This window comes from Ezakiella sp., from assembly GCF_034180565.1.
Taxonomy (GTDB): Bacteria; Bacillota; Clostridia; order Tissierellales; family Peptoniphilaceae; genus Ezakiella.
Genome location: NZ_JAXFOB010000035.1, coordinates 1 through 41,731 on the forward strand (window position 1 = coordinate 1; position 41,731 = coordinate 41,731).

Here is a 41,731-nt window from a genome sequence, read left to right on the forward strand (position 1 = left end):
ATAGCCCTAACCCGTGCTTTTTGATTTGACAAAATCAAAAACACGATGGTAGGACTTATACAAAGACGTCCGACGACATTTCGACGAACAGGAGAAATGAGTCGTTGACGTCGATTGTGCATGCGCCGTTACGTTCTGGGAGACGGACAGAGCGAAAATACATTTATAAATGATATGGGATTTTGGGTCGATATTTTATAAACGCACCGTTGTTGGTAATAATACATATTCCGCGTACACAAAAATGGGCGGCACCCTTCCCGCGTTCAAATACGAAATCGAAGATTTCTTTTTCACGCGGTTGGGCGCAGGAAGGACACACAGTGCCGTCCCGCTACGGTGGCGTATAATGACATATACAATTGTATAAACGGAATAATTATATATGTTAGTGTAATAATTTATGTATATATACGAACAAACAGGTGGTTGTATGTTGTCATAACAACGAAAGTCATATACGGCGGTACAATGCGATTATGAATGTATATAATTGATGATTTTATCGGTGTGATAATATTTACGTGTGGTATTTTTTGGTTCGATATTTTATAAACGCACCGTTGTTGGTAATAATACATATTCCAAGTACACAAAAATGGGCGTGAGGACATCGTTACGCCTCACGTCGTAACGTATGCCGTCACGCTACGAATGCGTACATATGCATATACAATTAAAAATATATACGGTATTTCAATACAAAAATTAGATTTTATCATTTTATAAAATTCATAAACACTGTGGTTTGCGAGGAATTTTATCACACAAACAACCCCAAACAAAAAGACGCCTATTTTTCAGGCGTCTTTTATACTTTCTCTAATGTTTTTCAACCCAGATGATAATTTTTTCAAGCATTACTGCGAGTTCTTCTCTTGTAAATTCGCTTGCAGGGTTGTAGATTTCTTCAGTTTGTCCTTCAACAAGTCCGATTTTTGCCATTGCAATGATAGCATCTTTGCTCCATGCAGGCAATGTGTCAAGGTCTTTGTATGAAAGTTCTTTAATTTCTTCCATTGCAATTCCGTGGTTTTTAAGGAATCTTTCGATTATGATTGCAAGTTCTTGACGTGTTACTAGGTTGTTTGCTTTAAATGTGCCGTCTTCGTAGCCTTTGATGAGGCCTTGTGATTGTGCCCATTTAACTGCTTCTGCAAACCAGTCTTTGTCTTTTACGTCTTTGAAGTTTTGTACGTCGTTGATTTTTTGATTTGTTGAGAGTCTCTTTAGTACTGTTGCAACCATTGCTCTTGTGATCGGGAGTTCTCCTTCAAATTTTCCGTTGTCCATTCCCTTGAGGATTCCGCGTGCAACCATATTCATGATCGAACCTGCTGCTTCATTTTCAGGTAGGTCTGAGAATGTTGCTGCAATTGTCGACATTGTTTCAACAATTCCGTAGTCTTTCTTTTCTTCGACAGGTTTTGTTGTTTCAACCGGTTTTGTCGGTTCTTTTACAATGTCTACTGTAGGTGTCGTCGGTCTGTATGGTCTTGGTCTATCAGGAATTACCGGATAGTCAGGAATGATTGGTTCGTCCGGTGTTGGGTCCGGTGTTGGATCAGGATCAGGTGTCGGAACTTCGATCTTCTTCCATCTTGCAGTAAGTGTAATGTCTTCAATTATTTCCGTGTCAAAATCAAATTTTTCGTCACCGTTGAACCATCCTTCGAATGTGTAACCTTCTTTAGTTGGATTTTCAGGTTTTGTAACCTTGTCCCCAATTTCTACTTTTTCAACTGATTTATCTTCTTTGTTATCCGGATCGAATGTTACTTCAAATACTTTAAGTTCAAATGCCCTAATATTTTCAATCGCTTCTTTTAAAGCATCGCTTTGATCTTTCAAAATATCCATTGATGCATTATCGTCTCTCAAAATCTTATCAGCATTTTCAATAGCATCTTTAAGGTTATCTTTGAGAGTTTCATCTGCATATTTAAATTGTTTAGAATCCAAAAGTTCATTTGCTTCTTTAACCAGTTCTTGTAGTTCTGTTTTATCAACAGGTGCAATTTCAACTTCAACAGCTTCACTTATTGATTTACCTTCCTCTTTTTGGTAAACATAAATTTTATCGCCTTTATGAATTTGAACAACATCAATTGAGAATTTTCCATCTTCGCCAATCTTTTGAGCTTCAATTAAATCTTTCAGCTCTTCTTTTTGTAGAGTTGTTGCTGCACCAATTACCTTGTAGTATACAGTAGCACCGGGAGTCCCTGTTCCTCTGATATATTTATCATTTACATATGCTTTTTCAACTTCCAGCTTTGCTGATTTTTCAGTCGGCGTTACAACACCACTTAAGTTTTCGTAAGTTCTCTTGATTTCTTCTACCGCTTTGTCAACTTCTTCTTGAGTTGCTTCTCTCTTGTTGAAGATATTTGTTCCGTCAACGATTGCAGTTTCGTATTCATCTCTTTCTTGTTCAGTTGCATAGATGAATTTGTCTGAATGACGAACTTCGTTATATTGATCCAAAAGTTCTTTGAGTTCAGCTTTATCTGCTTCGTGGATTCCGTCGAGATTCTTTAGAGCAGCTTTGATGTCAGCGATTGCTTTTACAACATCTTTTTCAACTGCATTTTCGTCGTCATAAACTTTTTGACCGTTTTCAATTGCTTCATCATATGCTTTTTTGTCTTCTTCATTATCGTAGTTGTATCTGTCGGAATTCTTAATTTCTTGAGATTCGTCAAGAAGTTTTTTGAGTTCTTCTTTAACAACTTCAACTTTGCTTCCGATGACAGCATCTCTAGCTTCAATAACTTTTTCGACAAGTTTGTCGATTGCAACTTGTGTCGTTACTGATTTTTGAAGTTCAGCTTTTGCTTCAATAATTGCGTCGTCATATGCTTTCTTCAAGTTTTCATCAGCATTTTTGTATGCGTCTGAATTTTTGATTTCGTCATATTCAGCGACGAGTTTCTTGAGTTCTTCTTTATTGATTACTTCAACACTTTCGTCACGTTCGAAGTTGAATGTGAGTTCTTGTTTTGCGTATTCAGTTACTGTGAATTCTTTGATTTCTTCGTCTTTTAGTTTATATCCTTGTTCGCATCCGAGGAATTCTACTTGGTAAAGTTGGTTGCCGTTTGAGATATATGGAACTTTCTTGAGGTCAGTTACATATGTCACGCCGTAGTTTGTCTTTGCATAGACTGCGTAGTCGGCTTCGATTTCCGTTTCACCTGCGAGTGAATTTACCTTTAAGATGAGCGGTGCAACAATGTTGATATATTTTGAGAATGTTTGGCTTGGGTATGCATTGATGATGTTTGGATAGTATGAATATTTTGTGCCTTCAAGTCTGAGTTCGTAGTCAACGCCTGAAACTGCAGGGAATTCAAAGCCCTTTTCAGTCATTTTTACGCCTTCAACTTCGTTTCCGTTCATGTCGAAAACTGTGATTGTGTAGTCCTTCAAGCTTTCGTTTGCATCCTTAGGGATTCTAACTTCAACTACTTGGACTTCTTTCTTGTCTTCAATTTCAAATACTGCATTGTATGTCGGGTTTTCTTTGTCAAGTGTAAATTCAATTCTCTTGTTCTTTACATTAACTTTCAAGTAATCCGATAGGTCTTTTAATACATAAGCGTATGTGCCGTATTCAAGTTCGATTGCTCCGTGTTTGTATTCTTGTTCGAAGCTTAATTTTACTTCTTCATCTTTTCCGTCTACAACTTTGTAGAGTTTAACTTGTTCAAAGAAGTTCAGATTTGTTCTTGTGCCTGTGTAGTTGATGTCCCAACTTGCCTTACCCTTTGTAGGGTCTTGCGGTTCAGGACCAGGGCCAGCGTTCTTTAATACGAGAACAAATTTAACAACTGCATTTTTGTTTGCGTCGTTCAAAGTAACTGTTTCTGTTATTTTTGATTTTGCTTCGTCGTATAGTCCGCCCATATTCCATGTCGATGAAAGCTTAACTTCGTACTTTCCATATGGTAGAACTTTTTCTTCGTTGCCCATAATGAATTCGTTGTTTGCATAAGCCATCATAAACTTGTTTAACTTAGTTTCTTTTGTTCCGTCAAATTCATAAACTTCGAATCTGATAGTTCCTTCTCCTTGTGGAGCCGGCTTTCCTTCTTCGAGTTCAATCGTCAAATTCTTTGTGTCTTTGTCAATTGTAACTGTTTCAAATTCTGCTGTCGGCACAAGTCCTTCCGGTTCAACGATTTCAACATCATATGTTCCCGGTGCAACTTCAATTGTTCCGCTTGTAAATTCTTGGTCGTCGAGCATGAATGTTACATCTGTAACTTCAGCACCGTCTTTCATAAATTTAACATCTACAGGAACTTTTTCTTCAGCTGCTCCTTCCGGAATGATTACAAATTCAACTTGGTATTCATTGCTGTTTACAATAAATTCTTTTGTATCAACTGTATATCCTTCAGGAAGTCCTGTAAATTCCGCCTTGTAGTAGTCGTACGGAAGATTTACAAACCATGTGCTGAATCCTGTCTTAATGAAAGTCTTCTTCATAGGTTCGCCCTTTGTTCCGGTTAGAATATATTCATATGAAGATTTTTTCAATTCTGCAGGGAGATTGTCATCGTTAACAAAGATTGCGCCTTCACTTGTCTTGTCTGAATCAGAATATTTTGTCCAATTGAATTCAACTTCAACAGGGTCTGTTGTAGATCTGAATGTTCTGGATGTTTGAGCATAGCTTTGGCTGTCAACTGTGAGTGTTGTTTCGCCGTATCTTTCTTTGTCAGCTACAGCTTCAACATAGTATGTTCCCGGTGTGAGTTCGATGCCGCCTTTTTCATAGTCAAAAGCTTTACCTTCTTTTCCGTTGGTAGCCCATCCATAGAAGTCACAGATATAGTAATCAGAATTTTCGTAATTGTCTTTAATTGTGAATGTGAACTTTTTGTCGCCGATTTCTTCAAATGTGAATGTTACATTTGCTTCCGGCTTTTCTTGTGTCAATGTCACATATTCATAAGGTTTTTCAACAAACATTCCTTCCGGCATATTTTCAGGGAATATCATCCATGTGCCTTCAGCAAGTTCGTCGAGTCCAACGATTGAACCGTTCTTTGTATCCTTTGCAAGATATTTTATTTGAGCTTCAGTTCCTTCAGTTGTTACATGAACTTTGTAGAAACCGCTTCTCTTGATATTTGCTGTAACAGTTGAATAGTTTGTTGAGCTGTTTACTGTAAACGGCATATCGTCGCTGAATGTTATAGTGTAGTCGTCTTTTCCAGGTTTAAATTCTGCATAGAATTCATAGTCGCCGTACGGAAGATCTGCGTCAAAGTATTTGTCATAGATTCCTTCGTCTTGAACGAAGTCAAAAATCTTTCCTGTCTTTACATTCTTTGCAAGAAGTGTGAAGTCTGCCCATTCAAGATTGTCTTTTGATGCGACTTTAATCGTGATTCTTCCTGTAGGAATTTCTGTGAATTCAAGAACGATTTTGTGTTCTTTGTTTTCCTTTGAAATTTCAAACGGAATTTCGCTTTCGCCTTTAAGTTCGAATTTGTTTGAATAGTTTGTGACGATGAGTTTGTATTTTCCAAACTTGAGGTTTTCAGTATTTTTAACTTCCTTACCTTCTTCGTCGACAACTTTGTATTCAAGATTTAAAGCTTCTGTGCCTGATTGTTTTACTTCAACTTCGAGTTTTCCGAACATATCTTTGAAAACAAGCATTTCTGCTGTTGCTTCTTTGATATTGTGTCCGTTGTCAATTGCGTAAATATTTACATCTGAAAGTTCTTTGCCTTCAGGAATTACAAGTGTAACTTTGTTTCCTTCTCTTGTAAAGTCAATTGCCTTTTCATCTGCAGTTACTTTGAATTCTCTTACACCTGAGCCTTCTTCTTTGATGTCAAATGTGAGAGTTCTTGTAGCTTCGTCATAGAAAGCATTTTCAAATTGCGGAGCTACTGTATCGATTGTGAACTTGATATCTCTGTATGTTTCAGGATAGCTTTCCTTCGGTGCCTTTATAGCGGCAGCTGTAAGTCTTAAAGTGTATTCTCCGTCTTCGAAATCCTTTAGAGGAACTGCGCCGGGAGATGTGAAACCGAGATATTGTTCTCTGTTTTTGTCGTTGTCCGGGTCAGTTGAAATATTTGTGTATTTCAAACCGATTTGATAGTCTGTTGACTTTCCTTGTGAATCGATGATAGAAGCCTTTACAGAAGCAGTTCTAACCATAACCATGTTGATGCTTAAAACGTCTTGGTAGTTGTCGGCATTCGGCGAAAGAACAATAGGTTCAAATTCCGGAGCCGGTTCAGCATCCGTATTTTTGTTTTCGTCGATATCTGCAAAGTTTTTAATACCTACGATTACAACATTGTTGTATGTCTTGCCCTTTTCATCTTTGAATGTTCCATAGTTTGTTTCGATATGTGTTGAATATTTGAACCAATCGTGATTTCTTGTCTTCAAATTCCAATACATCGGTTTTTCAGTTGTGAAATCGAAATCATAAACCGGTTTTTCAATTGAAGGAATATTGTCGTAGCTTCCCTTGAATGAAACGAACGGGAAAGAAATCTCCATACCGTTTTGGTCTCTTAAGTGAAGGAATCCTTCAACGAAAGCACCGTTTGTAAATGGTTCGACTTTTTCCAAGTGTTCAATCGGGAATGTGATTGAAAATTCTTGTTCTGTTTGTGCAGGAACTGTGAACTTCTTGTCTTCGTAAGTTTGTGAGAAAAGTTCGTCCGGTCTTAATAGAAGAGTCTTTCCGTCTCTTGCTTCGATTGTAGCTTGAACTGACGGTGTGAGTTCCTTCATTTCTCCGGAATAGTTGTGAACGAGAAGATTTAAAGTAATCGTGTCATCAACATTTCCGACAAATTTCGATGCGATTTTTGTATCTTTGTCAACGGCTGTAAAATCAAGTTCCGTTGCTTTTTTAAGATTCATAACACCTGCGCCTTGACGACGTGGAGATGTTGTTGCTTTTGTCTTAGGGTCGACGTGCGGAATTGCAGAGTTCATAAGAATTGTCTTTGTAAGAGCAGCCTTGTGAACTTCTCCTGCAAACATCATATCGTCCAAACGGTCACGAATAATACCTACACCGCCTGTTACGTGAGGTGTAGCCATTGAAGTACCGCTCATGTCGCCGAATGTGTCGCCCATTGTTTCAGTTGAATAAATATGTCCGCCAGGTGCCGTGATGTCCGGTTTCATATAACCGCCGACTGAAAGACCCCAGTTTGTAAAGGAACTGAGTTCTCCGAATTGCGGGTTTTCCGTTTCTTGCGGATCCATCTTGATATTAACAGTTCTTGTGCTGCTTGCGAGCATTTTTTCAGCTGTTGCAAGTTCAATTGAGATTGCAGGGATACTGTTTCCCGAAACGCTCATATAGAGTTGACCTTCAACATTGTTGTAAATAATTGCGCCTGCTGCATTTGCTGCTTGTGCATTTAAAACTTTTTCGCTGAAAGTGATGCCGCCTCTTTTCATGAGTGCAACTTTTCCTGTTAAATCTTGTCCTTCCAACTCTTCCTTTTTACCGAGACCGCAGTCTACAAATTCGTAATCCTTAGGTTCGAATCTGAGTTCGCCGCCTGTTTGGAAAATATATTTTTGACCTTCAAAAGTAATCAAAGGAACATACATAGTCTTGTTTTCGAGTGATGCAACTGTGATTGCGTTTGTAGCAATACCCGGAGCCGCCATAGTACCGAAATCAGGATTGTCGATGTTTAACTTTCCTTGATATTCCCCTTCGTTACCTGCTGCGATAACAAAGTTTGTGTCTGCAGCATAACCGTTGTTTATAGCCTTTCCTACAAGACCGTCTGCTTGACCCGGAAGACCCTTTGTTGAACCCAAACTCATATTAACAGCATCTGCACCCATAACAATTGCGTCTTGCATTGCTCTGATGTAGATGTTTGAAGAAGTTGAGCCTTGTCTCATAACATTCATCATGAGAAGTTGTGCTTCAGGAGCAACACCTCTCCATGTTTTTCCGCTGATATTGAATTTATTTCCGGCAACAGTACCGCTGACGTGTTGACCGTGTGCAGCCTTTTCTTTTTCCGGATTCAAATCTTTATTGTTTGTATTATAGTTCCATCCGAAAGGAATCTTTTCAGAGCGATAAATATCTTCATATAACTTTTTGTCAGCAGAGTTGTCCTTTACCGAAAGCTTTCCGCCGTTCAAGAAATTGTTGATATCAAGCTTTGCAAGTCTCGGTCTAACGCCCGGTGACAAATAAAAAGCACTGTGAGTAGGGTCCATATTACTATCGATAATAGCGAGAACTCTTCCCCTACCGTCGTACTTTTGTTGGAAAATGTCATCATTTCCAATTAAATCATTTGAATTTACCATACTGATAGATTCGTCCAAACCGCCTCTGTCTTGGAAAACAGCCATATTTGAACGAGTGATATCAGATTCGTTTATAATATAGTTTTCAAATACTTCTAATACATTTGGCAAACTCTTTGCGCTTTCAAGTTCTTCTGCATTCATCTTTGCAACGAGTGCAGGAACCAAAAGCTCTATTCTGTCAAAAACTTCAACATTCGGAAGCTCATTCTTTAAAACTTCTTCGAACTTATCGAGAGCTTCGTCTGAAAGTTTGAGCGCCAAATCATAGTTTTGTGTTGTGTACGCTTTTTCAAATCCGGGAGCGAGCTTTTCAACGTCAACATTGATAATGTACTCATTCCTTTCTTCCGCTCTCACAATAGTTCCAAAGCCTGTAAAGACGCTTAGAACCATCATAACCGAGAGCAGAATTGAAATAAATTTCTTACTCATAAAAAACCTCCTAAAAATTTTGGGGAAAATAAATTTTAATTTCAGTATTGTTTTAATTTAGTGTGATAAAATAAGTTACGTAAAAAAATTTCCCCATTTCAGCGACCAATCTCTTAATCGCTTCGTAACCATATTGTAACATAAATCAGATGTTAAAATCAACACCTTTGTAAAAGATTTTAAAAAAATCATATAAAAATATAGTTACAAATTTTATTTTAAACTTAAAACTAATTGATTCTTGAAAACTTTGTAAAACGAAAATCAAAATGAAATATTGGATGAAATATATAGATATATTACTTGCAATTGCGGGCTGTGGTTTTTATTTTATTTGCGGGCTATTTTGCGATAAACGACTGATCTCGTGTTTTAGTCGTTGCGGCATATTTACCAATAAGCCTCACTCCTAAAACCCACAATCTAGCCGTTTCTCATCAAAATATCCTCGCAAATTTGGGGGTATATATGAACCGGCAAACGCCGGTTTTTTGTTTGTGAATTGTATAGCGTTTCAAACGCACAATCCGTAGCGGCCGGCATACGTTGTGACGTAAGGAACAACGATGTCCTCACGCCATATATCACGCCCGTACAATTTACAACCCCACCAACAACGCATCGCCAATAAAATATCAAGCCAAAAATATCAACGCATATACATTCCACGCCGAAATATTTTATAATTGCATACATTCGCAAACGCGTTGTAGCGGGACGGCATACGTTGTGACGTAAGAAACAACGATGTCCTCACGCCATATATCACGCCCATACAATTTACAACCCCACCAACAACGCATCTCCAATAAAATGTCAAACCAAAATATCGCCAACAAACATTTCCCACGACGATCTATCCTTCAATTTCGCAAATCCGCAAACGCCTTCCCAGTTTGCGAGGAATTTTCGATGAGAAACGCTTAAGATGAAATATTTTAGGAGTGAGACGTACTGGCAAGTACGTCGCAGCGACTAAAATATGAGTCAAGCGTTTATCGCGAAAATAACCGCAAACAACAAAAAAGGAACCGGCAATCGCCAGCTCCTATTTTCTTAATCCAATTCGTCGTACATCTTTAAAGCCTTCGCTCCATATGCCGTTCCCGGTCCGCCGTTCATTAAAATACATGTTTTAATAACGTCAACAAGTTGTTCTCTTGTGCCGCCGACTTTTTTGAAGCTTGTGATGTGTGCGAGCATGCATGGAATGCATTTTATTGTGATGGAGATGCCGAGTGCAACCATTTCTTTTTCAATGATTGTCGTTGCGCTTTCCTTTGCGTATTCAGCGTGAAGATCTCCGAATGCTTTCATGATTTCCGGTGCTGATTTTACAAGTTCTTTGTTCATTTCTCCATTTTCTGCTCTTTCGTCAATATAACTCATAATTTCCTCCTTATATTTTCTCGGATTTTTCATCCAATATTATTATACCCCCAAACTTTTTTTAAACACGTCTAAACTGCCTTTATTCGAATTATGAATAGAGTTCTCACTACTTATTAATTTTTCTTATATACATATAATATGTATCTTTTAAATTTGCGCCATTTTGCGAGGATATTTTTGATTACGCGTTTTTTGGACGGCATGCGAGTATAGATGTATAACTGTGCACACGCCGTAGGTAGCGGCGACCAGTTTTTTTATCCATCGAACAGAAATCTTTGATTTCGTCGTGAGATGAGATAAAAAGGTGTATCGCCGCCAATAGGGAAAATGGGTGGAATGAGTTTTGTAAAACGCAAAATTATAATTTATGTAAAAATTTGTTTAAGGTTATGGTTTTGATATTTTATATACACAACGTTGTTGGTGGGGTTGTAAATTACATAAACGTCAAATATGGCGGGAGGACATCGTTACTCCTTACGTCGTAACGTATGCCATCCCGCTACGGTGGTGTTTTCAATTTTATACAAAAACCATTTGCAAAATAGACCGCAAATTACCCCCGCCAATTTGCGAGGATATTTTGATGAAATGCGCCGCAAACAAAAAAAGAACCGGAGTTTCCGGTTCCGATATAAACAATATAATTTGCGATGATAATTTGATGAGAAACGGTTAGATTGAGTGTTTTTGGAGTGAGGCGTACTGGCAAGTACGTCGCAACGACGAAAACACGAGATCAACCGTTTATCGCAAATTAGCGCGCAAATGCTTCCCTATCTATAGTTGAAATAAAAACTGTAGATCTATCTTAAAGCCTTCTTTCACTCCTTGATAGACAGGATCATTTTCAATTGCTTTTCTCATAAATTTCTCGCCTTCTTCATGTGTGAAGTCGTCGATGTAGTAATAAATTTTAATTTTTATCTTTTCTATTTCAGGTGTTTCCTCTACTCCCACAACTTTCAAAGTGCGAAGCGGGTTTATCACGCGAACGCTTGCTCTTCCCTCGATTTCGTCGAGTTCCGCTCGAGCAATTTTCGCTTCGCGAATAATCGTAAGAATCATCGATTCCATAATTCCTGCAACAAAAATCTCAACGCTTGAGAGCTCGTCTTTTTCGTTGTCGTACGGAAGCTCCTGGTCGGTCGAAATAAAACTGGCGTCACCGTATGTGTTCACTCTTCTCAAATCGTTCGAAGTGGTTCGCATTGTAAAGTCGAAAACTTCGGACTCTTTCGAGCTGTCAAATGTTCCTAGATCACTCATATTTTTCTTCCAAATATTTTACCGCTGTTTCGAGCTCGGTCAGTTTTTTGTCGATTACATCGAGAGTGCTTACAGGTCTGTTTGAGAATGTCGCAAATCCGCAGTCCGGATTTAAGAAAAGTCTTTCTTTCGATGTGAACTTGAGCGCTTCTTCAGCTCTTTCGATCATGTCTTCGTGCTTTTCAATAACATCTGTTCTCGGGTTTATGACACCAAGTCCCAAAATAATTTCTTCTCTTATCTTTTTCGATTCGAAAAGACTCGAAAGCTCTCCCGCTCTTTTCGTTGAAAATTCAAGCATCAAAGCATCGGTGTCGATGTTTTCAAAAAGTTTTATTAAAGGTGTATACGGCCCCGAAAGAAGAATCGATTCGTCCTTCGACCAGTTTCCACGACAGACGTGGAGCGCTCTCATCGATTTTGTTCTGTCGATTTTTGCCATACATGATTTTATAAGATGCGTAGCAAATTCGAGTTCCTGGGTTGGGTCTTTCTTTTCAGACAGCGCTGCACACATAAATGTGCGCGGTTTTCCTTCGGTGAAAACAACTTCCGTCAAAACCGGTTCGTCGAATTGGATTATGTCCACCCCGATTTCTTGAAGTTCTTTGATTTCTTCCGCATAAATTTTTATGACGTCTTCGCCGAGTTCCTCTTTCGACTTGTATCCGTTTTTCGAAAGCTGAGGAAGCCACATTGAACGCGTCACAAGATATGGTCCCGGAAGAGTGATTTTCACTTTGCCGTTCGTTCTTTTTTTGAGTCTTTTTAATTCATCGCAAACAATATTTGTCCTTCTTGAAATCTTTCCTTCGCAAATCGCATTCTTTATGCTTATTGCAGGAACGTCCAAGATCGACAAAATTTCTTCGAATGCCTTTTTGTCTTCGACATAGTCTAGCATTTCAGCCATGGACATCATTCTGACGCCGGCGAGTTTGGTTGCGATAAATGAAACATAGTTGTCGCGCGAGAGTTCGCCCGATGAAATATATGTGATATTGTGTTTTTCTTGAAGTTTTACAACTTCATCTTCTTCGCCGTCGATGATATTTAAAAACTCCGCCTCACTTATAGAGCCCTTGGATCTTTTCCTAAGGGCTCTTAAAATCTCATCTTTTCTTGGCATACTTCCAATAAGTGAGGTTGAAAACGATTTAGTCACGATATTTCCCGAAAAAGTCTAAATACTTTTCCGCATTTGTTATTTGTTCGAAACCTGTTGTGCGACCCGGGACCCATTCTTTGAGTCCTTCCATGTCCATAATTTTCTTATGTTCAGGATCGTTGTAGTCCATTGTGAAAAGAATTTTTGACCAAGCTTCAAAATCTTCGCTTGGGAATCCGATTCTTGCTGAGAAAATACAGTGGTCGAAGTGTGGTGTTTCGCCCAAAACTTCCAATTGATTTTTGTCAATCGTTCCGTCGTTTGTCCATGCGTTGTAGTTTAAGTCGATTGTGAATGCGCAGTCAACGTCTCCGTTTTCGAGTGCTTTAACAGCGTCGAGTTCGCCTCCGACGTGGTCGCCGTTTAGACCGACTCCCTTGTCAAATCTGACTTCTTCATAATCCTTTCCATATTCAAGACCCTTTGTCTTTAAATAGTAGATTGGAATGAGTCTTGCTTGAGGACTGTCAAAAGCGCCGAAACCGATTTTCTTGCCTTTTAAATCTTCAAAAGATTTGATGTCTCCGCCCTTTCTTACAAGACAAATTGTCTTTCTGTCTTGGTCGGTATCTCTCATCGGACCATTTTCGCTTTCGCCTTTTGTTCTTATTTGAGTTTGAAGCCATGCGAGTGGACTGTTCCATGCGATGTCGATGTCGCCGTTTACAACTGCATCAACTTGCAAATCGTAATCTTTGAAATAAACACCTTCTACGTCCATTCCGCGTTCGATAAAGAACTTGTGAATCATATCCCAAATAATTGTAACTTTCGGATCGTATATAACTGCACCAACTCTAATTTTATCTGTCATATTATCACCTATGGAATCGGTTGGTCTGTAATGAGTTTGCCGAGCCAGATGGTCAAAACGTCTACTGACGGTGCCATGATTTGGCTTGCGTATGCGTCTCTCATAAGTCTTTCGAGCGGACCTGATTTGTTGTATGCTTTTCCGCCGCCAACTCTCATTGCGTCGATTGAAGTTTCGATTGCCGCTTCACTTGCTGCGATTCTTGCTGCAATGATGTCAACAACTGCGTCTGCATCGCCTCTTACAGCTTTTTCAGCTGCGTGAGCTGTGAGTGCTGCTGCTGCATTTACACGGTTGTAAATTTTTGCGAGGTGAATTTGAACTGTTTCGATGTTTGCAAGGCTCGATCCGTCAGGATACTTTCTTGCAGTTGCGTGTTCGTTTGCAGCTCTTGAAATTGCGCGTCCAAGTCCTGAGTAAACACTTGCAAGACCGAGAATAAAGAACGGTGCAACGATTGAGAATACTTGGTCGAGTCCGCTTCCCCATTCGCCGATTTTGTATAATTGATCGAGATGAACATCGTTTAATTCCATTGGGCATGAAGCATTTCCTCTCATTCCCATACCGTGCCAATTTTCCATTTCGAATTTCAAGCCTTCGCTTCCGAGTGGAACTACCCAGTTGTCGATTTCGCCTTCCTTCTTTGAAGGAGCCAAAACTAAATAGTAGCTTGCATATTCTGCAGATGTAACCATTGACTTTTTACCGCTGATAACAGCTTCGCCGTCAAGGTGTTTTATATTAAGTTCAGGTTTGTAGAAGTGTGTTCCCGTTCCAAGTTCACTGTATGCGAGTGCACAGAATTTTCTTTCATTTATAACTTCGCCTACAATTTTTTTCTTGAGTTCTTCGGAACCTCTTCCCAAAATACACATAAGTGCAACATTGTGCATCATGTAGCAAAGACCTACTGTTGCACAGCTTTCAGCTAATCCTTGGCAAACTTGTGAGTGGTCTTTAATTGTTCCGCCGTCTCCTCCCATTTCCTTTGGGATCATCAACTTAAAAAATCCTTCTTCTCCTAGTTTGTCAAATATTTCCTTAGGAAATTTTGCTTCTTCATCAATTTTTGTTGCAATAGGATCCACATATTTTTTAGCGAATTCTCTTGCTCTTTCATATGAATTCATAATAAACCTCCTTTAAATAGCTTATACATCAAGTATATCACAACATTTTTTCAATATCCAATAGAAAATACTGATTGATTTTTTTAATTTAATTTACAAATTCTATATTACTTATTTAAATTTTGATTTTTTAATATATTATTAATTATATAGCTTTTATTTATTAAATAAATTAATAATATCTATAAACATCAAAACTCTTAATATGAATTTATAGTTTTAATATAAAAACTATAAAAATATTTTTTAAATATTTTTTTATGCAAACATTTTGTTATATTCAAAATTTTTTAATATAACAATTTTACATATATATATTTATAAACATATCAACTGTCAAATCAATTAAAATTAAATTTGAATAAAAAATAATTCTATAAAAACTGAATTGAGATTAATAAATACTTTTAAAAAATTATTCAATACTGAAACTCTCCACCTTTGAGTTTCGCTCCTATTGAATGAACGGCGTTTTGTTGTTATAATATAATAAGAATGTTAAAGGAGGTTTTTAGATGAAACTGTTAATTATAGGCGCGGGTCCAGGCGGATACGAAACCGCAATACGTGCAGCACAATTGGGTCACGATGTTACACTTGTTGAAAAAGGCGAACTTGGCGGAACATGCTTGAACATTGGATGCATTCCGACTAAAACGCTCGTGAAAATTGCAAGTTTATATAAAGATATTAAAAGAAGTGAAGAATTCGGCATCGAAGTCGAAGGCTACAAATTAAACGAAGAAACCATATACGAAAGAAAGAAAAAAGTTGTAAAGTCGCTTCAAGACGGCATCGACTTTCTTTTCAAAGGCTATCCGAATCTCACATACATCCAAGGCTTTGCATCTTTTAAAGACAATAAAACCGTTGTTGTGAAGAAAAATGACGGCGGCGAAGAAGAACTCACATTCGACAAATGCATTGTTGCAACCGGCTCAAAGGATATGAATCCGCTTCCGGGAAAAGAACTGCCGAATGTTTTGAGCTCAACGGACCTTTTAAACCTTAAAGAAATACCGAAATCCATGATCGTCATCGGAACCGGTGTTATCGGACTTGAATTTGCTTCAATCTACAGCATCTTCGGAACCGAAGTAACCGTTATCGGAAACAACGTTTTCAAAGTTTCCGACGGCGAAGTTCAAAAGAGACTAAAAAGCGTTTTGAAATCCGACACACTCAAATTTGAAGTAAAACAACGTGCACAAAAAATCGAACAAGATGGCGACCTCTTGAAAGTCACGACAAAAATGACCGGAAAAGATAAAGAAAAAGAATACACCGCCGAATATGTACTCGTTGCACTCGGAAGATCTTGCAACACAGACGGTCTAAACACCGAAGCAGCAGGACTTAAAACCGAAAAAGGCGGACTCATTGTCGACGAAAATCTTATGACAAATGTCGAAAACATCTACGCAATCGGCGACGTCATCTACGGCAACACACAACTCGCCCACCTTGCATCAGCTCAAGGCATCTGGCTCGTTGAAAAATTCTCCGACGTAAAAACGAAAATTCGTCTGGACCTCGTTCCGTCAGTTCTTTACACAACTCCTGAAGTTGCAATGATCGGTAAAACCGAAGAAGAACTCACGGAAGAAGGAGTGGAATTTATCAAGTCAAAATTCCTCTACCAATCGAACGGAAAAGCGCTTTCCGCATCGGAAACTGAAGGATTCGTAAAAATTATCGCAACCCCGGACAAAAAGAAAATCTTGGGATGCCACATCCTTGGCGCCGAAGCGGACTTTATGATTCACTTCGCAAACATCGCAATGACAAACGACCTCTCTGCCCAAGACTTGACCGACATGATCTATGCCCACCCGACAGTGAGCGAAGTCTTTAAAGACGCCGTTGAAATGCTTGAAGATAAATCGATTAACACACCGAACACAAATAAATAAGAGAGTTAGAGAAAGGCGTTTATTGCGCCTTTTTTGTTTGCGCGCTAATTTGCGATAAACGGTTGATTTCGTGTTTTCGTCGCTGCGACGTACTTGCCAGTACGCCTCACTCCAAAAACACTTCATCTTAACCGTTTCTCATCAAATTATCATCGCAAACTGATTATATATCTGCGGTCTATTTGCGAATTATTATGTATGAAAATTTAAATGACGCCGTAGCGGGACGGACTGTGAAGTCCTTCCTGTGCCCAACCGCGTGAAAAAGAAATCTTCGATTTCGTATTTGAACGCGGGAAGGGTGCCGCCCATTTTTGTGTACATGTAATATGTATTTACATCAACAACGGTGTACTTATAAAATATAGAACCAAAACCCCCAATTTCATATTCAACCCCATCTATCATTATGTATTTTCTAAATTTCTCCCACAAATTTTCCATCTTGGCGGCAGGACATCGTTGTTCCTTACGTCACAACGTATGCCAGCCGTTACGTTCTGCGCACAAAAAATTATAAAGTCTCAAGACTTTATCGCGAAAATCACCGCAAATAAGAAAAAGACGCCCTACATAATCAGGCGTCTTTCATAATTTCCTTTTTTAAATCCATCCCTTCATCAAATGAGAAGAACTTCTCTCCGTCGCCCACCATAAAAGTCGGTACGCCGACATTGTTTGCAGCTTTCGTCATATCAAAATACGGATCGACGTCTCTGTATTTTAAAAACAGCTTCAAATTTTTCATCGATTCGGTGATGTCGACAATATTCACGTCAACCCCCGAATTTTTTACATACTCAATTGCCGGAGGGCAGTCCGGACATTTACTTGAAACAAAAAGTGTTAAATCTTTCATAATTACCTCCAAAACATATATACCCAAATGAATGCGGTTATATATTTTAAATCTAATTTTTATTATATCCGAAAAATTTAACCATAAATTCCACGCCTGCACCGAAAAGTGCAGTTCCGAGTCCGGTGTAGAAAAATGCAATATATGAGTCGGGAATGAGCGAATATTTTCTGATTAAAATTCCAAATGTCATCATAAACGCCATAATTAAAAATGATTTCACATCGAAAAAATTCCAGAAATACTTCTCCTCTTCTTTGTATGCCCTTATTCTTGTGTTGTGCTTATCGACAAGCTTTCCAAATACCATAAACCAGAATATGAGCATGACCGCAATCGACAAAAATACATTCAAAATCGAGAAATTATCCATATATGCTTCGATGCCGATTTTAAGTACATTGAATCCCGCAAACATCCAAACGATGCCCGCAATGAATAAAAGCGTTCTCTTCTTAACCATAATCCACCTCCAGATGTTATTTATATCTATATACCCAAATAAAATTGTTTTCGAACATTGTTCATATCGTTTTAAAAAAATACGGTGTTTCCACCGTACTTTCTATTTTTGTATTATTTCGTTGACCGGAACAATCGTGTTCATATCTTCCACACTATCCCAAACAAAAATTTTCAATTTATATTTACCAGTGTCAGGAATCTTAATTCCGTTTGTCATAGTAGCTTTTTGACCCGGTTTTAACTTCTTTTCGGAAACTGCGGTATTAACAATATTATCATTCAAATCATATAGCGCAACTATGAAAGAGACAGATTGCTCAAATGTCGTCGTATTTTTTAGTTCATAGCTTGCATTGTAGATTTCTCCGTTTCTGAAAGTATAATCCGAAGTGTTGTTGGAAACAATAAGCCCCGTCTCCGTCTTCGACGCTTCTATCTCTATTTCAACATAGTTCACGTCAATTACAAGTCCTTTTTTGTTGAGAGCCTTTACGACTAATTTATGTTTTCCATCTTTTGACTTTATTTCAAGTTCCCTTTCAGTTTCGCACCCTTCATAAATCACATCGTCAAGATTGTCAATCGAAACTTGATATCTATCTACATCAGGGTTATCCAATTTATATTTGAGATTTAAACTATCTCCGCTTTTTATTTTATTTTTATCAGAGCTTATTTCTATTTTTGAATTTTGTTTAATTATAACGTATGCTCTCGTTTCACCAATGTTATTTGCATAATCGGTTGCTCCGACTCTTAGAGAATAAAACGGATAATTACCTTTTAAAGGCAATTCTTTTTTATAAACTCCATTTTCTTCTTCAAGTTTAAAAAGCAATTCTTCGTTTTCTTTGTACGGAGTTCCATTTATAATAAACATAAATTTATTTATGCCGCTTGGCGGATTGCCCATATCCATTGCATTTGTTTCTAAAACAAAACTATCTGTATCTTCCTCAATAAAATAAACTTTCGATTTTAAAACCGGAGCAGATTTATCGACAATCAATGGATATGAAAGCTTCTGTGGTTTTGCTCCCTCAAAATCCGGAGTTGCATATATGTTTATTGTATATTTTCCCTCCTCAACCTTTTTTTGAATTCCAAGATTCTTATCATAGATGCCGCCTTTCCATAGCCAATCAAAATTGACTATTGCTTTAACAACATCTCTATAACCGACAACTTTCCTCACGCCGTGTTTATCTTCCAAAGTTTTTATAACTTCGCCGTTTTCATTTTCAACTGTAATTTTAAAATCTTTAGCAACACGAAGAAGACTGAACTTTGGAATGACGTTATTATATGCGCCTTCATCGTCAGGATTTATTGCAAAGTGATTTGGATCTATTTCGTCGCCTCCGAGAGGTTTAAGTTTTGTGTAAACAGGATTAATGACAGCTGTGTCAAGTCTCGTTTCATTATAAATTGAATTTTCTTTATCAGCACTGTCAAACATTGGAAGGTCTGCCCATTTTCCATTAAACCCGAGAACAGGTAGCGTTACTTTAACATCCCCTTTGCTAAATTCAATAAAACCGTCTACATATTCATTCTTTCCCACATTTGGAGTTATAGTAAATTGATTTTTTGAAACCCCATTTTTAGCTTCAATTTTTGTCTTATCTACCGTGAAAGTATCACCCAAAACTTTTATGTCAAGTGATAAATCATTTCCATACTTATTCTCGAATTCCAGTTCAATAGTTTTCGGTCCCTCAATCTCCTTCAATTCAATCTTTGCTTTATTGTTATTCCTTACAAAAAGTTTATTTGAAAGAGCAGCTTTAGGATTTACCATTCCTGCACCTTGAAGTCTAACGCTATAAGGTTTTCCGCTCTTTTGATACTTTGGATTTGCCGTGTTCATAAGAGCTGTCTTAACATAATTCGGAATATTTTTCTCAATACCGTCAGCTTTAAATTTTTCAAAAACAAGTGCACTGACACCCGAAATCATTGGAGCAGCCATAGATGTTCCGGACATATTTCCATATTTGCTTCCTTCCATCGTTGAGTAAACATTTCCCCCAACAGCTATAAGATCCGGTTTTAATCCCAAATTCGGAGTCGGACCCCAGGACGAAAATTCCGAAACGGTATCTTTCTTTGTACTGTCAATAATAATTCTTTCATTTTTGAAATTAACCGTTACATTCGAAATATTATTTTTCAAATATTCTCCATCCGTATTCGAAATGAAAAGTGTTGGAATATTTACTTTTTCGTCCGTTGAAATATAAGGTAAAAGCTCATCGTCACCGTCTTTGTTGTAAATGATTACCCCAAGCGCATTTTTTGCTTGAATATTTAACTTTTTGTCCTTAAATTCTATATTCGCCCCACGTTTAACAAGTCCTATTTTTCCAGTCAAATCTAGATTTTGAACTTCTTCTTTTGAGCCAAGACCGCAGTCCACAATTTCGTAATCCTCTTTCAAAACTTCCGGATCGTGGTCGGACCCGACATAACCTATTCGTTTTACTTCATTTCCGATTTTTGCTATAAATGAATTTACAGCCATTTTAGAGTTTTCAAGAGAGCCTACTTGAATAGCTTCTTCTGCAATACCGGGTGCACTAATTGTACCGTCATCAATTGATTTTTTAGTTTTATTCGGAAATGTGGAATAAGCATCATTTCCTGCTGCCGCAACAACAATTGTTCCATTATTTGTCGCATTTGCAACAGCTTTTTGTTGTACATCCGACGGATCTTGGAGCCCTGCAACAATTCCAAAACTCATATTTATAACGTCAGCGCCGAGTTTAACAGCATCGTCGATTGCCTTTACAATTTTATCTTCGGAAGCACCTGGTACTTTTGGATTGTTTGAGAAAATTTTCATATTGAGAATTTGTGCATTCGGTGCAATACCGGTCACTCCACCGTCTTTTGTATTCGCTCCGATAATACCCGCAACATGTGTTCCGTGTGAGAAGTCCGCACGTTCTTTTAAAGTATCTCTTACAACATTGCTGCTGTCATCGGCATAATTGTATGCAAAAGGAATTTTAGAACTGAAATATTTTCCATAAGTTATTTTATTTTTACTTTTTAAATCATTTACGATTTTTTCATTAAGTTTTACATTGTCGGAATCGATATTCATATCTTTATGAGTATGATCGACACCGCTGTCAAGAACGGCAACAACCATTCCTGCGCCATCTATACCATAATCTTCTTTTATCGAAGCTATTTCCAAAATATTTCTCACGTTGTTCACGCGTTTTTCATAAACTTGCGCTTCACTAATGCTTGAAATTAAAGGAAGGAATGAAATCTTTTTAGCCGTAGTTCTGTCGGTTGTAATACTGAAACCATTCGTTGTATAAAGATATTTTTCTCCAATCGTTACATTTTTAAAACTCTTTATAGATTCAATTGCTTTATTTTGAATATCAAGTGCGATTCTATTCGCCTTTTCTTCATCATAACCTTGGTCCAAAAGTTCAAGTACGCTTTCACCTTCAACACCGACCATATATATTTTCTGTTCAGTTGAATCAATTTCCTGAATTGATGAATTCTTTTCAAAATCGTCCTTGAGAATATCCTTGAAGATATTTTTTTCATCATTTTCCGCATTTATTGGAACAATGAATGAAAATATCATTAGAAATGAAATTAAAAATGATAAAATTCTTTTATTCTTATCCATTATTATCACCTAAAAATCCTTGCTCTTTATATTATTGATTATTCCGTCAAGTGGACTGTAATCATCAGTTAAATTGTTTTTCAAATAAAGAACTCTCAAATTAACAAGTCCCTTTAAAGGCTCGAAACTTCTAATCTGATTGTCATTTATATAAAGTCTTTCTAGATTCGTAAGACCTTTAAGCGGTTCAATATTTGAAATTTTATTGTGATCAAGTTCCATGCTCTTTATAAAGCTCTTTCCCTCAAGCGCAGATATGTCTGTGATTTGATTTTTTGACAAATACACATTTGTGAGTTTTGTCGAGTCTTTTAATGCACTTATATCGGAAATTCTATTATTTTTCATACTGAAATAATTGAGTTCTTTTTGACCTTTAAGCACGGATATGTCCGAGACTTCATTGTCTCCACCCCAAAACATTTCCAGATTTTTATTATTTCTTACACCACTTATATCCTTTATTTTATTTTCCCTGAAAAGAATGTTTTTGATGCTTGTGTTGTCTTCCAAAAAGTCCAAATTTGTAAATCCGTTTTCTTCAATCAATAAATCTCTTAAACTTACAAGTTTCGACATCATATTTTTGTCCAAAGTATTTATACCTGTATGGTCAAGTACAAGCTCTTCCAAATTTACAAGATTGTCAAAAGCTCCGTTTGGAATTTCTAAAAGCTTGTTTTCAGCAAGGTCAAGCGATTTTAACTGCGTCAAATCCTTCACATACATCAATTGACCGCCTTTTATATTATTTGCATACAACCCTAATTTTTCCAAATTCTTAAGTTGCTCGACACCTTTTAAACTTTTTACACCTTGACCTATTATTTCCAAATTCTTAAGATTAATAACATCGGACAACATAATATCGCCCTTAGGTCTGTCGACAGCTTTTCTTACAGCTTTTGTCACAGCAGGGTCTTCAAAAGTAACCACAGTATCTTTAAAATCAATTTTTGTAATTCTTAGAGTAAGCCTTTCTTCCCCAACTGAACCACCCAAATCATAAACATCTTTTCCCTTCATATCGACCATTTCTTCGTCCCAGTCGACAGAAACAATTTCTCCATTAAACTTTACTTTTTTAGGTGGAATATATTCTTCGACGTCCGTTTCAACATTCGCAAAATTATCCTTGAAATTTATGATGTTAATTTGATACTCGCTGAGCGGTTTTCCGTTTATTAAAAGATTTTTCTTTCCCATAAGAGGTGTTAAATCCAGTTTAGAAATTAGATATTCACTAATTTCCAAAGACTCAAGAGGCAAATCTTCCAAAGGTGAAATATCTGTTATATCGTTTCCGGAAATGTTTAATCTTTTTAAATTCTTAAAATTTTTAATAGGTGTCAAATCTTCAATATTATTAGTATGCACCATTAACTCTTCAATAGTATCGAGGTATGCTATAGAAGATAAATCGCTAAGTTCGTTTGCATACAAATTTAACGATTTAAGTTTGGATAAGCCTGTAATGCCCTTGAAGTCCGGTTTAAAACCTGCCATAGAAGCATCAATATCAGTTATGTTTTTAAAATATTTAAAATCACTTACATCTGAGTTTGGAAGTGAAGCCCATTGGATGGATGCACTATCCAAAGATAATACTTCCGACAAACTTGAAACATATAAATATTCTAAAAGCGCTTCATTTACAAACTCCGGTTCATCATCAGATTCTACAATTTGAACTTTTGCGTTTACCGTTCCATATCCTTCAACTTTTCCGGAAATCAATTGCACCGTTTTTAAATCTTTTGAGAAGCTTTCCATATTCCAAACTACTTTTTCAAAAGATTTTTTCCCTGTATTCATCGTTACAAGAAGTTCCGAAGGAAGAACAAGTTCCTCCCCTTTCAACAAAACAATTTGCGGTTCCAAAACCTTTTCAATCTTTTCTCTTTCCTTAACCAAAAGAGTAAGCTTTGCATCGCCGTCATATCCGTTTACTTTCCCTAAAATCTCCTGCTTACCGATTGCGGTAAGATCTTTTCCGCTTATGTTCCACTTAACTTCAGCAGTTCCAATAACTCCGTTTAAAAGAAAAACCTCAACTTCTTCCGGAAGCTCAACCTTATCTCCTTCGTATACAACAATTTCGATCGGTTTTACATAATCGATTTTTCCGAAGAGATATTCAAACTGCACCGGTAAATTAATTACATTCGAAACGAGTTTTCCTTCTTTGTATGCGGCAATTTCAAGTCTTGCACTCTTCGGTGTGATTTTGTTGAAAACCCTCAAACTCGTTTCAACATTTTCCAAATCTTCATTGAAAATAGAATAATTTATCGGTTTTCCGTCTTTATCAACAACTTGAGTTTTTAAATCCACACCTTTTAAATTGCCGTTAACTTTGAAATCCGTCTTTTTTATATCCGTTAAGGAAATTCTGTCTTTTTCCGACGGATCGACCTCAATTGTTACATTCTCTGCAAAAGAGTTTATGCTTATTGAAATCGTTAATAAAAGTGCGCATAAAACACTTATAAATCTTTTCATTATCTTCCTCCTTCGCTGAATTTTATTTTGCCTTCAAACAACAGTGTATTTCCTTCAGTATCGCCATACACTTTCAAAGTGTATAGTTCATTCATATCCGGTGCTGCGGTCATAAATCCACCCTCTTCAATATCCGCTACCTCGGCATCAAATGGATTATTTCCGTTTGAATCATTTATTGAAAACCCTTTAATTTCATTGGCAGCCGGATTGTCACAACTCAAAAATACATATACTCCACCCCATCCGGTGTCTTCAAACGTAAGTTTAAAATCTTCTATCTTAAATTTGCTCGGTTCAGGTTCAGGGTCTTCTGTAGTTTTGTTCCATGGATAATCTTGTCCTTCCGCAATAACCTCCACTTCAAACTCAGCTTGCGGAACTGTGTCACTCGAATTTAGATAGATTGCAATTTTCTTCTTTGTGCCTACAATTGACTTGTGGCTTGCATAAGCATCTTTATATTCCGTCGAATTTACTTTTACTGCGCTAGACAAGTTTATATTTTTTACTTTGGCATATAAATCCAAATCCTGATTTTTTTCGGATACCACTTTGATTTTTGCAACCGAAAATCCCCATTTTGTTCCTCCATCTTTAGAAACAACGACAAAATCTTCCGCTTTAAAATCTCTTATAGGAGCAACTACAACATTTAATGACTGCGTTGCTTCCTGTCCGTCAATTGCTGTAAGTTTGCAAACAATTGCAGTTTTTCCGATACCGACTGCTTTAGCTTTTATTGTTAATGCACTTCCGTCAAAATTTCTGTCGTATTCTTCAATCTTTACAACTTCCGGATTGTCGGAGGTGATTTTAATACTACTTATCTCTTTCGGATCAATTCCCTCAACTTTTAGAGTGAGCGCTTCATCAGGCATAATATTTTCCGACTGTTTAACCGTAACAGTTCCCATTTTGCTGAAATCCAATTTAATATTTCTATTATTTGTTATTTTAAGTTTTGCTTGAACTTCAAGTCCGTTACCAAGAGTTCCGACTATATCGTATTCGCCCGGCGTGCTTTTATCAACCTTCGACGTATCCCATGTAACACTTGATGAGCCGCTTGTGCCGTCGTTGAATAATACGTTCAAAGTATCCGGAAGATTTATTGGCTCATTTGCAGGACTCTTGAAAACTAAATCTCCTTCAATAGCAACGGCTTCTTTTACAAAACCTCTTCCTGCGATAAAATCCACACTCTTTGTATACCATTCGCCGTCGATTTTTATTTCGGCGACAATTTTTGTCTTTACATCACCGGTTACTTTGATATAAAAAGCTCTCTTATCTACCGGAAAATTGTCTAAAGGACGAGTACTCAAAACTGCACCGCTGTTTTCAGATTTTATATTAACCTCTTCCAATTTGCTGTCCGGATTTTTTAGCTTAATAACCAACGAGTAATCCCCCTTTGTTGGAGCATAAGCCGTTCCATTAACTTTTCCAACGCCAAGCATTGCATCTTTTTGGAATACATAATAATTCGGTTTCTTTAGAATTGCAAAATGTGCATCAAAAGGTGCCCCTTCCCTTATTGTAACCTTAATTTTTATAGGAAGTTTTTCGGAATCTTCATTGGCTTCTTCCGCATAAATAAATCCATTTACTAAATGGTCACCAACATCATCGCTCGTGAAATCATATTTATCCCAATGTGCAGTTCTATCTTCAATAGACCCGTCGCTCATCTTGACCTTTATAAATTTAGGAAGTTCTATCTTTTCACCCTTTGTAATGACTATATTATTATTTGAAAGTATTGACTCTATTTTGGCACGTTTTTTATTAACGTGGACCTTAATTTTTAAAATTTCAGAGTATCCGGCAACTTTACCTTCAATTTCATAAATACCCGGTTCATTAAAACTTTCCGGAAGATTCCATTTAATTTTAACAAATCTTGTACTTTCATCGTCATAATTTGCCTTTGTGTAATCCGGAATTACTACATCTTCACCCTCGGTAATAACTACATCATCAATCGGATACACCGAGACTATCTTGTCAAAATCTTCCCCAACAACAATCGTTTTTGTTTCAATTTTAGACTTTTCTTCTCCTGACTTTACTGAGAGTAAATATTTACCAGGCTCAAGAAAATCCGGCACGACAAAGTCAATTAAATTTCTCGCCCTGGACATCCTGTCAATCGTATAACTGTTCACATAAACCAAATGATCGTCCGAAACTCTATTAAGTCTCAAATTTATATCCCGTGCAGCAGGATCTAACGTAATTGCATCGAAAATAATTTTGGAGTTTCTTTTTACATGTACTTCCTCATCTTCATTTTCAAATTCAATTTTTATATCGTTTTCTTTCTCTACATTTTTCTTCTTTAAAACAACCTTCAAACTTACATTTGAACCAGGCATTTCAAATGAATATAAATCATTGACGCTTGAAATATTTATTCCATTAACCAAAACTTTGTCAATTTCAAGATTCGGATTTTTTAGATCTATACTGAAAGAAATAATCGTTCCTTCTTCATACATTCCATCCTTTGATTGCGGTATGACACTGACCGTGAAATCTTCGCTATCTTCTATAGAAAGTTTATATTTTTCCTTTTTCGGCTCCGTCGGAACTGTCGGTTCTGTTGGAACAGAAGGATCAGTAGGAACAACGGGAGTATCGTCAATCGGTTTGTGAGGTCTGTGAGGTCTAAACGGAACAACAGGCTTCTTGGTTTCCTTTTCCTCTTTCGATTTTCCATTATCCGTTGAACTATTATCTCTAAGAGAATCAATCAAATGATTGCCATCAATAATATTTTTATTGAAATGATAAAAAAGTTTTGCCGCTTCAGCTCTTGTAATTAAAATTTCAGGTCTTAAAGTGTTGTCTTCATAACCACCGACAACATCAAGTGCTATAAGCTTTGAAAATTCATTTGGATTTTTAACCTTGTTTGAATCTGTGAACTTTGAAATTACATCATTTTTAACATCAAAAGAAACAACCTTTCCCATCCACTTAAAAGCTGTATCACGTGTAATAAATTCGTTCGGTTTGAACTCTCCCACATTTTCAAGAATTTTAAATCCTACAAGATTTCTTAACGCCGCATAAAACCAGTCCTTAGGTTTTACATCGGTATAATTCACATCAACAATAGCTACAGGAGTTGCTTCTATTGCTCTTGAGAGCATAACCGCAAACTCCGCATTTGTGATATTTCTTGAAGGCTTAAATGTGCCGTCTTCATATCCTTTTATAATATTTTTTTCAGAGCACCAGGAAATATATTCCTCCGCCCAATTTCCTTTTACATCTCCAAATTCAATAGCAAAAATAGACGGTGCTGAGAAAAGCATCATAAGAATTGCTAAAAGAAATGAAAAATGTCTCAACGTCTTTTTGTTCATAAACCCTCCTTGAAAAATATATATTACATAATATATTAACACAGATTAAAATATAAGGTCAACAATTAAATTACAAAGTATATTAAAATACATTTTTTTAATAAAAAAGAAAGGTACGCCTTTAAAATAATAATCTATTTTATATAATTTGTTTTTAACAATTTATAATACACGTCGTAAACTCAATTTTTTACATAAAAATATCTATGGATGGTTTTACCCCCCATAGATAATATAGCTCCAAATATCGAACCAAAAACCCATTCAATTTTCACCCCAAAAACCCAACGTTAATTGCGAGGAATTTTCGATGAGTCTGTGTAACGCCGGGCACTGTGTGTCCCGGCGCCATATATCAATTCCGTGCAATTTACTACCCCACCAACAACGCTGTGTGTATAAAATTTCGAACCAAAAATACCACCGGCAAATATTCCCACACCGAAACGTTTTCCAATTTTATACATTCGCAATCGCATTGTACCGCCATATTTGACTTTCGTTGTTATAACAACATACAACCATAGGTGTGATTATAAAATATCTCTCCAAAAATATCATCAACAAATATTTTTCACACCGAAAAAATCATTAATTGTATGGCTTTGCAATCGCATCCGTAGCGTGACGGCATACGTTGTGACGTAAGGAACAACGATGTCCTCACGCCATATATCACGCCTGTACAATTTACAACCCCACCAACAACGCTGTGTGTATATAATATCGAAACCAAAAAACCCCATACCATTTATAAACATATCTTCGCAATATGTTTTTATCAAAACACATTCCACCAATTTTCCTTTTTGGCGGCGATACACCTTTTTATCTCATCTCGCAACGAAATTAAAATTTCTGCTCGATGGATAAAAAAACTGGTCGCCGCTACGGACGGCGTTTATGTATTCAAACATTATTATAACCTCGCAATTGCGACTGCAACTGCGGGCACCGTGTGTCCCACCGCCGATTTTTGTGTTTCGTTGTTATGACAACATACAACCACCGGTGTGTACGTATTTAAACATAAATTATTCTGTATATATAATTGTAAATATCTATGTACGCGTTGTAGCGCCAGGCACTGTGTGTCCTGGCGCCCATTTTTGTGTACGTGAAATATGTATTATTACCAACAACGGTGTGCCGATACAACATCTCCCCAAAACCCAAATTCAATTTGCACACCCACCCCCACAGTTTTTTGCCCGGAATTTTAGATGAGAAACGCTTAGATGAAATATTTTAGGAGTGAGACGTACTGATAGGTACGTCGCAGCGACTAAAATATGAATCAAGCGTTTATCGCGAAAATAACCACAAAAAAAATCCTAAAATCAGGTTTCTGAGGATATCTATTATCGTAAGGGGGAACCCCCCCATACAAATTCAACAAGAAAGGAGGTGGCTATATGATTAAACTTACCGTTGAACAAACAGAAATGGTTAATGGAAAGGAAAAGAAGAGATCTCGCACTTTTCAAAACATTTCAGACGATGCAACAAACGAAAATCTCTTAAAAGCGGGGAAAGCTGTTGCAACACTCATGAAGGGTGACAATTCGGACGTTATCAAAGTTGAAGCAACAAGTCTTGTGGAAGCTTAGTGGTCGAAGATGAACACTCTTAGGACAAATTTTACCGGAAAGGAGGTGATTAAATGAAGAGACTTCAAATGTATTTCAAAAACGAAGACAACGACAGAAAGTCTTTAAGTATCGCAAATATGAAAGACGATCTTACAGCTGAAAATGTGACTGCCGCATCGAATGAAATTATTCAAGCAGGCGTATTCACAGTCAAAGAAAAGCCTTTCAAAACGCTCGCAAAAGCAGAAATAATTGAAACTACAAAGACAGTACTTGTCGAAGCACAAAACTAAATCTAAAACTCGCCGTGTCATCTGACCTTCGTGACACGGCGAGTTTTATTTTTATTTTTTTAGAAAAACTATTGCGTAATCTAAATTCATATGATATAATTATATTTGAAATACAAAGACAATGCCGGAAATCCTTTGCCATCGATGTATTTTAAAAATAATGATTAACTAAAAGGGAAAGGTAGAAAAAGATGGAAAATATTAACCAAGTTTTTATTATTAATCAATTTATGCCGCTAATAATCTCAACAATAAAGGCGTACGCCAACTATCCGCATCTGTATGAGGATTTGATTGAGGACGGCAAAGAGGAAATTATTCGAGCATTAAAGGAATTTGATGAAGAAGACGGGGCGAAGCTCCCGTGGTATTTAAAAGTGCGCCTGAGAACGCTTTTTCGAAACAAACAAAAGTACGAAAGGCGGCGCATGCACGCCGACGTCGACCTCGAGCCGTGCGGATATGACCCTTATGCGGAACACGAAAGCAAGATTATGGTAGAAGAGCTTATGAAAAAGCTCGACAACGACGAGAGAGAAATCATCGAACTCTTTTATTTCTCCGAAAAAACCGCGAAAGAAATCTCGAAAATGAAATCCATTTCCGAAACTCGAGTGTTTTATCTAAAATCCCGAGCGATTGAAAAAATGCGAAATGGAATGCAGTAGTTTGATTGTGGGGAAATTGAATAAGAAAATCGATTGAAAGACAGAGAAAATGGGGGCATGCGCCCCCATTTTTTTGTGTTTTGGGATTAATCAAAAGTAATGAATTTTCAATATAAGTTTTAATATTGTATTATGGAAAGTAACTTAGAATCATGATACCTGGCTTATTAGTTTATAATGTTAATGACAATTATTTTTAATCTTAACATTACATACTCAAAATAATTCTATATATCATTTCGGTCTTTCATAAGAAAGTTAAAAATTATATTTTTAATTCTTAAGCCAAGTTTGGATATAGAGATAATATATACCGCCGATACAATAATAATTCTGAATATTCCAATAAAATATGAGTCTTTTATATCCAGAAATGCTATTAAATCTTTGTATACACATAATTCTCTTATACGTTCTGTCAAGAAAACTACAATATGGGTAATTATTAATAATACATTTCCTTTAATTAATTTATACTCTAATTTATCTATAATAGCATCATAATCTTTTCCATCTTTTATACTGACCAAGTAGTCATTAATTTGGTCTGAAAATATATTTTTAAGAAAGGTTCTTCCGTAAACGGTTGTGATTAGAGTTGTTGTTATAGTTACTATTTCTAAATTATTTTTGTTAAGTATACTAAATATAATAAGTGTAATAAAAAGAAATAAAAACCATTTTCCATCATTTGAATATATTGTAATATACAAAATATCAATTAGATATTTTGCTATAATAAATTTCTCTAATGCTATTACATATAATTCACTATTATTAAATTCATTAATAATTATAAAATTAAAAATATTAAAAAATAGTAGTAAATTAGTAATTATATTTATAAAATAATTAATTTCCGGTTCCTCTGATTTTAATTTCATTTTTATATCGAGGTATTCTTTTATGAAAAATAATGAAACACAAGTACCAAAAGTCAAATTAATAATTAATTTTCTTGATGAACAAGTTGAATTCATAATAAAGTATATCTGTACTGCCATACATAATACTATAGAAATCAATACACCTATATAAATCTTTTTTCTATCTTTTATCATTCACTCTCCTCCTTATATGTACAAGAAAAGACCCCGAGATGAGGTCTTTATCTTAAAATACTCTTTTTCAACTACCGGAAAACCATTTCAAGCTTCCCTAATAGTTTATAAATACAATTTTATTCCGTAAATGTGCCGAATTTAATCGTACGTACTACTGTATAAGTCTCGTAATTTTCATTTACATACGTGTATTCAAACGTTGCTTCTTGTCCCACTAAATCTTGTAATGATAAAGTATTAACATCCTTTCCTTCCGGCATAAAGATATAGGAGAATGGAGCTAAAAGATTTTTCATATTTCCCAATGTAACATGTACTATTTCGTTCAATTGCTCTCTGTCCACTATTACACTTTTTCCGGTCCCTGTTTGTGTTATTTTTACTTTTTGTAAATCATTTTGTACTACGCCATTTTTGCCAACGTGTCCGCCGGTCAAGAAGTTTACAATCGCTGTTTTAAAGCCCGTTCCAGCTGTTTGTTTTGCCAAGAGATCAGTATACCTAGTATTTATATTAATAGTATACAAGTTTTCATTTCCATCATATTCCGTCTTGAATACCGGAACTTTTACAGATGCATCCGGGTTGTTCGGGTCATTGTCCCATATCCCTTGTTGATTAACAGAATTTACTGTATTTTTCATTAAATCATTGTAGAAATTATTAATTGATTTGACTTCACTAGTTGACATGTCCTTGTATTGCAAAAATACAAATTTATAAATGTCCGTTGTATTTACGTCGTCTTTAGCAAGGTTAACTGTAATCTCAACAGTTTTCTCCAATTTTGCCAAAGCTGTCAAAATTTCTTTAACTTTATCCGATACTTGGGATTTATTTGAATAATTCAATCCGCTTACATTTACATCAGCTATTGCGGCAAAATCTTGAATTAAATATTCTAACATTTGATTTTCGGTTAAACTTGAATTCAACTCTCTGTTTTTTGGATCAATTGTATATCCAGTTAAGAAATTTTCTTTAACAAGTTTTTGTAATTCATTTATTACATTGTATTCTGTAATATTAAAGGCTTCCATTTTTGCAGGAACTATAGTGATAACTTTTTCATTATATTCTAGTCCTAAACTTTCTTTATTTTTATCTTTAACGATTGATGTTGAAAGTTTAGACGCTGTTTCAAATTGCTCCTTTAAATACTCTCTAATTGGTTGATTTTTATCTCTCCATTTAGCAACCATGACCATATCTTTCGATGGTCTAAATGGCGTTTTTATTTCTCTCCCATCTTCTGTTTGCCAACCTATAAATTCATATCCGGCTCTGTCTAAAATTATCTTCTTCCCTCCATTCGATGGATATTCCCACAAGCTTCCTTCTTCAATTTTATCCTGCACACCACCGTAAAGGTCAAAATCTATAACTCCATTTACCCATACTCCTTTATAAGTAAGAGTAAAGTAGTGTTTAACAATTAAAATTTCCGTTTGAGTTTTTATATTAGGATTTTGATTCAATGAGACAATAATAAATTTTTCATTATGTTCTTCACCCAATATATCTCTATCTTCAATCGAAGTCTTAATATACTTGCTATATTCAGTTTCTGCGCCACGAGCAAATTCAACATCCTTGGTTAAACCATTTTCATCAGTTAAAGTAATAACCATACCATCTAAATCTAATGCCATACCTTCGTCGTATACCAACTTATTAGGTTGATCTTTTACTTTAATGCCTACAATTTTGTCAGGGTTAAATACAATTATTTCAATCGTATTTTTAGTTGTTGCTGTTTTTGAATTCTTCGTTACACTTATAGCTTTGCCTTTATCTGCTAAACTTAATGTTGCTTCATTTGCAGGATTTGTTGTTATTCCATTGTCTGCAAAGTCTTTTAGTTCTACTTCTTTTGTCTTGCCATTGCTGTCTGTTAGTTTTACTTTTAAACCCGTTAGGTCAAGTTTGTCCTTTTCTTTGTATTTTAGGTTTGCAGGTTCGTCTATTATTTCTAGACTTTCAAACAGATCGTCATTGTATGGTAGTTCTGTTACTGTAAGTGGATTTGTTTCTGCAGTTTTAGTTTCTTTTGTTACTTTTACAGCTTTTCCATTATTTGACGTTGTTAGTTCAGCTCCATTTGCTGGTTCTGTTGTTATTTTGTTTGCTTTAAAGTCTTTTTGTTCTACTTCTTTAGTCTTACCGTTACTGTCTGTTAGTTTTACTTTTAAACCCGTTAGGTCAAGTTTGTCCTTTTCTTTGTATTTTAGGTTTGCAGGTTCGTCTATTATTTCTATGCTTACAAACAAATCGTCGTTATATTGTAGTTCTGTTACTGTAAGTGGATTTGTTTCTACAGTTTTAGTACCTTTTGTTACACTTATAGCTTTGCCGTTGTCTGTTAGGTTTAGTATTGCTCCGTCTGTAGGTTCTGTTGTTAATCCATTTGCTTCGAAGTCTTGTAGTTCTACTTCTTTGGTTTTGCCGTTACTGTCTGTAAGTTTTACTTTTAAACCTGTTAGGTCGAGTTTGTCTTTTTCTGTGTAGCTTAGGTTTTCTGGTTCATCAATTATTTCTAGGCTTTCGAATTTTTTGTCGTCATATTCGAGCTCTGTTACTTCAAGTTTATTTGTAGTTTCTACTGTTTTTGAAGCCTTCTTTACACTTATAGCTTTGCCGCTATCTGTTGTCTTTAGTTCATCTCCGTTTCCAGGCTCTGTTGTTATGTTGTAATTAGCAAAGTCTTTTTGGTCTACTTCTTTTGTCTTGCCATTGCTGTCTGTTAGTCTTACTTTTAAACCTGTTAGGTCAAGCTTTTCTTTTTCTGTGTAGCTTAATTTTGTTGGTTCATTAACAATTTCAAGTTTATCGAATTTTGTGTCGTCATATTCGAGTTCTGTTACTTCAAGTTTCTTTGTAGTTTCTACTGTTTTTGAAGACTTTGTTACAGTTATAGCTTTACCGTTGTCTGTTGTTTTTAATGCAGCTCCGTTTGCAGGATCTGTTGTTATTTTGTTTGCTTCGAAGTCTTTTAGTTCTACTTCTTTAGTCTTGCCGTTACTATCTGTTAGTTTTACTTTTAAGCCTGTTAGATCGAGTTTTTCTTTTTCTGTGTAGCTTAGGTTTGCAGGTTCGTTAATTATTTCTAGGCTTGCAAATTTTGTGTCATCATATGTTAGTTCGGTTATTTCTAGTTTGCCTGTTGTTGTTTTGGTTACTTCACCTTTTGTTACAGTTATAGCTTTGCCGTTGTCTGTTAGGCTTAGTGTTGCTTCATTTTCAGGTTCTGTTGTTATTCCATTTGCACCAAAGTCTTGTAGATTTACTTCTTTGGTCTTGCCATTAGTGTCTGTTAGTTTTACTTTTAAGCCTGTTAGATCGAGATTTTCTTTTTCTGTGTAGCTTAGGTTTTCAGGTTCAGTAATTATTTCTAGGCTTGCAAACAAATCGTCGTCATATGGTAGTTCTGTCACTGTAAATGTATTTGTTTCTACCGTTTCAGTTCCTTTTGTTACTTTTACAGCTTGACCATTATTTGACGTTGTTAGTTCATCTCCATTTACAGGTTCAGTTGTTATTCCGTTGTCTGCAAATTCTTTTAGTTCTACTTCTTTGGTCTTGCCGTTAGTATCTGTTAGTTTTACTTTTAAACCTGTTAGATCGAGATTTTCTTTTTCTGTGTAGCTTAGTTTTGCTGGTTCACTAATTATTTCTATGCTTACAAATAAATCGTCATTATATTCTATTTCTTTTACTTCTATTTGATTTGTTTTTGCTTCTATTCCTGATTTTGAAACTTTAATTTGTATTCCGTTATCTTCTAAGCCCAAAATAGTTTCATTTTCAGGTTCTACATATATTCCATATTCTAAAAAGTCATTATAATCTACTTCAACAGAGTTGTCGTTTATATCTGTTAAAACAACAACCAATCCTGAAAGATCAAGTTGTTCCCCTTCAACATAGTTCATCTTTGAAGGTTCAGATTTTATTTCAATATTTTTTATATTTTCTTTATCAAATTCAATCGGTTCTACTGTTTCTTCAACAAATTTCGCCGTAACAACAACATTTGAAGAAGGCATAGCAAACCATTGGTTAACAACATGAACATTGTTCCCAAATGCATCTGTTACTTCGATAGAATCAAGCTTATATCCCGGATTCGGCATAATTCTTAGATTTACGATTTCTCCTTCTTCCGCTGAATATTTATCAGCTGAAACAATTCCGTTTGCACTTGAATCGATGCTGATTGAATATGTTTTCACTTCAGGCACCGGCGGCTCAAAAGGATCGATCGGGAATTCAGGATAATATGGATATTCCGTATATCTGTCATATCTATCGTGTCTCGAACCCGTATGTTTATCCGGAGCTACTGATTTTTCTTCCTTTTTATCTTCGGTTTTCTTTTCCGGTTCTTTTTCTTCAGTTTTCTCAATAGGTCTTTCTACTTCATCTTCTTCAAAAGCGTTGTAGAACATTGTAAAAACATTGCCTCTTGTTACTTTTGCGTTCATATCGACAATGTTTGGAACGTCTGTGTCCGCTCCGATAATTCCAAGTTCAATTGCCCATTTCACCCATGATTCAAACCATTCAGCATTTTTATACATTCCTTCCGTAAGATCGGCTTTGACACAACAAACAAGCATCTTCAATGCTTCAGCATTTGTGATGTGTTCTTCAGGTCTAAATGTACCGTCAGGATAGCCGTTAATGATTTGTGTATTATTAACACCTTTCAAATTTTTGACAATTGAAATAATACCGTTTGCCCAGTGCGACTCATCCACGTCTTTAAACGGCTTAAATTTTCCTTTTATTGCTTCTGCTTCTTGTTCCTTATCAAAAGCATTAACGAGAACTTTTGCAAATTCACTTCTTTTGATATATTGGTCCAATCTCAGAGATCCATCTTCATATCCGTTTATGAATCCCAATTCCTTTAAATTTTCAATCTTAAATGTGCTTCCTTCAACATTTTCAAATTGTACTGCTGCGAAAGCATTTGTAATTGTCAGCATAATCATTGCGAATGCCAACAAAATCGAACATAACTTTTTAGACATTTTATCCTCCTAAAATAATAAATTGTAGTTACCTATATTATATCAAATCCTTTGACTTTAATCAACAAAAAATAGCTGTTTCACACTTATTTTTTGGATATATTAATAAATAAAATTATCATTATTAATCCGGTGTTATGTATTACGGATTTAATACTGTTTTCTACTCTATAGAATTATATGTAAAAAGAGAACCCTTTCGGGTCCTCTTTAATGATTATCTGTTATTATTTTGCTACTGCAAATGTAATAACAACAGGTTCAGATACACCTTCAACAATCAATTTAGCTGTGATTGTTTTTCCGTCAAGTGTTTCAACCTTAGCATCTGTATCAGTTACTAGTAAAACAACTTGATCAAGAATGTGTTTTTTGATTCCTTCCATTGGAGTGTTAATTGTTTTGTATCCAGCTCCAATGTTATATTGTTTAACATTGTGTGCTTTTGCAAATGCAACACCGTCAGCAATTAAATTAGTTCCTTTAACATTTTCAAGTTCACTAATTTTCTTTGTTGATGCAAAATTGTCATCAAAATTGAGTGTTGCTGTTGCAGATTCAAGATCAAAACTGATTTCACCAACTGTATTTCCATCACCGTCTTTTACTTCTTTATGATCTTCTGCGAATTTAGGAGCAAATCCTAAGATAGCTTCTTCTTCAACAGCTTTTTTGAAAGCTTTTTCAAGAGCAAGTGATTCTTCTCTCTTTGCTTGTGCTGCAGTTTCAAGAGCTTTGTCTCCCATGATTTTTCCATCATACAATTTGTTTGCATCGATGATCAATTGAGCAACTTCAGCTTCTGTTTTACCGTCAGCAGCAGCTTTAACTGCAGCGTTAACAGCGTTTTCATATTGTTTTAATAAGTTCTTTTGAAGAACTGTTAATTCAACAGGTGCTACATATGGAGCATTTCCGTATACAATAACGTCTGCATCGTTTAATGTTGCATAAACAACAGCATATTTCTTGTTTACATCACCAAATACTTTAGTGTATCTTGTTGTGTAGTAATCTCTTCCGTTAATTGTTACGATACCATTTTGTCCGATATAACCTACTGATGTTACAGCTCCTGCATTTGATCTTACAACAGGGTTGATAGCTGGATCTGTTACAAATACAGCTGTCTTCTTTTCTGCGCCTTTAACTTCACAGAAACGTACAACTTGACCAATCTTTGCGTTTCTTAAGAATGCTTTGTCAGCATTTGTATCAACGATATAGTCAACAAATTCTCCACGATTTACTTCGAGAGTTACAGAATTTGCATAGTTGTCTACTTTTGCAATTCTTGCATATTCTGGAGCTGTTAAGTCAGCCTTAGGTCCTACATAGTTTGTGAATACAACAACTTTAGCAAGATCTTCTCTGTCACCATATAAGTTGTATCTGTTGATGTTTAGACCGTTTTCAACAAATGTTCTAAATTGTTTTTCATTGATTACATATGCACGAAGTGTATCATTCTTTTCGTTGTATTTTGCAACGTCTGCCATTGTAGCAGGAATAATTGATGCATCTGAGAATGTGTAAGGTTTTTGATCTCCTTGAACGCCATTTACAACAAATACTTTTGTATCGTCGTCATATCTGTAAGTCTTATCGCCAACTGTTAGATATCTGTAATAAGTTCTTTCAAATGAAGCCGGTTTCATACCATCATAGTATTCATCTCTGTTTACTAATCCAGCGAGTAATTCTGCTTTACCGTCTTCTCCGCCAACTGTGTAAAGAATATCGAATTCATTGAATTCAGCTTCTCTTTGTACACCTGTGTCATTCCATTTGAAGTAATTCCATGCATGTCTAGCAATGTCTGTATCTCTTACAACGTCGAGGTTGTAATCTTTTTCAGCATTTGCAGCTGCGAATACAGGATAGTTTGAGTTCCATTTCTTTACCATACCGATTGTGTCTTTGAATGACTTGTCAGATGTGATAAGTTGGATATTTCCAGCGATGTCAAGTAATGCTTTAACATCTCCACCAACCATAGCGTTGATGTTCCCTCTGTGTTGAGTTGTTCTGTAGTGGTTGTCATCGTAAGCGTATACTGAACGTAGATATTCATCTGCTCCGCCTGCAACTGAGCTTAACCAATAATCATTTTCACCGATTACTGCCCATTCACCGTCAGCGTCAACAAATGTCTTTTCAAGTTTTCCTTCAACTTTTGCGTCTTGACGTACAAGTGTAACGCCTTCCAACATGTGAATTACGTCATCTTTCTTGATGTCTTCAGCTTTGATGTTGTAGAATTCTTTTTCTTCTGTGAATCCGATAACTCTTCTTGCCGGAGTCATTCTGTCAACAGAACCGTTTCTCATGTCATTGTAGTAGTAAACGTCTTTTCCGTCTCTCTTTACATCAGCAACAGGAGCGATGTCTCTTACTGCAAATGTATCAATGAACATTACCATTCCGTCTTTAACAGTTGCTCTAACAAAGTTAGGGTTGATTCTGTTAGCTGCTACTTCTCTAGCAAATTCTTTGTAGTTGTAGTTAGCTGAACGATTTCCTGTAGTTACATATGTTCTGTACATTCTGTCGTCGTTGTCATATCTTCTGTTTTCTCTGTTGTAGTATCTTTCGTCGATACGTACATCGTAGTTTGACCAGTTAACACCGAGTTGTTTTTCTGTAGCTTTTGTTAAATCTCCGAAGAGGTATTTGTAGTTGTCTTTATCAACAACAACTTTAACCAATTCTCCGTCAGCGTTTACTGTAGCGTTGATAACTTTACCGAGAAGATATTCGCTATCTCCGATAACTTCGTCTTCGCCCTTAGCATTCTTTCTTACGAGATTGAATACTTTTTGTTCGCCGATTTTAGCAATTCCTCTTTCGTCAACATTGTTTGCTTGTTGGATAACTGAAAGAACTTCAGCTTTAACTTCTGTTGCGCCGAGGTTTGATGTTCTGTTGTTTTCAAGAACGATCATTTTGTATTGGCTGAATTTGCCGAAATCTCTTTGGCTGATTGTATTGTAAAGCATTTGGAACATGTTTTGTCTTGTTGCAGCTTGTTTGTATTCTTCAATAGCTGGAAGATCTTTCATGAGTCCAAGTTCGAATGCTTTTGCAATGTAGTCAACAGGATAGCTGAATCCCATTGTGTCAACGCCAAGGTATCTTACGAGTACTGTAGCGATTTCAGCATATGTGATGTTTCCTTCAGGTTGGAATGTTCCGTTAGGATATCCTTTAACCCAATCTTTACCTGCTGCAAAGCTGATGTAACCTTTTGCCCAATGAGCTTCTGTTACGTCTGTGAACTTTGAGCCTAGTGTTTTCATAGCTTTAGCTACTTCGTCTTTGCCGTCTAGTCTAGCTAGAAGTGCTGTGAATTCTGCTCTTGTTAAGTTTTTGTCGAGCATTAAATTGCCTTTTTTGTCACCTTCTACATAGCCGTTGTCTGTAAGGAATTTTACAAATTCCGGTGTTGTTTCAGCTTCTTCAGGTGCTGCTACTTCTTCTGCTTCTTCAACAGCTTTTTCAGTTTCTTCAACTTTTTTGTCTGTTTCAGCAGGAGCTTCTTCAGCAGCAAATGCCGGAATAAAGCTGAACACCATGACAAGAGCTAATAATAGTGATAATAGTTTCTTGTTCATAAGTCTTATGACCTCCTAAATTTTTTGATCACTGCCTATTGTCGATGCAATGGCATATGTGACTAGTATTATTATAACAACATTGAATGGAGATTTGCAACCTTTTAGGGACATTTGTAATACAAGTGTAATATTGAATGCCCTTTCGGCGAAATCTCATCCGTCGTTATCGTTTTGTAGATTTTTTATCTACTGTAGCTATAGTATACCCGATGAATGTTACAGGGGTGTTACGGGAGTATTATTTATCCATTACATTTGACAGCGTTTGCATTTGCGGGCTATTTTGCGATAAACGACTGATTTCGTGTTTCAGTCGTTGCGGCATATTTACCAATATGCCTCACTCCTAAAATATTTCACACGGAATTATTCTTGCTAAAATGGCAACTAACTTGCTTTTCAGAAGTTCCCAACCTGCGACGTATTTACCAATACGCCTCGGTTGGTCGCTTCTTCCAAAGCGGCGTTATTCATCCATTTTAGCGAAGAATGTGGTGTGACAAAATAGCTCGGGAACAATGCGTCTCCAAGGTGTTTTTTTATAGAAGTGTGTGTGTGCGCTGTTATAACGGCGGGTTTTAGGAGATGTTGTAATTTTGTAGAACTTATACAATAATGATTTATAATGTATAAATCTATGTACGCCGAACGTAGCGGGATGGCATACGTTGTGACGAAAGGAACAACGATGTCCTCCCGCCAAAAAGTCTCATCGAAAATTCCTCGCAAACGTGGGGGGTGGTTGAAAATAAGAAAATTTGCGGAGGGTTTTGCGAGAAATTGGGAATGAGGTTAGGGGTGGGGTTTCGATATTATGTAAACACATCGGTGGTTGTATGTTGTCATAACAACGAAAGCGAATATAGGCGTAAAAATTATTTTTGGTTTTGGGCGAGATATTTTATAAACACAGCGTTGTTGGTGGGGTTGTATATTATACAGTCGTGATATATGGCGGCGGGACACACAGTGCCCGCCGTTACAAACGCGATTGCGAGGTTATAAAATTGTATAGATGCATACACGCCGCCCGTAACGGCGACCAGTTTTTTTGCGGGTGAGGTAGAAATCTTTGATTTCGTAACCGAACGCGCAAAAAGGTGTATCGCCGCCAAGAAGGAGAAATATATGGTAAGATTTGGAAAACACACATTGATGGATGAAGTTATAAATGATATAAAGTTTTGGTTCGATATTGTATACACACAGCGTTGTTGGTGGGGTTGTAAATCACACAGTCGTGATATATGGCGCGAGGATTCACAGAACCGTCGCGCTACGGATGCGTGTGCAAGATCATGCAATTAAATTAGGTTATCAGCGTGAAAAATATTTATTGATGACATTTTAGAGATATATTTTATGAACACATAGTTGGTTGTATGTTGTTATAACAACGAAAGTAAAATATGGCGGTACAATGCGTACACGCCGACAAGAGGGGGAATGTTGGGATAAGGTTTTGGATATCATTTTGAGTTTCATTTTGAGTTTCATTTTGAGTTTCATTTTGAGTTTCATTTTGGGTATCATTTTGAGCGACATTTTTTGTATTATAGTTTAGGTTTTGGTTTCGATATTGTTTTGGCGCAACGTTGTTGTTAATAATACATATTCAAAAAACACAAAAATGGGCGGCGGGATGTTATAGCCCTAACCCGTGCCTTTTGATTTGAAGAATCAAAAGCACGATGGTAGGACTTATACAAAGACGTCCGACGACATTTCGACGAACAGGAGAAATGAGTCGTTGACGTCGATTGTGCATGCGCCGTTACGTTCTGGGAAACGTACAAAGCGAAGATATGTTTATAAATTGTATGGGGTTTTTTGGTTACATATTATATAAACACAACGTTGTTGGTAACAATACATATTATATGTACACAGAGTTGGGCGGGAGGACATCGTTGTTCCTTTCGTCACAACGTATGCCGTCCCGCTACGGATGCGTATACAGACACAAACAATAACAAAAAAAAGAACCGGTAATATGACATGCACCCACAAACCCGGACAAAATAACCGCGTTTACTACACGGCTTGTAACCTGTACTCAACAGGTGACAGGCCGTGTAATTTTGTCTTTATTCTCTTGTTATTATACCAGTCAATATATTCTCTAATAGCACT

General features: G+C 36.4%; 19 protein-coding genes. 4 read left to right on the top strand and 15 right to left on the bottom strand.

Annotated features, from left to right (window positions below; genetic code table 11):
* Positions 1–822 precede the first annotated feature (822 nt).
* The 6 genes from SPI61_RS07565 to SPI61_RS07590 all read right to left on the bottom strand — a co-directional run bounded on the left by SPI61_RS07565 (position 823) and on the right by SPI61_RS07590 (position 14,548).
* Positions 823–8,769, bottom strand: a complete 7,947-nt coding sequence (locus tag SPI61_RS07565) for a S8 family serine peptidase (RefSeq protein WP_321137515.1) — start codon at positions 8,767–8,769, stop codon at positions 823–825.
* A 1,056-nt stretch (positions 8,770–9,825) separates the two neighbouring features.
* A complete protein-coding gene (locus SPI61_RS07570; protein ID WP_321137516.1) occupies positions 9,826–10,158 on the bottom strand; it encodes a carboxymuconolactone decarboxylase family protein in 333 nt (110 codons plus the stop codon).
* A 786-nt stretch (positions 10,159–10,944) separates the two neighbouring features.
* A complete protein-coding gene (locus SPI61_RS07575) occupies positions 10,945–11,433 on the bottom strand; it encodes an OsmC family protein (RefSeq protein ID WP_321137517.1) in 489 nt (162 codons plus the stop codon).
* On the bottom strand, positions 11,426–12,601 hold the full coding sequence (locus SPI61_RS07580) for a cobalamin-independent methionine synthase II family protein (RefSeq protein ID WP_321137532.1): 1,176 nt from the start codon (positions 12,599–12,601) through the stop codon (positions 11,426–11,428). Before SPI61_RS07580 ends, SPI61_RS07575 begins: the two co-directional genes overlap by 8 nt.
* The gene (locus tag SPI61_RS07585) at positions 12,591–13,415 is read right to left on the bottom strand and encodes a phosphate/phosphite/phosphonate ABC transporter substrate-binding protein (RefSeq protein ID WP_321137518.1); all 825 of its coding nucleotides are present in this window, start codon (positions 13,413–13,415) and stop codon (positions 12,591–12,593) included. Before SPI61_RS07585 ends, SPI61_RS07580 begins: the two co-directional genes overlap by 11 nt.
* Positions 13,416–13,423: 8 nt before the next feature.
* Positions 13,424–14,548, bottom strand: coding sequence for an acyl-CoA dehydrogenase family protein (locus SPI61_RS07590; RefSeq protein ID WP_321137519.1), 1,125 nt, complete (start codon positions 14,546–14,548; stop codon positions 13,424–13,426).
* Positions 14,549–15,063: 515 nt separating this feature from the next.
* Here SPI61_RS07590 and lpdA point away from each other — a divergent pair.
* Complete coding sequence (gene lpdA, locus SPI61_RS07595) at positions 15,064–16,461, top strand: dihydrolipoyl dehydrogenase (RefSeq protein WP_321137520.1); 1,398 nt, start codon at positions 15,064–15,066, stop codon at positions 16,459–16,461.
* 577 nt (positions 16,462–17,038) lie between these two features.
* On the opposite strand, the gene SPI61_RS07600 is transcribed toward lpdA, so the two are convergent.
* From SPI61_RS07600 to SPI61_RS07620, 5 genes are all read right to left on the bottom strand, one after another.
* Positions 17,039–17,320 (bottom strand): glutaredoxin domain-containing protein, encoded by a 282-nt coding sequence (locus SPI61_RS07600; protein ID WP_321137521.1) that lies wholly within the window; start codon positions 17,318–17,320, stop codon positions 17,039–17,041.
* A gap of 52 nt (positions 17,321–17,372) precedes the next feature.
* Entirely contained in the window at positions 17,373–17,783 is a 411-nt protein-coding gene (locus SPI61_RS07605) for a hypothetical protein (protein WP_321137522.1), read from the bottom strand.
* 102 nt (positions 17,784–17,885) lie between these two features.
* On the bottom strand, positions 17,886–21,449 hold the full coding sequence (locus SPI61_RS07610; protein ID WP_321137523.1) for a S8 family serine peptidase: 3,564 nt from the start codon (positions 21,447–21,449) through the stop codon (positions 17,886–17,888).
* A 9-nt stretch (positions 21,450–21,458) separates the two neighbouring features.
* On the bottom strand, positions 21,459–23,951 hold the full coding sequence (locus SPI61_RS07615) for a leucine-rich repeat domain-containing protein (protein ID WP_321137524.1): 2,493 nt from the start codon (positions 23,949–23,951) through the stop codon (positions 21,459–21,461).
* A complete protein-coding gene (locus SPI61_RS07620; RefSeq protein ID WP_321137525.1) occupies positions 23,951–27,328 on the bottom strand; it encodes an S-layer homology domain-containing protein in 3,378 nt (1,125 codons plus the stop codon). Before SPI61_RS07620 ends, SPI61_RS07615 begins: the two co-directional genes overlap by 1 nt.
* Before the next feature lie 1,415 nt (positions 27,329–28,743).
* On the opposite strand from SPI61_RS07620, the gene SPI61_RS07625 reads away from it, so the two are divergent.
* The 3 genes from SPI61_RS07625 (at position 28,744) to SPI61_RS07635 (ending at position 29,881) form a co-directional block, all read left to right on the top strand.
* Positions 28,744–28,938 carry a DUF1659 domain-containing protein gene (locus tag SPI61_RS07625; RefSeq protein WP_321137526.1) on the top strand — a complete coding sequence of 65 codons (195 nt, stop codon included), beginning with the start codon at positions 28,744–28,746 and terminating at the stop codon, positions 28,936–28,938.
* Between the two features lie 53 nt (positions 28,939–28,991).
* Entirely contained in the window at positions 28,992–29,213 is a 222-nt protein-coding gene (locus SPI61_RS07630; RefSeq protein ID WP_321137527.1) for a DUF2922 domain-containing protein, read from the top strand.
* Between the two features lie 191 nt (positions 29,214–29,404).
* Entirely contained in the window at positions 29,405–29,881 is a 477-nt protein-coding gene (locus tag SPI61_RS07635) for a sigma-70 family RNA polymerase sigma factor (RefSeq protein WP_321137528.1), read from the top strand.
* 227 nt (positions 29,882–30,108) lie between these two features.
* Here SPI61_RS07635 and SPI61_RS07640 read toward each other — a convergent pair whose 3' ends face one another.
* The 4 genes from SPI61_RS07640 to SPI61_RS07655 all read right to left on the bottom strand — a co-directional run.
* A complete protein-coding gene (locus SPI61_RS07640) occupies positions 30,109–30,942 on the bottom strand; it encodes a hypothetical protein (RefSeq protein WP_321137529.1) in 834 nt (277 codons plus the stop codon).
* Positions 30,943–31,061: 119 nt separating this feature from the next.
* On the bottom strand, positions 31,062–35,981 hold the full coding sequence (locus tag SPI61_RS07645; protein ID WP_321137530.1) for an S-layer homology domain-containing protein: 4,920 nt from the start codon (positions 35,979–35,981) through the stop codon (positions 31,062–31,064).
* 227 nt (positions 35,982–36,208) lie between these two features.
* Positions 36,209–39,595: an S-layer homology domain-containing protein gene (locus SPI61_RS07650; protein ID WP_321137531.1), complete on the bottom strand. Its 3,387-nt coding sequence runs from the start codon at positions 39,593–39,595 to the stop codon at positions 36,209–36,211.
* A gap of 2,037 nt (positions 39,596–41,632) precedes the next feature.
* The coding region (locus SPI61_RS07655; RefSeq protein WP_321136885.1) for an IS3 family transposase at positions 41,633–41,731 on the bottom strand (99 nt) is incomplete at its 5' end.

Bases quoted from the DNA above. Each gene is read 5' to 3' on its own strand.
- SPI61_RS07630 (WP_321137527.1), top strand. From the start codon at position 28,992: ATGAAGAGACTTCAAATGTATTTCAAAAACGAAGACAACGACAGAAAG.
- SPI61_RS07635 (WP_321137528.1), top strand. From the start codon at position 29,405: ATGGAAAATATTAACCAAGTTTTTATTATTAATCAATTTATGCCGCTA.
- SPI61_RS07640 (WP_321137529.1), bottom strand. From the start codon at position 30,942: ATGATAAAAGATAGAAAAAAGATTTATATAGGTGTATTGATTTCTATA.
- SPI61_RS07615 (WP_321137524.1), bottom strand. From the start codon at position 23,951: ATGAAAAGATTTATAAGTGTTTTATGCGCACTTTTATTAACGATTTCA.
- SPI61_RS07605 (WP_321137522.1), bottom strand. From the start codon at position 17,783: ATGGTTAAGAAGAGAACGCTTTTATTCATTGCGGGCATCGTTTGGATG.
- SPI61_RS07645 (WP_321137530.1), bottom strand. From the start codon at position 35,981: ATGTCTAAAAAGTTATGTTCGATTTTGTTGGCATTCGCAATGATTATG.
- SPI61_RS07570 (WP_321137516.1), bottom strand. From the start codon at position 10,158: ATGAGTTATATTGACGAAAGAGCAGAAAATGGAGAAATGAACAAAGAA.
- SPI61_RS07575 (WP_321137517.1), bottom strand. From the start codon at position 11,433: ATGAGTGATCTAGGAACATTTGACAGCTCGAAAGAGTCCGAAGTTTTC.
- lpdA (WP_321137520.1), top strand. From the start codon at position 15,064: ATGAAACTGTTAATTATAGGCGCGGGTCCAGGCGGATACGAAACCGCA.
- SPI61_RS07565 (WP_321137515.1), bottom strand. From the start codon at position 8,769: ATGAGTAAGAAATTTATTTCAATTCTGCTCTCGGTTATGATGGTTCTA.
- SPI61_RS07590 (WP_321137519.1), bottom strand. From the start codon at position 14,548: ATGAATTCATATGAAAGAGCAAGAGAATTCGCTAAAAAATATGTGGAT.
- SPI61_RS07650 (WP_321137531.1), bottom strand. From the start codon at position 39,595: ATGAACAAGAAACTATTATCACTATTATTAGCTCTTGTCATGGTGTTC.
- SPI61_RS07585 (WP_321137518.1), bottom strand. From the start codon at position 13,415: ATGACAGATAAAATTAGAGTTGGTGCAGTTATATACGATCCGAAAGTT.
- SPI61_RS07610 (WP_321137523.1), bottom strand. From the start codon at position 21,449: ATGGATAAGAATAAAAGAATTTTATCATTTTTAATTTCATTTCTAATG.
- SPI61_RS07625 (WP_321137526.1), top strand. From the start codon at position 28,744: ATGATTAAACTTACCGTTGAACAAACAGAAATGGTTAATGGAAAGGAA.
- SPI61_RS07620 (WP_321137525.1), bottom strand. From the start codon at position 27,328: ATGAACAAAAAGACGTTGAGACATTTTTCATTTCTTTTAGCAATTCTT.
- SPI61_RS07600 (WP_321137521.1), bottom strand. From the start codon at position 17,320: ATGAAAGATTTAACACTTTTTGTTTCAAGTAAATGTCCGGACTGCCCT.